This is a genomic window from Dysgonomonas sp. 25, from assembly GCF_010501075.1.
Taxonomy (GTDB): domain Bacteria; phylum Bacteroidota; class Bacteroidia; order Bacteroidales; family Dysgonomonadaceae; genus Dysgonomonas.
The window spans coordinates 230,685-288,355 of the sequence record NZ_QVMN01000001.1 but is presented as its reverse complement, the minus strand read 5'-3'; the positions used below and the strand labels follow the sequence as shown (position 1 = coordinate 288,355).

Here is a 57,671-nt window from a genome sequence, read left to right as displayed (position 1 = left end):
AGATTCCTTGTCAAAAATAACTTATAGGAATAGACATACCAGGTTTTCGCCTCATATTTATAGAGGTATGAGTGGGAAATTCGTAGAAAATAGGCTGAACTTGTTTGGAAAAGAAGTGATAAATAGAGATTCTGTCGAGAAAACACGGATAGAAGCTGTTATTGATTTAGAAAAAGGAACATTGTCAGGTAAAAAGATATGGAAGCATGGAAAGGAAGAGCTTATTGAAATGCAGCATTTTTATGATACAACTGTTCCTTTGTTTACATTCAAAAGTGATTATACCGATAAAGGCTTTAATACTGATAGCCTGACAAAAATAGTTATTTATGATTTATCGGACAATGTAGTTCAGGAAATTGCCGGCTTAGATGCACGTCCGTCAAGCAATACAATACACTTGAGCGATATAAATTTCGATGGATACCCCGATATTGCTTTGGATATGCAATGGCTTGCCCGGGGAGGGATTTATCGTTATTGGCTGTACAATAAGGATTCTCAACAATTTGAAGAAACGGATATAATGGACGGGATATTAAGCGAACGTTCGACTGACTATCTCAACCAAACAATAACAGTTTCTGAAATGATAGATGAAAATGTAGAAGAAACAAGAGTTTATAAATACATAAACGGGAAATACGAACTAATAGATTCATATACAATTACTTTTGAAGAAGAATGAATAAAGTTTATATTATCATAATGTGTATTATTATATCTCTTTTGGGGGTATTATATAGCTGCTCATCGGATAAAGGCAAATACGAGGTACGTAATATCTATGTAGACGCCAATATCGCCTATCCCGAAATCAAAGCTTGTTTCGAAAACAGCTATAAAGGTATGTCCGATACCCTCTACAATTGGGAGAAGCCATATACGAAAGAAGGTGCTGATTCTATCATCTATAATTATTTCGATTTCAAGGAATTGCCTTCCGGTAATTTGTTGAACGGCACACGGCGATACCGCATCTCGTTGTATGAGAAGAAAGATTCCGTCGGGAATCCTACATTCAATATGGAACATTTCATCTGGGATGTGTCCGATTGGAGAAGAATCGCTAACTTTGGGGAAACATCTTTCCGGGTGGACTCATTGATTTCTCAAGACGAATTATGTAATATACTTATAAGAGAATTAGATTTCAGATACTCAAAAATGTTACCATAACAGTGATGGAGAATAAAATATTATATACAGTAACCGTTTTCTCGGAAAATACAGTCGGCTTGTTGGGGCAGGTAACCAGTGTTTTTATCCGTCGGCAACTAAACATCGAAACCTTATCGGTATCGCCATCGGCCATCGAAGGCATACATAAGTTTACCATTACGGTATTCAGCGACGAGGAAACTATCAAAAAGGTTGTCCTGCAAATAGATAAGCGTGTGGATGTGCTGAAAGCGTACTACAACACCGACGACGAGTTGATTCATCAGGAGATAGCCCTGTATAAGCTTTCCACGCCCGATTTCCTGAAAATGGTTTCGGCAGAAGAGCTTATCCGTAAGCATAATGCTTTTGTCCTCGATATAAACGAGAACAGTGTAGTTATCCAGAAGACTGGACATCACAAAGAGACGCAGGAACTTTTTAAAGAGTTGAGCGCCACAATCGGCGTGCTGCAATTCATTCGTTCGGGGCGCATTGCCATTACGAAATCGAAGATAGAACGATTGAGCGACATGCTCCGCGAATTAGACAAAAAACATAACTCAAAATAACGTTTTATGATACCTACTATCGGTAGATATGAATTTATGATAGATGCCTACCTCTCGGACTTTCGGGGGAAAGCAACCTTGCCTATGATTGGCGGATTTATGTTGCAGGCAGCTACCAAACATGCCGAAGAACGCGGTTTCGGCTATTCGGCCATGACCTCGCAGCAACGGGTATGGGTGCTTTCGCGCATGGCTATCGAATTGCTCGAATATCCTAAGAATGATACGGTTATGGTTATCAAGACATGGGTGCATAGTGTTAACCGCCTTTTCACTGAACGTTTTTTCGCTTTTGAGGATTCCGAAGGCAAAGAAATAGGATATGCCAAATCGTTGTGGGCATCTATAGATATGACTACGCGTAAGCCGACCAATGTATTGGAGTTGTTCCGCTTAACCGATTACATAGATGAAAGTAAGGAATGCCCTATCGAGGATTTGAGCAAAATACCTGTATTGAAAGAGGGTGCTGCAATAGCGGGCAGCTTTGTTGTGAAATACAGCGATATAGACATCAATAAACACTTGAACAGCATGAAATATATCGAACATTTTGTCGATGTATTCGATATCAACCTGTTCAAGGAGAAAGAAATAAAACGTTTCGAAATCAACTATTTATCCGAAGGGCAATACGGACGGAAAATCGATATTCTGCAAAAGAAGGAGGAAGATTCCCGCTATATCCTCGAGATGAAAGATGGCGAAACGATTGTGAGTGCCACACGTATAACATGGCAATAACAATAGCGAGAGAAGAAGTAATACATATTATAATTTAAAACAAAAAGTAAATTTATCATGGCAGAAATGAATTTTGGAGGGGTAGTCGAAAATGTAGCTACCCGTGAAGAGTTTCCTTTGGAAAAAGCAAGAGAAGTAATGAAAAACGAAACCATAGCAGTTATCGGTTACGGTGTACAAGGACCGGGACAAGCCCTTAACCTGCGCGACAACGGTTTCAATGTCATCGTAGGACAACGCAAAGGAGGCAAAACATGGGAAAAAGCCATTGCTGACGGCTGGGTTCCGGGCGAAACATTATTCGAAATAGAAGAAGCTGCCGAAAAGGGTACAGTTATCCAATACCTGTTGTCGGATGCTGCTCAAATCGAAGTATGGCCGCGTATCAAGCCTTACCTGACAGCAGGAAAAGCCCTTTATTTCTCCCATGGATTCGGTATCACCTACAAAGAGCGTACAGGTATCATTCCTCCGGCTGATGTAGATGTTATCCTTGTTGCGCCTAAAGGATCGGGAACGAGCCTTCGCCGCATGTTCCTCGAAGGACGCGGTTTGAACTCGAGCTATGCTATCTTTCAGGATGCGACAGGACGTGCCAAAGAACGTGTAATAGCGCTGGGTATCGGTGTAGGTTCGGGCTATTTGTTCGAAACAGACTTCAAACGTGAGGTATATTCAGACCTTACTGGCGAACGCGGTACATTGATGGGTGCTATACAGGGCCTGTTACTGGCTCAATACGAGGTATTGCGCGAGAATGGACACTCTCCGTCGGAAGCATTTAACGAAACGGTAGAGGAACTTACACAGTCTTTGATGCCACTATTTGCCGAAAAGGGAATGGACTGGATGTATGCCAACTGTTCTACTACGGCTCAGCGTGGAGCATTGGACTGGATGACACCTTTCCATGATGCAACCAAGCCTGTTTTTGAGAAGCTTTATAAAGAAGTGGCATGCGGTAACGAAGCTCAACGCTCTATCGATACCAATTCGCAACCTGACTATCGCGAGAAGTTAGAGGAAGAACTCAAAGCATTGCGCGAAAGCGAAATGTGGCGTACGGGCGAAACGGTTCGTAAACTAAGACCGGAAAATAACTAATCATCCGAATGAACCGGACATAAAAAGAGAGGCTGCTCAATCGAACAGCCTCTTATTATTTTAATTCCCGGTATAAATTAAGCCGGATGAATTGCTTCTGTCGGACATACATCTGCACAAGTACCACAATCAGTACATGTATCAGGATCGATTTTATAGATATCGCCCTCAGAAATAGCTGATACCGGACATTCGTCGATGCAAGTACCACATGCTATACAGTCTTCATTAATTACGTAAGCCATAGTTTCTAAATTTTAATATTATTACTAACTTTGATATGACAAATATAAATAGTTTTTTGTTTTATAGCAAATAGATAATAATAATGGTTTCATATATGTTATCTATACACAAGAAACAAAAAGATTCAACATATTGTTTTGCAGTGAATTGTTAATTTACTTATTTTAAGAATAAAATGATAGTTTTGAATCTTTCTAAAGAAGATATAAAGATAAATATACTAAATACGGGGCTTTAACCGTTGTAGATGATAAACAGAAGAATGAAAATAAAGAATATATACACCACACTCCTTATCCTGCTTTCGGGCATGATGGCGCTATCCGCCAACGCCCAGTCGTACCATCAGGTGCAGAATCTCCCTTATGCCGATCAGAAGCTCTATCATTTAGGTTTTTATGTTGGCATTCATACACAAGATTTAGTGATGAAGAATACAGGTACGCCTACCTCTACCGGCGAGGTCTGGTTTGCCGATGTACCCTCCTACTCGCCCGGATTCAGTGTCGGATTTATTGCCGACAGGTATATCAATCAATACCTGAATGTCCGCTTTTCTCCCGGATTACACTTTGGGGAGAAGAAGTTTGCCTATCGCGAGCAATCGACAGGTGAGAAGTACGAAAAGGCATACCGAAGCAACTATATCACCGCACCCCTGCATATAAAATTCAGCGGAGGACGCATACACAATGCCCGCCCCTATTTCCTGTTCGGAGGATACGGAAGCTGGGCATTGGGAAATAAGAAAGACGAAGCTATCCGCTTCGAGAACATGGACTATGGCCTCGATTTTGGTATAGGGTGTAATATCTACCTCAAAATGTTTAAATTATGTCCCGAACTCCGCTTCTCTCTCGGATTGGCTGATGTGGTGAATCAGGACACTTCGGACCTGACGGACATGGATATGCTGAAATACCGCAATGCGGTGAAGTCAGGGAAAACACGCATGATATCCCTGATATTCAACTTCGAATAATCTCCAAACAGGCTGTTGTTTGACAATGAACAGAACCGAACAAAAGACTGTAGCCAAGATGATATACATCTATTGCGCTGCTAAGCATGGCTCTACAAAAGCATTGTGTGCCGATTGCGAAGAGCTCAGAAAGTATGCATTGAAACGGGTTGCCTCTTGCAAGTTCGGAGAAGATAAGCCTACCTGCCAGAAATGCCCGGTACATTGTTACTCGCCTCAAATGCGGGATAGAATCCGCGAAGTAATGCGCTATGCGGGCCCCCGCATGTTATATAAAAGCCCTGTTCTGGCTATCAAACATTTGGTGAAAGGGCTACAAAAGAACAGATAAAGAGGAGTTTATTTCAATAATTCATTACGGGATTTACCTTCCATTAAAGTAAGTTTTTTACCATTTAATCCATCTGGGTTTATTTTGGCTGTTTTTTCAATATGAAAAGATAGTATATAAGGTTGAAAATTATCACCACTTATAATTATGAATATTTCATATTTACCAGGTTCAAGTTTATCTGAGATACCAATATTTTCTTTATGATATTGGCACAAATAGATTTCTTCATTACAAGAACTCGCTGTAACAATATCTAAAAATTCACTTTCTCCCTGACCAATATTCAAACGTTCCCTATCCGCTGAAATAACATCTTTTTCTGGTCGGCAGGCCCATCTTATAGGAAAACCTACATAATCTCCATAGTTGTTTTTACCTTTTTTTATTTTTAGAATTTGACAGCGACAATTAATAGCAGGTCTTTTCCCTACATTTTTCAACCTTATCCTTAAGAAGCAAGATTTTCCATGATTTTGTGGAAGTGTAAATCTTCGGAAAGGCTCTTTATTTTCATAATCGAACTTTAGCTTTGGCTTCTTAATTAGAGGAAGAATAAAGTCTTTCAATAAGGAAAAAAATAAAGCTAAAATAGAAATTACTATGGCCAAAATCTCAATCATCTAAATATTGCTCCAGTCTTACATTCCTTTAGTCTTGTTCAACAGATAATAGTCCAGAATAGTCATTGCCGCCATAGCCTCCACAATAGGCACAGCACGCGGAAGAACGCAGGCATCGTGACGTCCACGGGCTTTCAGTTCGACATCCTCCCCTTCTTTATTTACTGTTTGTTGGTTCATCAATATGGTGGCTACAGGCTTGAATGCTACCCTGAAATAGATGTCCTGTCCGTTTGATATTCCGCCTTGTATTCCCCCCGAATGATTGGTACGGGTACTGATTTTGCCGTTATCGTTGTAGAAGACGTCATTGACTTCCGAGCCGCGATGGCTTACATCGAAGCCGTCGCCATATTCAAATCCTTTCACGGCATTGATGCTCAACATGGCACTGCCTAATGCGGCATGTAGCTTGCCGAATACGGGTTCGCCCAAACCGGTAGGAGTTCCCTGAATGATGCAAGTGACAACTCCCCCGATGGTATCGCCTTTGGATTTGACTTCTTTGATAAGCTCAATCATCTCATCGGCTTTTTTCATATCCGGACAGCGGACAGGGGTAGCCTCGATTTTAGAGAGGTCGTATCGGGTATAATCGTTATCTAATTGGATAGCACCTACTTGCGATGTATAAGCGGTGACGGAAATATTCAGCTGTTGCAGCGCTAACTTGGCAATAGCTCCTGCCACACAGCGGGCTATTGTTTCGCGGGCAGACGAGCGCCCCCCACCCCGATGGTCGCGGATTCCATACTTTTGCTGATAGGTGTAATCGGCATGCGAAGGGCGGTAAACGTCCTTCAGATTGTCGTAGTCGGAGGAATGCTGATTGGTATTGCGGACAATGAATCCGATGGAAACACCTGTCGTATATCCTTCGTAAATGCCCGACAGGAATTCTACTTCGTCCGGTTCTTTGCGTGGTGTAGTAATAGCAGACTGCCCCGGACGGCGACGATTCAGTTCGTTCTGGATAAACTCCATATCAACTTTTATTCCCGCCGGACAACCGTCTATCACTCCCCCGATAGCGGCTCCGTGAGACTCGCCAAAAGATGTAAGACGAAAAATATTTCCAAATGTATTCATTTTGTTAGTCCTTTATTTTCAGTCAATTGTAGAAAAGTAACAAACCTCTACTTGTTTTGAGCATTTTTATCGCGTTACTTTTCTCTATGAAACTCAGTGTTACCTTCCTAAACAAATATAGATAAACTAAATCGACAGAGATATACAAAGATAGTGATAAATCCGTCTATTTGCTACAGAAAAAGTCAGATTGTTGACACATACGGAGACTATCACTCTATAACGATATTATATTGCGTCAGCAATCCTGCGAGGCTTTCGCGCGAAAAGCGGGCTTTCTTGATATTGTTCTCATTCGGGTTGATGATGTAGTTGTATGCCTGCCGAAAATCGACTTCCTGCAAATTGGTGTTGTAGAAAATAGCTTCGTTCAGGTCACAATCTATGAATACCGATTGTTTGAGGTCTGCCAAGCCAAAATCGACACCTTTGAGAGAGGATTTAACAAATGAGGTCTTTAACATTTTCCTCTTTTCGAACGAAGTGTAATCCAGCAGGCAATCCTTGAAACTCACCTCGAATATAAAGTCGTGGCAATGCCCGAAATTCACTCCCATTATCTTGCACGATTCGAAAGCTACATTATTCATCGTAGATTGCACCAGTTTGGTCATTGCCAGATTGCAATGGACAAAAGTGCAGTCGATGAAAGTGCATAGCGAAAATGAGGTATTGGTGAAATCGCACTTAGAGAATGTGCAGTTTTCGTACTCTGCATGTTCTATTTTTTGTTCTGCAAAACCCTCATTTTCAAATATCTTATCGGCATAAGCATCCATAATAGTCTTTTATATGTTAATTCTCAATTTTTCAATATCCGAAGTTAACACATCTATTTTATACCGCAAATCTTTTATCTCCTCTTTCCACGATTCCGGTGTTTTTTCGTACGAATTATTCATATAATCCAATATCTCCGAAGCGATATCTAAGTCTTTGCTCACCTTACATTCAAACTGCACCTGCAAGGACAAAAGGCTCATCATCTCGTTCCATGTCGGGCGGTCTACTGCCCTATCGAATTTGCGGTACAGTTGTGACGACGAAGCCAAGTGCTCGCGCGCTTTTATATATTCCTTCATTTTGTAATAATGTTCTCCCAACTTAGCATTTATTTCGGCTAAAGGCTTTTGATAGATTCTCGGGATTTTGTCATACAACTTGCGGACTAACTGATAGGCAAGTGTATAATAATCAATCACCTTCTGGCTCTTATTTGAGGCCAACAGCATCTTTTTCGTATGCAACGCGCCTATATTAGTGTAAAGCTCCAACAGAGCGCCTCCATTTGCTATCAGATCCTCTTCGGTGAAGCGTTTTCTGTCTTCGAGTATAGCGTTATAATGCCTCAAGGCTCTGTTGTAATGCTTTTGGTGCATATACAGATTTGCAAGCTCCTGAACCGTTTCGGCCCAGCTAAATCTGAAATCGATATTCTCGGGTGCAGAGCGAAGCAACGATTGACGTATGGCAAGCGCCCTCTCCAGATACCGTTTCTGCTCCTTATGCTTTTTAATCAGCCCATATACACACCCCATATGATGCAATCCCGTGGCATATACTGTTTTAGGCTTTATTTCATCCGGATATTTGTCCATGGCTGTTTTGCCGGATTCGCATATTGTCTCGAACGAACGGATAGCCTTGTGGAAGCTGTTTTTCGTTATATAATATTTACCCAGTTGCAGGTGCAAATCGGCTGTCTTTTCATAATCGGGGCTGACAGCCTCCTCGATGTCTATCTCTTTGTACACCTCGGCTGCCTGTTCAAACGCTTCGTATGCCTGCTTCGTTTTGTCGGCTTCGAGATAGGCATATCCCATCGTCCGCTGCATCTCTACCGCTTTTTTACGGTATTGCGGCGAATATCTCGCCAAATGGGCATACACCCGGGCAGCGCTCTCGAATAGCTTGGCAGACTTTTTCGCTTTGTTCAGGCGCGAATATGTCTCTCCTAACAGATAGAAACCGTCGCCGGCAATAGACAAACAATGAATAATCTTATTTTCATCTTCTTTGAAGCGGTATATATAAGTTTCGCCCAAACGCTCCAGATGTTCGTAGAGAATAACAGCCTGCGGGTAATTCCTTACTTTGTGTACATAATAGTTTGTCAATCGCTCGACAATACTGGCAAAGCCCATGGTATACATCTCCGGCATTTTCGACATAAGCTTATTATATAGCTCGTATGCGCGCAGGTAATGGGCATACATTTTCTTGCGGTGATCTTCTTCCTCTTCCATCAGCCCGAGATACTTCTCAATCTCGGCATGAGCATAGATAATGCGGTGGTATTTGTTAATAGACCGGTCTAAATATTCGGCTCCTATCTGCAGGGCGATATTGCACTTCTGACGGATTGCTTTCCTGTCCATTTCGCTATCGAATGTGTAAATCTGGAATAAATGGCTCTCCAACACCAGATGCAGTGCTTCGGCATCCATGCGCCCCGCATCGCGGATGACATGGTTGAATAAGCTACGCGCCATTTGTGTATCGCCTTTCAGAGCATAGATTTGCGCCCTCTTCATATCCATCAGCAAAACGTTGTAACGGTCGTTGAGTTCCTCGGCCGACATTTTGGCCTTGCTGTAATGGTCTTCTATCCGCATTAACAATTCGCGCGCCTTTGTACCCGAATACTTACCTGGGTTTTCGGTGTATTCCGAATACAATCTTTCAGCTGCACTATATTGTTTCTTAAATAGTGCATGATGTCCACTTTGGTTCATTGTCTTTCAGTTCTCGTTCGGTTATTCTCTTATAATTCTAATCTGCCCTGATTTGCCTAATTTAATAATACTGGAAGGTTTGGGATTTGTCTTTTCGTCTTGGCGGAAATTGACGATATAGTCCACGCCGTTTTTGATTTCTTCGCTTATGTCGGCGAAGTTCGTTGGCGATGGTTGCCCGCTGATATTGGCCGATGTGGATACTATCGGCTTGCGGAAACGTTGGCATAAGGTTTTGGAAAAAGTTTCTTGTGTGATACGGATAGCAAGACTACCGTCTTCGGCTATCAGATTCGAAGCAACATTGCGTGCATCGTCATAAATAATGGTCAGCGGCTTATCGGCCAGTTCTATCAAATCCCATGCTATATCGGGAACTTCGTGCAAATAGTAGTTCAATTTAGCCGGACTGTCGAGTAAGGTAATAAGCGCTTTTGAGTCTACACGTTTTTTTAACTCATAGATTTGGTTAATTGCTTTTTCGTTGGTTGCATCACACCCTATGCCCCATATCGTATCAGTAGGATAGAGAATAATCCCCCCTGATACCAGTATATTAAATGCCCTCTTAATTTCTTCGTTCATAACTCCCTCTCTTTTAAAAGCTGAAGAATCTGAACATCTTCGTAGATGTCGTTTTTCAGTATCCAGTTTTTTAGGATTCCTGCATGTTTGTATCCTGCATTCTCAAATAGTTGTAAGCTATATTTATTCTTTACGGAGATAAAGGCATATAGCTGATAAAGCCCAAGAAAGTTGAATGCATAATCTTTTATCAAATCCAATGATTGGGTGGCATAGCCCCGGTTGCGGTATTTCTCGTCTATCAAGATGCCCACTCCGGCGCGGTTATTGCGCACATCCAAGTCATATAAATCGATAATTCCTATAGTGATATTGAGATTGTTGTCGGTCAGTTCTATCATCAGCCGCAATTGCTTACTCTCGTATATATCAGTCAATTGCGTTTCGGTGATGTATTTCTTCAGTGCAAATCGCGAGTATGGTGCTAAGGTATTGCCATGCAGCCAGTGCGCAGATGTGTTCTCCCATTGGTAGAGCATATCCAGATCATCCGGCTCCAGAGCGCGCAATTTTATGTATGAATTACTTAATAGCATACCACCCGCCTATTAATTTTAATATTTATATGTTAACGAAGTTAATATCCTTTTTCGAACATTTCGCCTAAACGGATAAAAAAATTCTTTTTTCGTCGTCCGTGAGGCCTGTCATCATTCAACATCATCATTTGTTCGTATGATGTCAAGCCATTTTCGGCTCCCTTAATGAGATTGTATATCATTCCCCATTCGGGTAGCCCACCCAGATTACGGTCGTCGATAAAGAGGTCGGCATTCAGCTTCCGGGCTGCCGTAGAACGGTCTTCTTCGGGATAGTTGCAATTGGCTGCATAAAATACCAGCCCTTTGCCTGCACAATAGTCGACAGCTTCCTGCAACAGATCGCCCTCGCGAACCGACCAGAGCAATAAGGTATGTCCTTCTTTCTGCAATTGCAACAGTGTTTCTATTGCAAACGGAATAGGACGTCCTATTTGGGGATATGCGTGTTCTACAATTGTTCCGTCAAAATCTACAGCAATAACCATGCGTCTTTATCTTTTATGGGTTTATATTGTCTTTCGCGTCTTCATTTTGTTGTTCCTGAGTCGTACTTTCGCCCATTTCGTCAACCGGAACATCCGATGTGTTGTCCGGAATATCAGTCGAATAGGTTAACTCATTCCGGTTTGGGTAACAAAACATCATTGCAAATATAATAACTATTGTTAAATAGATGAAATTGTTAGACTCATATATTTCGAAAGCGATGATATTCAGCAACGCTACCATATCGAGGATGAGTATGCGCGCCGTATATAGCCATACATATTTGTTGTGGAAGTGTGCGGCTTCTCCTGCTTTAAGCTTTTTCAGCAGGGAATGGAACACTTTCAGCGCGAACGGAATAGCGGCAATGGTAATAATAATCGCCCAACGCTCGAGGGCAACATTAGAAGGGATATTCCCGAAATTTTCCCCTTTCTGTTGGAGGATGAACAGGAAGAATCCGCCTAATAGTACGATATTCAGCCAAAAGAAGATGGATAATCGTTTATATATTTTCTTTTCTTTCATATTCGATTTTTAAAGCCTGAAAGATTCGTTGAACGGTGTACGGTTCAGAATGGAACGGCCGAGTGTAACTTCGTCGGCGTATTCTATTTCGTCGCCGATAGAGATGCCGCGAGCGATAATAGAGACATTGACATCGAAACCGCTCAGTTTCTTATAAATGTATAAGTTGGTCGTATCGCCTTCCATAGTCGTGCTAAGGGCAAGGATAACTTCTTTCACTTCTCCTTGCGATACGCGCTCCACAAGGCTTTCGATTTCGAGGTCAGAAGGGCCTATCCCGTCTATCGGCGAAATAATGCCTCCGAGTACATGATACACCCCGCGATATTGCATCGTATTCTCTATCGCCATCACTTCCTTTATATTCTCCACCACACAGAGCGTCGTCTTATCGCGCGACAAATCGTTGCAGATAGAGCAAGTATCGTCGTCGCAAATATTGTGGCACATGCGGCAATACTTGACTTCATCCTTGAGGGTGGTGATGGCATTGGCAAAATTGTGGATGGCCGAACTATCCTGCCTTAACATATGCAGAATAAGCCGGAGAGCTGTTTTACGCCCGATGCCGGGAAGTTTCGAAAATTCTTCGACAGCGTTTTCTAATAAGGCGGAAGGATATCGTTGATTCATGTCTGGTACAATACTAAATATCTAAAGCAAAGATAATAAAAAAGCCCGATTATAACGATGAAACCGGGACAAGTAAACAAGAAAGCACCTTCATTATAAAGGTGCTTCCGTCTATAGTTGAATTTTATCTTTTTACATCATAAAGTGCAAGCGGTTCTGAAGGTTGACTTCCGCCACACCACCGTCGATATCGAGATAGAGGATACTCATATTCGGATATAACTCCTTGATGCGTTTCTCTACTCCTTTGGCAATCACGTGATTGGCGATACAACCGAACGGCTGTATACAAACCACTTTGTTTACCCCTTTGCGTGCGTAGTGAGCTATTTCGCCCGGTATCAGCCACCCTTCGCCGAACTGGTTAGCCAAGTTCACTATTTCGGATGCCGCTTCGGCTTTAGCAAAGATAGATTCGGAATGTTCGAAATATTTGAACTTGCTCATTATCTTATCCACCTTTTTCACCTTGCGGTTGACATATTGCCAGATGGTTTTGGTCATCATTCTCTCGAATATGGTTTGGTCTTGCAAGCCGTTTGCCACATTCGTTTTCTTATTCACAAAGAATTGCAACAAGAAATCGAGCAAAGGCGGTGTAGAAACTTCCACATTCTTCGAACGCAACCATTCAGTAATATTTGCTTGTGCATAGTTATTATACTTCACAAATATTTCCCCTATCAACCCTACTTTAGCATACTCTTTATCGTAGATAGGCACATTGTTGAAATCAGCGACAGCCTCCTTCAACAGGCGCATTAAGGTTTTCGGGTCATTGGCGCGGACAGCATCTATACCGCGTTCGATATAGAAATCGAACACCGAAAGTGATGAACCGGCTTTCTTCTCGCGCACCGAAATGGCACTGTGCATCTGTTGCAAACCATCTCCGTAGAGTACCAACGGAACAGCAATCTTAGACAGGCGTTTCCATTCCATTTTGAATTCGCTTTCGCCATTCTGGAAAGTATCGCCCGAACTCAAGGCAATAACGGGTATATCATTGAATCCGGCGTTTATCAGACCGCTCTTTATCTGCGCGATATAGTTCGTTGCACGGCATTGACCGCCGGTCTGCGTGATGGCAAGGACAATGTCCTGCACGTCGTAATTGCCCGATTGCAAAGCGCTTATGATATCTCCCAACACCAGCGTAGACGGATAACACACTTCGTTGTTACCATACATCAACCCGAGGTCGGCAGATAGTTTATTCGATTTAGGCAAGTTAGCCACCTTCACCCCCAGCAATTCGCCCAAAGCAGGTGCAAACGGGTTCAGGAAGTCGGCCAGCCAAGGCACTAATATCGTTTTGTCTTTGTCTTTTGCTATTTTGTATGGGACAGTATATCCCTGATATTGTTCGCCTTGCTTTTCAGCCGGTTTAGCAGCTTTCAGCGATTCTACCAACGAGCGCAAACGCAGGCGGATAGAGCCCGGACTGGCAATTTCGTCGATACGGATAACCGTAATATTCTTATTAGCCGCTTTCAGTATGTCGCGTGTTTCGTCCATAAAGAACGAGTCGGGACCGCAACCGAAAGAGTTTAGTTGTACCAACTGCACATTCTGCGGTAGTTTGGCAATTTCCATCGCCGACTGTACCACACGGTTCGGATACGACCATTGCGAGATAATATTCAGCTTGCCGAAGCCTTCACTTTCCGGCTTACGGAAAACGTCATCGGTGAGTACAATCGTTCCCAAATCCGACAATATTTGCCCCACTTTCTGGTGGATCAGCGGATCGGCATGGTAAGGACGTCCTGCAACAATAAATACCGGTTCGCCACTTTCGACAGCCTTATCCAATATTTCTTTCTGGAAATTATATAAGTTGCCTTTCAGTGCAGCCCGCGTTTGTTGGGCAGCATTGAATGCCTTGTCGAATACAGATTTGGAAACGCCAAGCCCCGATAGATAGTTGTAGCATCCTTTATACAGCGCCTTGTCGCTGCTGAAAGTGACTACAGGCTCATCAAAAGCAATGCCGTGGCGACCCTCGGGGTCGATAGAGCTGCGTATAACATCGGGATATCCACTGACAACCGGGCAGTTGAACGAGTTGGATGCACCACCGAATTCTTTTTCTTCTTTCGGCACTATCGGATAGAAAATGCGGTCTACTTTCTGCTCTATCAGCGACAGGATGTGCCCGTGCACCAACTTGGCAGGGAAGCAGATATTATCCGACATCACCCCTCCTACCCCTCTTTGGTAGAGCGGATAAGTCGATTCCGGCGAAAGGCGTACATTGAATCCGCATTCCGACAGCAATGTATGCCAAAACGGGTAGTTATCGAACATATTCAGCACACGCGGAATACCGATAGTTTTGCCTTTGACTATATTTTCTGCCTTGACAGGATAGTTGAACAATATCTCGTTTTTGCGGTCGAAGGCGTTGTAACCCTCTTTGCGCGCCACGCTCTTATTATAGAATACCTTTTCGCACTTGTTTCCGGCATAACAGGTATTTCCGTTCTGGAAGCGGAAACGAAGCACCGAACAGAGGTTGGTACAACCTTTACAAGTCAGTTCTTTCGTATCGATGGTCGTAACATCTATCAACGATTCCTTACCGTTGAACGATTCTTCTGCGCGTCCTTTGCTCCACAAGCGTTGTGCATACAATGCAGCACCGAGAGCACCCATCAGTTCGGGGTGGTCGGTAGAGCTTACCGATTTGCCCGAAAGCATTTCCAAAGCACGGTAAACGGCATCGTTGCGGAAGGTACCTCCCTGAACGACAATGTTGTCGCCTAATATATTCAGGTTGGATATTTTCAATACTTTGAAGAGGCAGTTTTTCACTACCGAGTAGGCTAATCCGGCTGCAATGTCGTCATTTCCGGCATTCTCGCGAAGCGATTGTTTCACTTTCGAGTTCATAAATACCGTACAACGCGAACCTAAATCGCTCGGATATTTGGCCAGACAAGCCGCGCGGGAGAAGTCTGACAGCTCCATCCCCAGATTCGAAGCGAAGTTTTGCAGGAATGATCCGCAACCTGCCGAGCAGGCTTCGTTCAGTTCGATATTGGAAATTACACCGTTGGCGATGAAGATGGATTTGATATCCTGTCCTCCGATGTCCAATACAAACGACACATTCGGGTCTACATATTGCGCCCCCGACATGTGGGCGATTGTTTCCACGATACCGAAATCGAGCCCTAAAGCCGATTTAATCAGGTCTTCGCCATATCCTGTGGCTGCCGACGAAAGGAATTTTACGTTGACGCCTTTCTTTTCGGCTTCCTCGAAGAATTGCGCCAACCCTTCGTTTACTCTTTTCAGCGGGTTGCCTTCATTGTTTCCATAGAATTTGTAGACAATATTGGCATCTTTATCCATGATGACAATTTTGGAAGTCGTCGAACCCGAATCGATTCCCAAAAAGCATTCTATTTCTTTTTCTTCGCCGAGCGGTTTGAAGCTAAGCGGCTTAATTTTGCGGTTAGTCCCCCACTCTATGTATTTCAGTTCGTCTTTGAATAGTGGTTCGAGCGCATCGCTCTGGTTGGATGTTGTCGTTTGAGACATTTTCTCGACCAACTCACCTAAATCGAAGGTTTTATCTTCTTCGCTCGTATATAATGCAGCCCCCCAAGCCGGGAAGTATTCTCCGTTTTCGGGAACAATCAAATCCGATTCCTGTATTTTCAACACCTCTTTGAAAGCATCGCGCAATGCCGGAATAAAGGTCAGCGGACCACCGATGCAAAGCACTTTCGGTTGCACATCGCATCCACGAGCCAATGTCGTAACCGATTGCAAGGCAACGGCATGCAGGATGGAGGCAGATATATCGGCTACCGGAATGTTACGGCTTATCAGGTTCTGTACGTCTGTTTTGGCAAATACACCACAGCGCGAGGCTATCGGGTATATCTTATCGAATTTCAGGGCTTTTTGACCTAATTCTTCTACCGAGATGCACATCAGGCTCGCCATCTGGTCGATGAACGCTCCCGTACCACCGGCACAGCTACCATTCATGCGGATGTCGGGATTACGCCCTTCGCTGAAGAATACCGTTTTGGCATCTTCGCCCCCCAAATCGATAAGGGTATGTGCGTCATTATAGACTTGTCTTACAACTTCAACGGCCGATACGACTTCCTGTACAAAAGGGATGCCTGTACGTTCGCCGATACCCATACCTGCCGAGCCCGAAATGTATATATCGAATTGCACACCCGGATATTCGCCCATTACGGTCTTGAATTCTTCGACTAATGTTGGCTGGATATTGGCATTGTGGCGTTTATAGGTTTTGTATATAATGTGTTTGCAGTCATCGAGGATGACGATTTTTACAGTTGTCGAACCTACGTCGACCCCCATTTTGTATTTCATTGATCTTTGCATAAATAAAATAGTAAAGCGCTCTTATTTAACGCGACAAAATTACAAAATAAACTCTATATCCGAACCAATTTTAATGTGAATAATCGCAATAAACAGATGTTTTTTACTTTTATTTGTTTTTGCAGATAACTAAACACACGCAATAAACGTTATAAACGAAGACAGGTTATTTTCATCAAAAAAAATCTTTTGAAGCTAATACGTTTTCATATCATCGCTATATTTATCCTTCTTTCGGTATTACAAGCCCAATCACTGAAAGGAGCAGAAGCATATGCGAACGATACGATACAGCCTCCGATACTTATGACCGAAAATGCGATAGAAGCAAAAGATACTATCCGCTCGAAGAAATTGCCCGAATCCTATCAGACACTCAAGGAGCAAAGCGCCAAGAAAAGTTGGACGAAAAGTCTGTTCCGGCTGATAGTAAGGGAACCGAAGGTCTCTTTTGATGCGGAGGAGAATAAATCTATCGCTAAGGATTATGAGCCATTCAGGGATAAAATCATACGCAACATTGAAGTCACTGTATTGGCGCCTTTCGGGACGGATGTCCGCAACCCGGATAAGGTGGACGAGGATGCCGAAATATTCAACAAGACACATGTATTGAGCCGGGAATCTACCATCAAAAAGCATATCCAGTTTCGCCGTGGCGACCGTGTCAATCCGGCTATTATAGCTGCTTCGGAGGTCGAATTGCGCGATGCGACTTATATCAATGATGCGCGTATCGTATTAGAACCTGTTACCGGAAATGATGAGATGGTAGATGTGAGAATAATAGCGCGCGATAAATGGACAATCGGGGTGGATATACACAACCTTTCGTCGTCGCGGATGAATATCGAGGTATTCGATAAAAATATCGCCGGAACGGGTAGCCGTATGGGTGCGAATTTTATTTATACGCCCAAATACAGCCATAAGGTAGGTTTTGGCGCTAATTACCTGTATGAGAATATTGCGAATACAAAAATAGATGGGGAGATAAGTTATGTAGATGAGATAAAGATGCACGAGTTTTCGGCATCGTTAACCCGCAAATTGCAACCGAGGTATAATTATTTCGGCGAAATCAGTTATAAAAACAACGTCAGACGCCCCGAATATATCAATTGGGATTCTATTACGCCCGACAGGCGGGAATTGTTTTCGGCTACGATAGGAAGGGCTTTCACTTTGTCGGAGGACAACAGCATCAAGCGTATCGTTGTAGGGTTCAGGTATAAGCACAAAATGGATGAGTATAGGAATGAGGCATATCAGGATTATATAAAAACCATTATGCTCCCCTATAAGCATGCCAGAAACCGTATCTGGCTGATGCAGTTAAGTTTGTTCAAAAATTCGTATCAACGCGATTATTTGGTTTACAATTTCGGGACGACGGAGAATATTGCTTTGGGTTATAATCTTTCGATGCAGCTGGGATATAGCCGCTTCTATAACCTGGATGTGAAAGACGGCATGTATGGTTCGTTCAGCGCTTCTTACGGAAGTAATGACCTGACGAAAGGTACTTTGTACCTGTATTCGGCTATTTCTTCTTTCTGGGATAAAAAGAAGCCTTTTGAGAGTGTATTCAAATTTAACATGCATTATTTTACGCCGCTTATGCGGTTGTATACGGTACGTGTGCGGCAGTTCCTGAACCTAAGTTATGGGAAGCTGATGACGCCGGACAGGTATTTTGGCGACCGGATTTATATGGGCGAGCATACGAGCCTGAAAATGAAAAACTGGCGCAGGGATAGAAAAGGGGTTGAGCAATTGTTGTTTAAGGCTGAAACGGATATGTTCTCGAATTACGAACTCCTCGGGTTCCGGTGTTTGTTCTACTCTTTTTTCGACTTGGGATGGATAAGGGAAGAGGGAAGCCTTTTCAAGAATGAGAACCTGAATTATGGTATAGGGTTGGGTATCCGTCTGCGCAACGATTTCATTATTTTCAATACGATAGACCTGAAAATAGGTGTATATCCTAAATTGGAGCAAAGTGGTTTCCGCAGCTTCTTCAAAGTGAGGTCGTCGAGCCCGAGAATATCAACAGATTTCACTCCGGATATACCGGAGGAGATATTGTTGGAATATTAGATTAATTATAGATTATAAAAAAGGCCTCCCGCCCCTTCCACAAGAGGGGGATATAATATAGAAATCCATCCCTCTTTGTTAAAAAGCCACATCTTTTTTAGAGAGCAATTATCTCTATGTAAAAAAGATTATGGCAAAGTACAGCAAACAATTAGTAGAAGCAATATGCGAACTTATCGCCGACGGCGAATCGACTATCAACGAAATCTGCGGTTTTATGAAGATTAACCGCAAAACGTTTTATGAGTGGAAAAATGAAAAGGAAGATTTTCGCGAAGCCATACAATTAGCCCAATCCCAGCGCAACGAACGTTTAGTCACCCTCGCCCGTCAAGCCGCCCGCCGCAAAATGAACGGCTACAAAACCGTAGAGACCAAATATGTCTACGTACCTGACAAACACTACCCCGACCGTCTCGTCCTGAAAGAAAAGATAGTGAAAGAAAAAGACCACGCACCAGACACTGCCACCATCAATGCCGTACTGAAACGCGAAGATGAACGCCTGCGTCACGAAGAAGCTCAACAACGCGAACGCGAGAAAGAAGAAAAACGACACCACATCACCCGCCAACCGCTCATCATCGAAGTTATTAATGAAGAAACGAAACGCGAATTAGAGAAGCTGGATCGGGGCGAACGGGATGAGCTTACTCCCGAAGCGATAGCCAAATCGCGCAAGATTATTGAGGAGTATAATAAATTGTAATAGTAGACGAGTAGACAAGTATACGAGTTTATTAGTAATGAGTTTACAAGAGGGAAAGAAAAGTAACCTGTCAAAAATACTCGAAATAAGTAGAGAAATGTTACTTTTTTCCTCTGTATTACTCCGTGAAAAACTCTGTGGAACTCTGTGGTTAAAAAGAAAAAGTAACTCGATAAAAAACATCGAAAATGAGTAGAGGTTTGTTACTTTTTATTGTCACTTCGAACGGATGTGAGAAGTCTCTTCCTAAAAGTGTGAAAGAGATACCTCGTATTCACTCGGTATGACAAGCATGTCTACTCTTTGCGAACTTAGTGTAGAATCTTAGCGTACTTCGTGGTTAAGTAATTAATAAGTAAACGAGTAAACAAGTAGACGAGTTTATTAGCAATGAGTTTACAAGAGGGAAAGAAAAGTAACTCGATGAAAAACGTCGAAAAGAAGTATAGGTTTGTTACTTTTTCCTCTGTATTACTCCGTGGTTAAAAAGAAAAAATAATTTGATAAAATTGGCAGCTATTTCGAAACTCTTTTCGTAACTTTAAAAGGGTTTATCTTTAACTCTTTTAAATAAGTAATGCTATGCCAAAGATTACAAAAGAAGCTGCTCTCCGCTATCATTCGCGCGAACCTCATGGTAAGATAGAGGTTGTACCGACCAAACCGTACAGTAACCAAACCGATTTAGCACTGGCTTATTCGCCCGGTGTTGCCGAACCCTGTCTCGAGATAGAAAAGCATCCCGAGGATGCTTATAAATATACGACTAAGGGGAATCTTGTCGCCGTCATTTCCAATGGTACGGCTGTGCTCGGATTGGGCGATATAGGAGCATTAGCCGGCAAGCCGGTGATGGAAGGGAAAGGTTTGCTATTCAAGATATATGCCGGCATCAATGTCTTCGATATCGAGATAGACGAGAAAGATCCGGAGCGGTTTATTCAGGCAGTCAAGGCTATAGCGCCCACTTTCGGAGGTATCAACCTGGAAGACATAAAAGCACCCGAATGCTTCAAGATAGAACGCCGCCTGAAAGAGGAACTGGATATTCCTGTCATGCACGACGACCAACATGGCACGGCTATCATCTCCTCTGCCGCCTTGCTGAATGCCTTGGATATTGCAGGCAAAAAGATAGGGAATATCAAATTGGTGGTGAATGGAGCAGGCGCTTCGGCAATAGCCTGTACCAACCTATATATCCGTTTAGGAGTAAAGAAGAAAAACATCATCATGTGCGACAGCAAAGGGGTTATCTCGACTGATCGCAAAGACTTGAGCGATGTCAAAAAAGCGTTTGCCGCCACGACCTCAAAGAAGACTTTGGAAGAGGCAATTGCAGGCGCGGATGTGTTCTTAGGCCTCTCAAAAGCCGATACACTGACAATAGAAATGGTGCGTTCAATGAACCATAACCCGATTGTCTTTGCGCTGGCCAACCCTAATCCCGAGATAAGCTACGAAAAGGCTATGGCCTCCCGTGGAGACATCATTTTTGCCACCGGCCGCTCGGATTATCCTAATCAGGTCAACAACGTACTTGGCTTCCCTTATATATTCCGTGGCGCATTGGACGTGCAGGCTACCAGCATCAACGAAGATATGAAATTGGCTGCCGTGCATGCATTGGCATCCTTGGCCAAAGAGGAAGTACTGGATACGGTCAATGTAGCTTACAATAAGAAGCGATTGGTCTTTGGCAGGGATTACTTTATCCCTAAACCATTAGACCCGCGCTTGCTGACACGTGTGTCGATGGCAGTTGCCAAAGCTGCCGTCAAGAGTGGCGTTGCCCGAAAGAAGATAACCAACTGGCGGGACTATGAAGACCATCTGGATGAGATGATGGGCTATAGCACCAAACTTATCAACCGCCTGTTTGCCATGGCTAAGAGCAACCCTAAACGGGTTGTATTCTGCGAAGGGAACCATATTAATATGATCAAGGCGGCTATAGTCTCCTACCGCGAAGGTATTTGTTATCCGATACTTTTAGGCTCGCCCGATCGCATAAAAGCTATTGCTAAAGAGAATGGACTGGATCTCAAGGGAATCGAAATAGTGAACTATCGCAATATCAAGGAAGATCGCCGGCGCAATCGCTATGCCCAAATACTGACCGAGAAGCGATGCCGCGAAGGTATTCGCTTTCAGGATGCATTCGAAAAGATGAACGACCGCAACTACTTCGGCATGATGATGGTGGAGGTGGGTGATGCCGATGCCCTGATTACGGGTGTCTACAGCCATTATCAGGATTTCGCCAAGGTTGCAATAGAAGTGATAGGCTTGCAGGAAGGCTATAACCATTTTGCAGCTATGCATATCATCCAGAATAAGAAAGGGACTTACTTCCTGTCCGACACCCTGATAAATCGCTGGCCGGAGAAAGATACCCTGATCGAGATTGCCAAGCTGACGCATAACGCCGTCAAATTCTTTAACCATACGCCGGTGATGGCTATGCTGTCGTTCTCTAACTTCGGTGCAGAACGTGATGGCAGCCCCCGTAGTATATCCGATGCTATTCAATACTTCCACGAGAATGAAAAGGATATACTGATAGACGGAGAGATGCAGGTCAACTTCGCCCTGAACAAGGAGCTTCGCGATAAGAGCTTTCCATTCAATAAGTTGAAAGGAAAGAACGTCAACACCCTGATATTCCCGAACCTTAGTTCAGCCAATATTGTCAGCCGCGTACTGATAGAGATGGGAGAAGGAGGCGAGAGCATCGGCCCTATACAAATCGGGTTACGCAAGCCTGTTCACTTCACGGACATCGAGACATCGGTGCGGGATATCGTGAATCTGGCTGCTGTTGCTACCATCGATGCTATCGTTCATGACGAGAAAGGCAGCGATAATTACCGAATGTAATTAGGCTTATTACTGGGGGTGAATAAAAAAAGCAGCCATTAGGCTGCTTATAATGTTTTAAATAAGAGCGGAGAGAGGCAGAAATACAAAGAGTTTCAGGAATCAATAGGAATAAAGTTTATACAGAAGTCGGAAATGGGCAAAAATAAAGGTTTAGGGATGTAAATCAGGCTGTTTCGGAAATATTTAGTATTTTTGGGAGGAAATTAACAATAAAATAAACACTCATGAATCTAGAGCCAATTATTAATGCGAAATTTAAGAAATTTCGGGAGCAATTAGAATTGAATGATATTGCAGATGGAAATGCTTTCGAGAAATATGTTAATTATGTTATATTATCTTCTCATCAGCCAGATGCATTTAATGGAGATAACGAACTTTTGGAAAAAGTAAATGTCGGTGGAACACATGACATGGGAATTGATGGTATTGCTATAAAGTTGAATGGTTTACTTATTCGAGATTTAGCAGAAGCAAAAGATCTTGTTAAAAGATTTCCACGAGTGTCAGTCGAATTTATCTTTATACAATCAAAATACAAGTCTGATTTTGACAAAGGAGAGTTTAATAACTTTGCGGATGGGGTTCGTGAATTTTTATCTGAAAAGCAAAGGCAACCTCATAGTCCCGAAATAAAATCACTCATTAAGATAAAGGACTTTTTAATAAGTGAAGAAGCCGTGTATAAATGGGAAGATAATCCTAATGTACGCTTATACTATGTCGCTATGGGCAAGTGGCATAACAGCAAGCATCAATTAGCTCTTGCGGAACAATTTAAAGATGATGTCAATAGCTTAAACACATATAAAGAACCTGTAATACATTTCATCGACATTGATGGATTCAAAGGGATAATTGATTCTAATGAAAATAATTTTGAGGTTGTCTTAAACTCTATTGATACCATGCCATTAACTTCTGTAGATAAAGTTGATAATTCATGCATGCTGTTATGCTATGCAAGTGAATTAAAGAAGTTATTATCAACAGATGAAGGTATTATCCGAAAATCGCTATTTGATGATAATGTCCGTGATTTTCAAGGAGATAACAATATAAATACTGAAATAGGTAGAACCATAAAAGAAGAGCCTGAAAAGTTTGCTTTATTGAACAATGGCATTACCATTGTTTGCGAAAAATATACCCCCAGCAATAGGCAGATTACCATAAAAAATCCCCAAATAGTGAATGGTTGTCAAACAAGTCATGTTATCTTTAATGTAGAAGAAAGCAATACCGTTCCACTAGTAATTAAGTTGATTTCAACTCAAGATATTGAAATTACAAATCAGGTAGTTAGGGGTACTAATAGACAAAACATAGTGCTGGATGAAGCCTTTGAGACTACAAAAAAATTCCACAAAGAGCTTGAAGATGTTATTAATGCACTATCTCCTGAGTATGAAAGATTCTATTACGAAAGAAGATCCAAACAATATGACCATAATCCGTCAATAACACAATATCAAAAATTGAACTTTAGAATCATAGTACATTCATTTGTATCAATGTTTATTAACGAGCCACATTTATCACATAGGCATGAATCTAAATTGCTTGATACTTACTCTAATATACTGTTTAAGGATTACCAAAGTAAACTCCCTTATTTTGCCTCTTGTTTGACATTTTACAAACTCGAGAAGTTGTTTAGAAAGAATAAGTTAGATAAGCCAAAACACTATACTTATAAATACCATTTAATGATGATTTTTAGAGAATTAATTGCGGGAAAAAGTCCTAATATTAACTCGGAGCAAATGGTTGATGAACATTCTAGATTGATTCTAAATGTGCTTAAAAGCGATGACAAAACATTAGCTAAGTTTGTTGAATCAATTGATATATTTGATAAAACTAGAGAGCATTGGGAGAAAGAACTTCACAAAAGTCCTCATGGAATTAAAGATAATAAAGACTTCACATTATTGCTGTTGAAGAGAGTAAGGAAAAACAATCAACATGTTACTGACTTAGTTGATGATGTTGATTTTAGATACAAAGGAAAAATCGTAAAGATTATAAAGGATAAATTTGGAAAGTATTGTGGCTTTATTGAAAGAAAACCGAACAATGTATTTTTTCATTCTAATTCTGCTAAAGGATTAAATCTATTCAATTCAGAAGGCAAACTTGTATCATATAGGGTATCTACTAATCCTAAATCAGGTCAGTTGTTAGCTGTCGATGTTAATTTCGAATAAAATAATAAAAGAGCTTTTCCGAAAAAATAATGAAGGGAGATAAATTAATCTCCCTTTTTTAGGAAAATTTTGGGTGAAGTGAATAGGAAGATGCCTCACAAGGAAGCAAAACAAAAACACCCAACTTTACATTCTTGGGTGTAAAATTGGGTGCTTGTTTCGCAAACTATTGACTTTCAGCCTTGTTTGCGGAGAGAGAGGTACATGAACCTTTTCCCCGGATATGCGTATAAGTCAATGCTTTAACTTTCCCAAACTTATTATCGGTAACGAAATAGGCACAAATTTAATAACCCCTATTTGTCCACCTTTGACCTATGCACTTCTGCATATATCTTGGGTTCAAAGATACATATAATTTTCATGTTTACAAAATATTTAGCCTTCAATGTATTAGCCTTAGTGCAAGGTGCAAGCTTATCTATATAGATACTTGCACCTTGCACTGGACAATGATAGCGGGATTATTTTACCGCCTTTTCTAATAAAAGCGGTAGTTTTTTCCAAACTTGTAATGATGACCCAGCATAGGTAATATTCCAAAGCCTTTGATTTTGTGAATAAAGACAGTATTACTTTAGGCTTATCTCATTTAATGTAACCACCATTAACTTAATGGTGGTTACATTAAATTATTCATGCGGATTTCATCTTGCACTAAATTTCTGAATAATGTTTGGTGGTTTGAAAAATAGTTCGTATGTTTGCGAACAATAAAACAAAGAAGATGAAAAAAGCAAAAAAGGGATATACAGTTGAACAGGAGCAAATGGCACGTTTTGCCAAAGCACTTTCCCATCCAGTCCGAATTGCCATATTACAATTATTGGCAAGTCAGACTTGTTGTTATCATGGAGATATGTCGGAAATTTTGCCTGTGGCAAAAAGTACGCTGTCTCAACACTTGAAAGAACTGAAAGATGCAGGTTTGATACAGGGCGAAATTACATTGCCTTCTGTTAAGTATTGTATTAATAAGAAAAACTGGTCTTTAGCGAAAAAGTTATTTGAAGCTTTATTGACCGAAGTAGAAGTTGCAGACAGTTGTTGTGATACTCAAAATTAGTGTTTTTTTATGTTGTATATTCGTACATCTACGAAATACGCACTATTCGCAAATGTACGATTGTAATAAATTAGAAATAGGATGCTGATTAGAAAAGTGAAATTAGAAGATTCCCGTAGGATTTGTGAGATTTACAACTACTACGTTGAGAATACGGCTGTAACGTTTGAAACAACCCCTGTGCCTGAAACTGAAATGAAAGAAAGAATCAATGAAATTATTGATTCCGGCTTTCCTTATTATGTAGGTGAAATTGAAGGCAAAGTAGTGGGCTATTACTACATCCATAAATGGAACGGCAGATGTGCTTACTCTTCTACGAAAGAAGTTACCATCTATTTAGATAAAGACTATACAGGGAAAGGGCTGGGTTCTACGCTGTACGAACATTTATTCCAAAACATAGATAGGGAAAACCTTCATGTGTTAATTGCCGGAATCTGCATCCCAAATGAAGGAAGCGTGAAGTTACATGAGAAATTTGGTTTTAAGCAATCTTCTCACATGAAAGAAATCGGATGGAAGTTTGACAAATGGCGGGATGTCGGACATTGGCTGCTTATTTTCAATAATAAAAAATCAGAAGGCAATGAGTAAGAAAAAAATGAGTTTCTTAGATAAGAATCTCACTCTTTGGATATTCTTGGCAATGGCTATCGGAGTTGGACTGGGTTACTTTTTCCCATCGTTCAGCACTACGATAGATTCATTATCCAGTGGAACTACAAACATCCCTTTAGCCATCGGTTTAATCTTAATGATGTATCCGCCATTGGCAAAAGTCGATTATAAACAATTACCGAAGGTTTTCAAGGACGTAAAAATATTATCAGTCTCGTTAATCCTGAATTGGATTATCGGGCCGATATTAATGTTTTTACTTGCCATCATCTTCTTACATGATTACCCGGAATATATGGTAGGTGTAATCCTTATCGGATTAGCACGGTGTATAGCGATGGTTCTTGTGTGGAATGACTTGGCGGAAGGAAATACGGAATACGGTGCTGGTTTAGTAGCCCTGAACAGTATCTTTCAGGTATTCTTTTACAGTTTCTACGCTTGGTTATTTATTACTAAGCTTCCTCCCCTCTTCGGGTTTGAAGGGGCTATCGTTGATATTTCTATCGGTACGATTGCCGAAACAGTTGCCATCTACTTAGGTATTCCTTTCCTAATGGGTATATTGAGCCGACTTATATTAGTGAAATTGAAAGGCGAACAATGGTATAAGGAAAAGTTTATCCCGAAAATATCCCCGATAACCTTAATCGCACTGTTATTTACAATCATTCTTATGTTCAGCCTGAAAGGTGAACTGATTGTACAAATACCAATGGATGTAGTTCGTATAGCTATACCGTTACTTATCTACTTTGTCGTAATGTTCCTGCTTAGTTTCTTCGCAGGTAAGTGGATGGGTGCTTCTTACGATAAAAATGCTTCCATCGCTTTCACTGCTACCGGAAATAACTTTGAACTGGCTATCGCAGTAGCAATCGGCGTATTTGGATTACATAGCGGACAAGCCTTTGCCGGAGTAGTCGGGCCGTTGGTTGAAGTCCCGGTATTAATCCTGTTGGTAAACTTAGCATTTTGGCTTCGGAAGAAATATTATAAATAAACATAGTACAAACCAATAAAAAGACAATCAAATGAAAAAGAGTATTTTAATCGTATTTTTCGCCACTTTGTTAGTTGCCTGCGGTGGTAATACACAAAAGAACAACGGACAAACTACTGGAACAGAAGCTAAAGAACAAGTAACGGATGCTTCTACTGTGAACGTTTACTATTTCCACGGCAAACAACGTTGTAAAACCTGCATTGCAGTGGGTGATGTGACAGAAAAGACCATAAAAGAACTTTATGCGGACAATCCCAGTGTAAAATTCATTGAAGTAAAAACCGATGAAGAGCAAAATGCTTCACTTGTAGAAAAATACGAAGTAACATGGAATGCCCTCATTGTTTCTAAAGGGGACAATTCCATAGATATTACCGACAAAGCATTTGCCAACGCTTTGAATAGTCCTGAAAACCTTACCGACCTTATCAAAACCGAAGTCGATAAAAGGTTATGATGGAGTTTTTACAAAACCTTGTCGATGGGTCTAACTTTCCATTATTGACAGCATTTCTCTTGGGAATAATGACCGCAATCAGCCCTTGCCCGTTGGCAACCAATATTACTGCTACGGCTTACTTGAGTAAAGATATAGGCGATAAACGTAGGGTAATGTTCAATGGTGTATTCTATACGCTTGGTAGAATGTTTACCTACACGGTACTCGGATTGATTTTCTATTTCGGAGCAAGCCAGTTTCAGGTAGCCAAATTACTGCAAAACGTAGGTGGGATGTGGCTGGGAATAGCATTGGTTATTATCGGAATATTTATGTTGGACATTATCAAAATAAAGCTTCCGGGAATGAATAAGCTAACTTCAAAGATAGAAAACAAAGAAGGAAAGAAAACCTACCTCGATGCGTTCTTACTGGGATTACTTTTTGCGCTTGCTTTCTGCCCTTATAGCGGGGTTTTGTATTTCGGCGGATTAATCCCGATGACGATTGCCAGCCCATCAGGATTACTGCTTCCACCTGTATTTGCTATTGCAACGGGATTACCCGTTATCATCATCGCATGGCTTTTGGCATATAGCGTGAGTAACGTGGGGAAATTCTATAACAAAATGAGTGTTTTTCAAAAATGGTTCAAATGGATTGTGGCAGCGATATTTATTGTTGTCGGAATCTATTATATAATAACAGGAATTTAATAATTACAAATATGGAAATCATTGTATTAGGTACAGGTTGTGCCAAATGTAAAACAACCTACGAAACAGTAAAGAAAGTAATTGAAGATAACGGATTAGATATAAAATTGTCCAAACAGGAAGATATTATGGAAATCATGAAATATAATGTAATGACCTTGCCGGGCATAGTTGTGGACGGTGAAGTAAAAATCAAAGGTCACGTTCCTTCCGAAAGCGAAATCCGCCAACTGTTGGGAGTATAATAAAGCTACACATGGAAACTAAAAAAGAGTTGAAAATCCTTCTTTGGATGGTTGTCATTTTCGCCGGAGTATTTTTCCTACCCTTAGGCAGTGAACGGTTTATGACAGCGATTGATGCAACACTCGACTTGTCGAAGTGGTACGCACAAGAACACGTTGTCATGTGTCTTCTACCTGCCTTTTTCATTGCAGGTGTGATAGCCGTTTTTATCAGTCAGGGGGCAGTTTTGAAATATTTCGGAGCAAATGCTAAGAAATGGCTGTCCTATACGGTTGCCGCTGTTTCTGGTGCTATTTTGGCGGTATGTTCCTGTACTATATTACCCTTGTTTACAAGCATCTATAAACGTGGAGCAGGATTAGGACCAGCCATTGCGTTCCTGTATTCAGGACCTGCAATTAGCATTTTATCCATTATTCTCACATGGCGTATTCTTGGGGTGGAAATGGGTGTTGCCCGCATGATTGGGGCAATTACATTTTCAGTTGTTATCGGACTGATTATGTCTTTTATCTATCGAAAAGAAGAAAAAGCCAAAAAAGAAGAACAAATGAATATTGTTCCTCCACCTGCTAAACGTCCTATGTCGCAAACTATGCTCCATTTCTTTACACTGGTATTTATTCTTGTCTTTGCGAATTGGGGTGCGCCTGCAGCCGATGATACTTCAAGTATATGGTTCTACATATTTACTTATAAATGGCATATAACAGGTGCGCTTTCTCTTATACTCGCTTATTCCCTCGTAACTATATTGAAAATTAAATGGCAATGGGTGCTGACAGGTGTTTTGGCGACAGGATTATCTGCGTTTCTGGCTTACCAATTCATACCAAACCCGAAGTTAGTCCCGCTTGTTCCGATGATTGTTGGTATTGCTGCTCTATCTCTCGTTACTCTCTTTGATAAACGGGATGATGAAAACCGGGAATGGACACTTTCGGCGTGGGGATTTGCCAAACAAATAATGCCCTTGCTCGCTATCGGTGTGGTTACGGCAGGTTTCCTGCTCGGTTCTACACACGACAATACAGCCATTCCGGGTGTTATACCGAACGAATGGATTGAGTGGGCGGTAGGTGGGAACTCCTTGCTATCGAACTTCTTTGCCAGTTTTACAGGGGCATTTATGTATTTTGCAACGCTGACCGAAGTGCCTATTATTCAAGGCTTACTCGCTTCCGGAATGGGAAAAGGCCCTGCATTGGCTTTGCTACTGGCAGGCCCTTCACTTTCCCTGCCTAATATGCTTGTTATTCGTGGTGTGATGGGTACGCAAAAGACGGTTGTATATGTAACACTGGTCATTATCATGGCAACTATCTCCGGTCTTGTTTATGGAACATTTTTTTAAGAATACAATGCAATGAAAATATTGATTCTATGTACAGGAAATAGCTGTCGCAGCCAAATGGCTCATGGCTTTCTGCAATCGTTTGACGAAGAAATCGAAGTCTTTTCAGCAGGTACAAAACCTGCTGATGAAGTAAATCCGATGGCTATTGAAGTAATGGCAGAAGTAGGAATTGACATTAGCAATCACAAACCGCATAATGTGAATGAATATATTGGTCAGGTATGGGATTATGTAATAACCGTTTGTGATGAAGCCAATGAAACCTGCCCTGTATTTACAGGCGAAGTGACACAACGTCTGCACTTCGGATTTAGTGACCCATCAAGAGCAAAAGGTACACCGGAATTTATCAAAGACCCGTTTTATCGGACAAGGTTTGAGATAAAGAATAAGTTTTCCGAATTTTACATTACACAGATATTAAAGAAAGAAATGCCCAAATGTGCCTGTTCCGGCGAATGGGAATAAAACAGCAATAAGTTATGAATAATAGTAATGATAAGCTAAAAGAAATAGTAAAACGGAAATATAGCGATATTGCTTTGCAAGGAAAAGAAACAGGCTGTTGTTGTGGGTGCAGTCCTACAAAAGAAGTCTATAATATTATGAGCGATGACTATTCAACGCTCAAAGGATACAACGAAGATGCTGACCTCGGACTTGGCTGTGGATTGCCTACCCAATATGCAGGTATAGAGAAAGGAAATACTGTTATTGACCTCGGTTCAGGTGCTGGGAATGATTGTTTTATTGCACAGGCAGAAGTTGGTGATGAAGGAAAAGTCATTGGTATTGACTTTTCAGAACCCATGATAGAAAAGGCTAAAGCCAATGCAAAGAAACGTGGAATACAAAACGTGAGTTTTCGGCAGGGAGATATTGAAGATATGCCCGTAAGTGCAGGTCGTGCCGATGTGGTTATAAGTAACTGCGTACTGAATTTACTACCTTCCAAAGACCGGATATTCCATGAAATATACCGTGTGTTAAAGACCGGGGGACATTTTTGCATATCGGATGTCGTTCTCAATGAAGAAATACCCGAAAAGTTGAAACATGCAGCAGAAATGTACGTCGGTTGTGTATCGGGAGCAATTCCAAAAGCTCAATATCTTGAGAAAATAAAAGAAGCTGGATTTGCAGAAATTATCATTTGTAAGGAAAAAGAAATTACCATTCCCGATGAAATTCTTGAAAAGTATCTTAACGAAGATGAAATAAATGCTTTCAAAACCGTGAATGCGATTGTTTCCATAACAGTTACCGGAAGAAAAAACTCTGGGGGGTGTTCATGCGGTGGATGTTGTTAAAAGAATATAGTTATGAATGAATTATTTGAAAAAGGAGTCATACTGAATATGGCAGAAATGGTTGAATACTCAACTGGTGGAGTAATCAGCAAACAAGTATTGAAGAATGAAGCAGGCAACATTACCCTGTTTTCTTTCGACAAAGGACAGGGACTAAGCGAGCATACCGCCCCATTTGATGCTATGGTAGAAATTTTAGACGGAGAAGCTGAAATTTCCATAAACGGTAAACCCTTGATGCTGGTTACTGGTCAGTCTATAATTATGCCTGCGGGTATTCCTCATGCTTTGTATGCAAGCAAGCAATTTAAGATGTTGCTTACTATGATTAAAGGGTAAGGATTATAAAGTGAAGGTGATTTCAGACGGCAGTTTTACTACTGTCAAGCGAAAGAAAAAATATATAATGCTATAAGACAGGGATAAAGAGAAAAGGACATCATCTTTTTCTCTTCCTGTTTGGCGAATCAAATCTTTCATCGTATATTTGCGATTGATTTCGAGTGATATTTTTTTATTACAAATCATCGTATATTTACGATATGCGATAAAATAAGTTAATTATATAGTGATATGGAAAAAAGAAAATTGAAAATCAGTGAAAGCATTGCAATATTTTTGCTTTCACTTATGACTGTCACTGGCAGTTATGCGCAAGAAAAAATGACTTCTACAAATAGCAGTCAAGTTACAAAACAAGATGAAATTGTTTCTGTATTGAAACAGGGCAAAGCGATTTTTGTTGTGATTAGCAAACAGGGATTAAAGGATAAGGAAAAAGCTTTATCTGTATGCAAAGAATCTCAAAAAGCATTATCCGGCAAAGTCGAAACGATTGAAGTGGATGCAGATAATAAGGCTGACGAAAACCTACTGAAAACACTTAAAATAACAGAACCCTTGAAAGAACCTGTTACCATCGTGATAAACAAACAAGGTTTTGTAACGGGGCAATTCACAGGAGTTCCTAAAGAATCCGACCTTATTGCTGCATCAAAGAAGGTTGTCCAAAGTGGCTGTTGTTCCCGCTAATAATCTAAAGTTACCCAGCAAGTTTGGGAGTTTCATTTTGCAATAATTATTAATAATTAAAAAGAAAACGATGAAGAAAATTGTCATGGTGATTATAGCTGTCTTTGCGGTAAGCATAGCTAATGCACAAGATTTTTGTCTTGGTGGCTCTTTGGGCTTTTGGAACAATAACAGTGCAGATAAAACAACCTTATCCATAACGCCGGATATAGGTTACAGCCTCTCAAGTAAATGGTATCTTGGAATTGGTATCGGTTATCAATACACTAAACACGAAGACTTAAAAATTAATTCTTTCACGTTAAATCCATACGCTCGTTATTCTTACTTTACAGCAGGGAAAGTAAGGCTGTTTATGGATGGAACATTCGGTTTATCTAATGACAAGCCGACAGGTCGTAAATCTGAAACCGCTTGGCAGGTTGGAGTGAAACCGGGCATGATAATTGGTCTGACTGATAGGTTTAGTTTAGCAGCCCATTTTGGATTCTTAGGATACAGGGATACAGATAGCGATATAAATGCTTTGGGAGAAAAAGGCTGGGGCTTAGACCTTAGCGGAAATAGTTTAAGTTTCGGTTTTTTTTATAGCTTCTAATTTTTTTAATCAAAATATCCATCGTATATTTGCGATTGATTTAAAAGTAACAGATATGGCATTTAGTAAAGCAGAACAATTTGATGAAAAGGATGTGGCAATAGCACGTTATGCTAAAGCATTAAGCCATCCGGCAAGGGTTGCCATTTTAAGGCTTCTTTCAAAGCAGGACTATTGCTATTGTGGTGATATAGTCGAAGATTTGCCTATTGCTCAATCTACCGTTTCACAGCATTTGAAAGAACTAAAAAATGCAGGATTGATTGAAGGCGAAATTACTCCACCGAAGGTTCGGTATTGTATTAGTAAAGAACATTATACTATTGCAAAACAATTTTTCAAAGAGCTTTTTGAATAAAATTTTTTACCCTATATTATCGTATATTTACGATATAGGATTAATGAGATAAACAATAAAATAATACAGAAAACAATGAGTAAATCAAAAACAATTTGGACAACAATTATGGGGGTATTATCCTCTATTCTTGCTATGCTTGGGTTAGTAGGTTGCTGTGGACTACCAATATTAGCGGGTATCCTTGCTGCATTAGGCATTGGTGCTTCACAGCTTAGTTTTTTTGCCGAATACCGATGGTGGTTTATCGGGTTTGCAATTCTATCATTACTGTTTGGCTTTTATCAGGTCTATTTCAAGAAGAAAGGCAGTTGTTGTGGGACAGAGAAAGAAAATAGCTGCTGTGCAAGCGAATCAGAAAAAACAGGTAAACCAAAATCCCGGCTATTCCAAAAAATATTTCTTTGGACAGGTGCTGTAATCATTGTTGCCATGTTAGTAATCGGCTTTAATGAAAGTAAAACCGTAAACTCACCTAATGGCGGGTGTTGCCCAACGGAAGAACTGATACAGATTCAGGATAATTCAGGTTGCTGTCCGGCAACACAGCCAACCACTACTGAAACGCAAAAGGAGCAAAAAGCACCCAGTTGTTGCCCTCAATAAATAAAATAATCTACATAAATTTTAAATATGAACACGTTAATAGAAACAATCAAGTATTTCTTGTTTATCTCTGCGGAGTTACTCGTCTTATTCATGCTTATAAGTATGATAGTTGAAATAATTCTTATGTACATTCCGGCAGAAAAAATTCAAAAAAAACTATCCGGCAAAGGAATTACAGGTAACATCCTCGGAGCAGTTTTTGGTTCACTAACCCCATTTTGCGCCTGTTCAACAATTCCTATGACAGTAGGTTTGCTTAATGCAGGCGTGCCATTCGGTTCTACCATGTCATTCCTTATCGCATCACCTTTACTTAATCCGATTATCATAGGAATGCTTGGCGTTATGGTCGGGATAAAAGCTGCCATTATGTATTTCATCGTAGCCTTCATCAGTGCTGTTGCTTTCGGTTATGTTTTGGAGAAAACAGGCGGTATCAAGTACATGAAAAATGTGAGAATTAAAAGTGCAGCGGAAAATACGGAAGAAGCTGTAAGTAAGCGCAAGTTACCATTTAAAGAAAAAATAAAGTTATCCTTTATTGCTGCTTGGGGAAGCATGAAACCTATTCTTGGCTACCTCTTTATAGGGGTGGGAATTGGTGCTGCTATTTACGGTTATCTGCCCGAAGATTTTGTAGTCAAAATAGCCGGGCCTGATAATCCTTTCGCTATTCCTGTTGCTGCAATCGTAGGCGTACCACTTTATATACGGGCAGAAACGGCAATACCTATCGGGTTGGCATTATTAGGCAAAGGTATGAGTATCGGTGCTGTGGTTGCATTAATCATTGGTGGTGCAGGAATGGCAATACCCGAAATGTCGATGCTTGCAGGTATATTCAAAAGAAAAATGGTCTTTATGATAGTGGCAGTAATATTTTTTACAGCAGTTATCGCAGGGTATGTTTTCAATCTATTTTATTAATTCAATAAGTTTCAAATCATGGAAAAGAAAGAGAAAAAAGGATTTTTTAGTTCTCTGTTTGCATCTAACAATAAAGGATGTAGTTGTGGACTACAAATAGAGGAAGTTCCGGTAAATGAAAGTACTGACAAACAAGTGTCAGACAAACAAGAAGAAAAGAAAGAAGGGGATAATTCTGGGCAGCAAACCAATCAGGTTAATCGTGGTTGTGGGTGCTGATAGATGATACCTTCTATGTAGGCTCACCTACTTTTGAGAAAAGAACCTGAAACTGTTATTAACGGATTCAGGTTCTTATTGTTTTATCCTATATAAAAATAATATGAAAGAGAGAGAATTGGAACACATCTATTAGGAATTAAAAGAAAACATCAATGAAAGAAATAACAATAAAAGACTATTTCAGCAATCTACTACAAGATGTTGATTCAGAAATTCAAACAATCGAATTAAACGAATCTGACTTTCTCCATGTTTGTAAAAATGTCATTAATTACTTGCAAGATGTAATGTCTGAATTAAAGTCTTTCATATTGAAATATAATTTTAGTGATAATTCAGAGGAAATATATTTCTTCAAACATTTAAAACCGCAAATCAGCAGTAAATTAATCTATTACAATAGCATTTATAATATTGAGTTGAAACGCCCTACCGGAAGCGATGATGTTCAAACACAATACTATGTTTCGGAATTAGATTTTCTGACTACCTTCTTTAATCAGAATCTCACTTTCTATCAATACTACCGGACAAATGCTTGTTATCTTGACGATAAGTATTTTCTTCGTGGAAAACCTGATATTCATTTAATTATAGATAATTCCTTTTTTGATTCAGACCCACAGTTCTCCACCAGTTATGATTTCAAGGTTGCAAAAATTTTAGCTAATGAATTACTTAAAATTCATCTCACCAATAGAACAAAAGAGCTAACAAATGAGGGACTTCGAAAGAAAAATAATGGTTCTTGTTGTCAAATGGTCTGGACGGGGTCAAAACGTGGACTTGTAGAACTGATTTACGCCTTTGATACTTGTGGTGCATTCGATAAGGGAACTGTTGATATAAAAACAATAGCAGAAAATTTTGAAGCAATGTTTAATATTGACTTAGGGGACTTTTATCACATATATATGGAAATAAAGGGACGTAAGATTAACAGAACAAGGTATTTAGATATTCTTCAAAAGGCTCTTCTTCGGCGGATGGAAGAAGAGGACTAATAATCATCAATCCGATACGAGGTACTGGCAAGTTACCAAAGGCGAAGCAATCAATGTTTCGCCTTTTTTTATTGAAAAAAATATCGCCACAGGTGGGCGAAACTGTGGTTTTTGTTCAAACAAATCCCTTCATCTTTGCAGCAAATCAATAAGTTACAATTATGGATGTCATAACGATAGAATCGAAAGCATTTAAGGAATTGGAAGCAAAGATTAATGCTATTGCAGATTATATCCTTAACAAACAGGAATCGGAAGATATAAACGAAGATGAAATATGGGTGGATAGTTACGAAGTCTGCACATTCTTAAAAATCAGCGACAAAACATTACAAAGGCTTCGAGTATCAGGCACAATCGCCTATTCCAATATTCGGGGTCGGTATTTCTACAAAATAGGAGAAATCAAACGGATGCTGGAAGAACGGCTGATTAGAAGCAATTCAGAATGTTTAAATGACTTAGTAACAAATCACAAGCTGTATGTTAAGGAAAGAAGAAATCTTAGAAAGAACAAGTAACGGATTGAACGTTTTTAGATATTACATTGCTTGTCAATGGCGTGTTGGACGTAATTTCTTCAACCCATTGTATAAAGACAGCAAGGCTTCGTGTAATATTTATTTTGACCGAAAAGCCGGAGTATATAAGTTGAAAGACTTTGGGAATGACGAGTATAGTGGGGATTGTTTCTACCTCGTAGGAAAACTGAAAGGTTTGAACTGTAATAATGCTAATGATTTTGTCGAGATACTGAAAACCATTAATCAGGATTTATCGCTTGGATTATCAGAGAATACAGATAATTCTGCACCATATAACCCGAAGGAATCTATACTTGTCATTCCTGAAAAGAAAGCTAAACCATATAGCTTTCAGGAACAAAAATTTTCTCGGAATGAATTGGAATACTGGGAAAAGTTCGGCATCACTCCTGAAATATTGATACTGTATAAGGTATGTTCTATTAGAGAGTTCAAAAGTGAAAATTCAGAAGGAAAGCCTTATTTCATAACTTCATCATTGGGCGAACCGATATTTGGTTATAAAAACAAACGATATATCAAGCTATACCGTCCATTTTCCAAAATGCGATTCCTATATGGGGGTGATATGGGGGAAAATTACAGCTTCGGATTGGAACAGTTACCAGCCAAAGGTGATACAGTCTTTATTACTGGCGGTGAAAAAGATGTTCTTTCCCTCGCAGCAAAGGGATTTCATGCAATATGCTTCAATAGTGAAACCGTAAACATTCCGACAACTATCATTCATAAACTGTCATTCCGGTTCAAACATATCATTTTGCTTTATGATGTAGATAAAACCGGGCTTGAGAGTTCTTCCAAACATGAAAAGCAGTTGGCGGAATACGGCGTAAAACGCCTTCTATTACCACTTTCAGGAACAAAAGAAGAGAAAGATATATCCGATTATTTCGGGCTTGGAAATAGCCGTGAATCGTTCCTGAAACTCTTCCTTGATTTTTTAGATACTCTATACAGCGATACTATGACTATGCTGAAATCGTGCGAAATAGATTTTAACAACCCTCCGGCAAAGGCACAGGAAATCATATCTGCCGGGGATGTACCACTGGGAACACAAGGAAATATCCTTTGCATCACAGGTGGTGAAGGTACAGGTAAAAGCAACTATGTTGCTGCGTTGGTTGCCGGGTCAATCAGACCGGAAAATATTTGTATTGATACACTGGGAATCAATGTACACGAAAATAGCCAAAATAAAGCCGTCCTGTTGTATGATACAGAACAGTCCGAAGTACAACTGTTTAAGAATGTTTCCAACCTATTAAAGCGGGCAAAACAACCGGAAAAGCCGGAAGAGTTGAAAGCCTTCTGTCTTACCGGGATGTCCCGCAAAGAACGTTTACAGGCTATTGTACAAAGCATGGATAAGTTTCATTATCAATATGGCGGTATCCAGTTGGTCGTAATAGATGGTATTGCCGATTTGGTACATTCAGCCAATGATGAAGCCGAAAGTTTGCGGGTTGTCGATGAACTCTACCGATTGGCTGGAATATATCAGACCTGTATTGTGTGTGTATTGCACTATGTCCCGAACGGATTAAAGCTTCGTGGACACTTGGGGTCGGAACTGCAACGGAAATCGGCTGCCATCCTCTCCATCGAACTGGATAATGAACCGACTGTATCAGTAGTAAAAGCCTTAAAGGTTCGGGAAGGCAGCCCGTTGGATGTTCCATTAATGCTTTTTTCTTGGGATAAGGAAACCGGGATGCACCTATATCGTGGTGAAAAGCCCCGTGAAGAAAAAGAGAAGCGGAAAGAAAAAGAACTGGTAAGCGTAGCCCGTGAAGTGTTCGACCAGCAAACATTTATCACTTATATAGACCTGTGCGAACAGATACAGCAGATTATGGATGTAAAGGAACGCACGGCGAAAAGTTATATACGCTTTATGCGGGAGAAGGAAATTATCATTAAAGACCCTTCAAATCAGAGTTATTTTATCAAAGGTCATTTTTAATCGGTTATTGTTATGAATATAGATAGAGAAACATTCATCGCTTGGATGGAACGTATAATGGATAGGTTCGATATGACCGAAAAGAAAATCGACCGATTGACAACCCAGCGTAATTGTTTGGATGGTGAACAGCTTTTGGATAATCAGGATTTGATGTTTCTCTTGAAAGTTAGCCTTCGCACACTCCAGCGTTATCGGAAAAAAGGTATCCTGCCCTATATAAAACTGGATGATGGTCGATGCTATTATAAAGCCACCGATGTACATAAGTTGATTCGGGAGAAACTGTAAAAAATAATAGCTTATATCACCGACTTTCAGTATCTTTGCAGAGGAAAATTTGAGATAAAAAGCTGAAAGTTAATCTTTCAGTATTGATATATAACATAACGTTCGCAGAACGTCTCGATACGAAAACTGGCAATTTTCAAAAGAATAGGGACTACTGTGCAATGTCTATGCTATCGTTGTATAGCGTGGGCTTGCCTGTCTTCTATTCTTAGGTATGCCAGTACCTCGTATCGGAGCAGTGTGAGTTCCACGCTTCTTTTTGATGGGCTGGCGAACAGTTTAATAACTGTTTAATACCTATTGATATGGGAATTTTAAAAGCGCAAATAGTTGTATCTCTTGACGGGTTTATTGCTCGTAAGGATGGTGAAATTGACTGGATTACAAAAGAAGTAAAAGAATCTATCAGCAAAGTATATAGTTCCGCAGAAATGCTGATTTCCGGCACAAATACCTATAATTTTATTTTTGAACGGTGGGGTGGTTGGCCATACAAAAGTAAAAAGACTTTTGTTGTCGCAAATACTCCCATAAATACTATTCAGGAAGAGTATTTATCTTTCATAACCGACAATCCTTTTGATGTTATTCAGGGACTAAAAAAAGAAACAGAATCCAATTTGGTAGTTATTGGGGGCGGTAAACTTATCACATCTTTAATCAATACTCAACTGCTGGATGAATTGACAATTTACACTGTTCCTATCATGTTGGGCGAAGGTGTTTCTTTTATCGGAAGAACAATCGGTTCAGAATGGGAATTATCAGATTGTCATTCACTGGATGGTGGGATATTATGTGCGACATATCATTTTAGGCATGAATTAAATTGAAAAGCACCCAGTGTCCCCACCGGGTGCTAACCACAAAAATCCTCAATTACGGATAGCATAAAATCTATTCATAATGGAATTTTCTGTGGTAAAGATACGGAATTTCAGATTATTTCCTTGATTTCCCTTTCTTTTCAGGGAAAACGAATACCACATTGAACTGGTCGTCAAAAGCCAGTGAAGCATCGAAGGGCTTTCCGGCTTTGCTCTTAAAACCTTTTATCACTCCTGTTTTCTTCGCTGTTACCAGTTCCGTTACCTGCTTATCCGTTAATTGCTTATCGCTTTTGTTTCGGAAGATAACCAGCCCGCAATCAATATTATCACACTTTGCCACTTTCGGATACAGCAGGATCCGACCTGTCCCGCATTTCGGGCAGATTAAATCCTGCTGCGTTGATAAGGTGAGCTGTACCCCTAAAAGTTCGCTGGTTATCTGTGAAGCATGAACTTCTGTGCTTTTATGGAAGGTGTCGGGATTCATTTCCCCGCTTTCAATCTTGGATAGTGCGTTTTCCCACATACCAGTCATTTCCACGTCTGCGATTTTTTTGTCCCGGACTATATCGTAAACCGCCAGTCCCTTTTCGGTCGGTACAAGGGCTTTTTTCTCCCGGATAATATACTGGCGGGTAAAGAGAGTTTCAATAATCGCAGCCCGTGTCGCTGGCGTACCGATACCGGAATCCTTCATACTGGCTTTCAGTTCGGCATCTTCCAGTTCTTTCCCAGCGTTCTCCATAGCCGATAGCAACGAACTTTCCGTATGTAACGGTTTAGGCTTAGTCTGCTTTTCCAGCAACTCAATATCGGAGAGGGGTAAATTCTCATTTTCTTTTAGTGCTGGCAAAACGGTATTTTCTTCGCCTTCTTCTTGGGCGTTGAAAACAGCCCGCCATCCAGCAGACTTTATTACTGTTCCTTTCACTGCAAAAATACTCTCGCCACTGGTGAGAGAAATTGAAGTAACTTCCTTGACACACTTTTCCGAAAAAGCTTCCAGCATCCTTCCGGCAATCAGTTCGTATATAGCCTGTTCGTCCGCCTGTAAACTGCCCGGCTTATTCTCGGTTATAATCAAAGCGTGATGGTCTGTAACTTTTTTATTATCTACTGTTCGGCGGTTCAGGCTGCTACCTTTCATTGACTTTGCATAGCCGGCAAACCGGTCGTAAGTTTCCAGCAGGGAAATACGTTCCAGTATTTCATCGAAAACGTCCTGTGATATATAACGGCTTCCGGTTCGGGGGTATGAAATCAGCTTACCTTCATACAGTTTTTGTGCAATAGACAGCGTTTTATCTGCGGAGAAATTAAGTTTTGTATTGGCTTCCTTCTGCAAGGTGGTAAGGTCATACAAAAGCGGTGGTTCTTGGTTCACTTCCTTACATTCCACCGATTTAACCTGCACCTGACCGCTATCCTTTATTATTTGCAGCTTGTCGATGGCAGGTTGCTGGCTACCGAATTTTTCTTCTGAAAGGGCTGACAACTCGATGCTGTCTTTCCCGGTTTGTAATTTCAGTTGCCAATATTTCTGTGGAACGAAGTTCTTGTTCTCAAGATAACGGGAACATATCATCGCCAGCGTGGGTGTCTGTACCCGTCCCAAAGAATATGTCCCCCTTCCGGCAGCTATACTTAACGCTTGGGAAGCATTAATACCGATAAGCCAATCTGCTTCGCTTCTTGCCTTTGCCGACCGGAAAAGGTTATCGTACATTGTCCCGTTCTTGAGATTCTGCAATCCGTCCCGAATGGCTTTATCCGTCAGGCTGCTTATCCATAAGCGGACGAAAGGTTTCCGGCACTCAAGATATTGGTAGATATACCTAAATATCAGTTCACCTTCCCTTCCGGCATCAGTCGCAACGATAATCTTATCGCACTGGTCGAATACTTCTTTGATAACCTTGAGTTGCTTAACCGTTCCGCTATCAGGCTTATATCCTTTGTCGGTTTTTACCTGACGGGGAATAAGCTGGAACGACTGCGGTAGTATGGGTAAATTTTCCCGCCTGAAGTTTTCGATTCCGTAGGCATCAGGCATGGCAAGTCCTACCAAATGACCGAACGCCCAGGTAACGATGTATCCGTTACCTGAAATGTTCCCATCATTCTTTTGCGTTGCACCCAGTACGGTGGCTATATCCCTTGCCACACTGGGTTTTTCTGCTATTACTGCTATCATTATATAATTGGATTTTTGTGGTTAATAATTATTTCATTTTGCGACCTTGCGACTTTTTAGGTTTGTCTGTTTTTTGCTCTTCTTTCTTTTCTTCCCACTTTTTCTTCTGTTCCCCGGTAGGTGTAGCCTGTCCGGGCTTCAAAGGTTCTTTCGTATGCTTGGTCGCTTCGTTCGTTTTGCCTTCGGAATTGACCGCTACCTGTGTTTTATGTTCGTTGGCAGGGGTTATTTCTTTGGCTTTCTCTTTCGCTTTATCAGGATTGAATTTGTAGAAATCCAGCTTCCCTTTTTCATGGTTTACCTTTACATAGGCGTTATATTCCTGACCTTCTTTATCTTTCAGTCCTTTTACATAAATGGTTTTATCCGCCCGCAAATCAGCTTGCTGTTTGTCGGATAATTCCACTCCTGCAAGGGATTTGGGAATACGCACCCCTTCGGGCTGGTCGTTTCTTTGCTGTTGTCCCTGTTGCTGGGTTTGCTTTTGCTCTTTTTCGGGAAAGATAAATTCAAGGCTGCGTTTTTCCGCATTGACCTGAACAAAGGCAGAAAAGGGCTTGTTCTTGGCGGAAATCATATTTTCAAGAAATACCGCTTTACCTTCCATCAGGGCAGCTTTTTGTTTTTCATCCAGCTTAACGCCTTTTATTTCATCAGGGAGTTTGAGGGACGAAGCCTTCATGGATACCAGTTCGTTGGTCTGTTTGTCGATGCTGATAAAAGAAGGTACAAGTTCACCTGTACGGTAGTTTTTCACATCAACAATCCGACCCATGTTTCCAGTTTCCCGGAGATTCTTTTTGTCTTCATCGGTAAACTGGTGTCCAAAGAACGGACGGTCAAGTTCCGGTTCTTTACGGATACCATGAATTGCCAAAACCACATTTCCTTCACTGTCCGGACGGAACGAAAGACGGGCATCCGTTTTCATTACCATTGACCCGAAGTTGGCTTCAATCGGAAAGGTAGAAGGCGACTTATACCCCCGCAGCATAGGTTCTAAAGCCTTTGACTTTTCAAGCTGCTCTTTGGTGATACCCAGATTTTTCAGGTCGTCCCAGTTGATTTTGTTAGGGTCGATGAAATACTTATTCGTATCGGGCTTCTGTTCCTGTGTTGTGGATTCTTTCGGATTTTCCACTTTCAGGTCTTTAGGCTCGATACGGATTTTATCAAGCATTTCATCGGCAGCAGGTGTCGGGTTCTTGATATTCTCCTGAATGATTTTGACTGTCCGTTCGGTGTCTTCGGGGGCTACTTTGAAGAAACTGAAACGGGTCGGGTCTTTTAGTTGGCTGAAAAAGTTCTTCAAGAAATTCTCAAGTGCGTTACCCTGCTTATCCACTTTCAGGAAATCGTTGTTGTGTTCCTGCTTTGGCGGAACGGTTTGCAGTTCCCCGTTTTCATCAATACCTTTTACGGCATTAATCGTTTTCTTTTCCTTGTCAAAGACAAGAAGAATGTCCATCATCTGTTCATCAGAGCCGGACTTGTTGTTTGAATTTACATCCATAACTTTTGATTTTTAAATGAATAAATATTTGATTGTCAAATCAAAAGTATAGGATATAAAAAAGCTGCCACCCTGTTTTTAGGAAGGTGGCAGCAGATGTCTATGAATGGCGTTAAATGTCTTCTATGACGACTTTTCAGATTCTTTCCCCTCAATTCCTCTCAAATAAGATAATATTTTGTAATTTTGCCACCCGTTGACAAGTCACAATCGTACAATATGAACAGTATTGGAGTTTTTTTAAGAGAAATAAGAAGTTATAGAGGTGAAACATTGCATCAGGTAGCTAAAGGTGTGGATATTGATTCTCCTCTATTGAGCAAAATAGAAAGAGGTAGTCGTTTGCCAACTACCGCTCAAATAAAGAGAATCTCTTCTTATTTTTCTCTATCAGAGATAGAATTGAATACAATGTTAGTTTCTGAAAGAATAATAAAAGAATTTGGAATAAACCAAATTACTTATTTGGCAATTAAAAGAATAGAAAAAGAGTATTTTGGACTGAAAGAAAGGGCAAATGATGACAGCTACTGAATTATATACAATAGATGAAAGAAAATCGAACGGAATCTTTTATACGCCTAAATTCCTTTCTGATTATCTAGCAAAAAAAATAAGCCAATACTTAAAAAATAAGGAAAATATATCTTTATTAGATCCGGCATGCGGTGATAATATGCTATTAAGTAGCTTCATAAGTCAAGCAACAATAAGTAATATTACAATTGAAAACGTTATAGGAATTGACAAAGATATTGTTGCGATAAATAATTCTTCAGAATTTGGTAAAGTCAGTCCAACTATTAATATTCAATTACTTAATACAGATAGTCTATTTCCATTTAAATCAAAACTATCTAATGAAGGATGGAAAAAATTGAGAAATAAATATAACCACAAAAGAAAGTTTGATGTAATAATAAGTAATCCACCATGGGGAGCTAGTTTAAAAGAATATGACAATGATTTATTAAGTAGTAATTATTCTCTTGCAAAAGGACAATTTGACATTTATGCATTATTCATAGAGCTAATTTTAAGGAATTTATCGGCAAACGGAGTCTATGGGTTGATAATACCTGATTCTATTTTCAATCATGAGCAAACCAACCTAAGAAAATACTTAACTCAAAAAACAACAATTTACTATATCGCTAGATTGGGAGAAAAAATCTTTCCCGAAATTAATAGAGCTTGTTCATTAGTTATTGGAAGTAACAATAAACCCACTGAGATTCACAAAGTAGACTGTATGCGACTTCCAGTAAATTTCAGAAAAAAGATTCTATCAAAAGAAATATCATTAGAAGATGTTGAAAATGAATTGTTACACAAAGTTGTTCAGCAGCGTTTTTCAACCAATGAGAACTATTTATTTGACATAGACTTAAGAAACAGTGAAGAAGGTACTTTAAAAAGAATTGAAACATCTTCTATTTCTCTTAGTCGTATAGTAACAAATACGAGAGGGGCAGAATTATCTAAAAAGGGAGTTGTATGTAAATGTCCTATATGTGGCAAATGGATGCCATATCCTAAATCTGAAATATTTAAATGTAAGCACTGTAATAAATCTATTAATATAGCTCAAATAAAATCTGAAAAGATAATTCATCCACATGAAGAAAAGGGATGTGCGAAACTCAAAGTGGGAGAAGATTTATATAGATATACTAGTAGATATAAGTGCTGGATGGATATTTCAAAAGATGGAATAAATTATAAGAATCCAAGTATATATAAAGGCGAAAAAATTCTTGTAAGGAAAACTGGGGTTGGTATTACAGCAAGCATTGATTACGATAACTCTTATACTAATCAAGTTGTGTATATATTGAAATTAAAACCAGAGTTAAAGAAGTTTTTAACTTTAGAATTTGTTCTTTCTGTTCTCAACTCTAGAATTATCACATATTATCTCATTAAGAAATATGGAGAAAATGAATGGAGAACACATCCTTATTTAACTCAAAAAATGTTGATAAGCTTACCTTTTCCTGAAATTGATTATTCTTCAGACATTCTAAGAAAAAAAATCAATGATATTACAGAATTAATAAAAAAAGAAATAGTAGATTCTAACGAAAAGAATATTTCTAAGAAAACAGATATTATTATTGAGCAATTTGTAGCAAGTCTATATGGGCTAAAGCTCAAAGACTATTTAGAGATATTTGACACTCTAAATTCATCAGAACAGTTAATTCCAATAAAACGTTTAACAAATTGCACTGCAAACGAGATATTTTCAAAAGATGGGATTTAGATATATTGGTTCAAAAGATAAACTTTCTGATATTATAATATCAGAAATCCGAAATATAAATAATAACGCCACACACGTTATTGACTTAATGGCAGGAACGGGCTTATTCTCTTTAGCATTAAAAGAAAACAACTTCACAGTTTCAGCTGTCGATGTAATGACTTATTCATTTCATCACTTGACTGTATTTCTTTTTATGGATAAACCTCCTAAATTTGAAAATATAAAAAACATAGATGGTTTCGATAAATATTATAGCCAAAATCAAAAAAGCAATTATGAGAATTTATTGAAATATTTGAATGATTTAAATCCTGTCGAGGGTTATTTTTATACTGAGTTTAGTCCAGATGGGTCTCCGAAAAATACGGAGAGACCAAGGAGATACTTTACAAGCGAAAATGCAAAAAAAATAGATGCCATAAGAGCGGAAATAAAAAGAATTAAAGCCATTGGCGCAATAACCGAGCAAGAGCATTCTCTATTGTTGCATGATTTAATAATGGCTGTAAATGACATAGCAAATATCGCGGGAACTTACGGGCACTATTTATCAAAATTCGTCAAAAGAGCCGAGGATAACATAATACTTCATCCTACATTGTTTTCAAATAAAGGAAATACTGTTGGACATAAAATTCACAAAGGATATGCTGAAGATATTGCTCCTATGTTAAATGGCGATATTTGTTATATTGACCCTCCCTATATAAAAAGACAATATGCGGCAAACTATCATATACTAGAAACGATTGCCCGAGAAGATGAGCCGGAAGCTATTGGAGAAAGCGGATTAAGACCATGGAGAGATCAATACTCTAATTTTTGTTCGAAATTGAAAATTCGAGATTCTTTTGACTTGATAATAAAAAACACTAATTGTCAAGATTTTCTCATAAGCTATAGCGAAGATGGTTTGCTTGATATTGAGGATTTAATATCTTTTTTGTCACAATATGGTACTGTGACAAAAAAGAACATTAAATATAAACGATTCAAAAGTAATGACAGTAAAAAGAAAGCATTCTTAAACGAATATCTTATTCATCTTAGGAAAACAATCTAAACCTAGTCTTTTGAATTCACAGCTTCTTCAACTATTCTTAGATGTTCTGGATGCCACGTTATTTTATATTCGACTCCATTTATTTCAATGGAAAGCTGATTATTTTCTATTTTGCTTAAATCGATTTCCGAAACATTTGCATAGTGCAACATTCTATGTATAAGCGGGCTAACAATGATTGCATTCGCATAAGAATCAGAGCCGTCTTCTCCTAATGGAACCAAATGATGTAATTCACAGTAAAATTCTCCATTTATTTTTTTAAATGTAAGTTCTTCACCTGTAATCTGACATTTACCCCCATATAGTTTTTTTAGTTCTTTTACAATCTTATTGTTACGCTGTCTTATTCGGATAACACGTTCAGTCAATTCAGGTTTCTTGTTTTGACTTATATTTTCTTGAAGTTTCGGAGATGTATCTTCCAATTCTAATTCCAATTCTTTATCTTCTTCTGTTGGAATCTCATTCTCAATTTCCGTTGCATTAAAATGAAATGGCCATAGAGAATTTGCAGTATCAATGAACACTTTCTTTTTAAAGGTTAAATATCCAGCGGGCTCATTAAACATTCTACCCAGTGTAGTATTTCCAACCCAAGTAGAAGGTATCGAATCTTGCAAAAACCAACCAGCCCAATATTCACCTTCAATGGTCTTAACTATATATATAACAAGATTCTGCAAGTCCGGATTATAGTCGTCAGGAAAGCCATTATCGGGATGCCATGATGGCACACGATTTGATTCTCTACTGTGAATTTTTTGAGAAGCAATGCTCACGGAAGCAGGTCTTCGCTGATATATTTTAAGTGTTATAGGATGTGTAATTCCTAAACTATTTATTTCAAAATTCCAATAAGGTCTATCTCCTGCACCAAAACCCGTTGGACTCCCTAATAACTGATGCCATTTATCGAGAGATACGTCTTTAATCGGAAAATCAATATATGATTGTCCTCCACCGCCTTGCTCTTCTCCACCAACTTTATTTATATGCCTAAAATCGGCATAAGTCATTCTGCGAAAAACTATACTAACTACTCTTTTTTCCATTAGAATATGCTTTTTATTTCTACATTTAGTGCCCTAGCTATTTTTCTTAGATTAATTATTGCAACATTTCTCTCACCTCTTTCAACTGATCCAATATATGTTCTATCTAAATCAGATTCAAAAGCTAATTTCTCTTGCGATAATTCTGCGTTCAATCGAAGTTCTCTGATTCTGTTCCCAATCTGCTTAAGGAATTCTTTTTCTTCATCAGAATATATTGTTTTACTCATATGTTATATAATTTATGTTGTGGTCAAAAGTACCAAACAGATGAATATAAGTCTACGGACTATAAGTACCATTTATATTATAAGTATTAGTGAATCAATATTTAATATTATTCTTCACTCTTCACCAAATGCTGTAAATCCGGGTCATTCTTGATACGCTCCATTTCATCAATCACAATCTGCTTAACATCCTGCTTTATCCGCTCGTAATTAAGCTGGATTTGCTCTTTCATCAGGTCGTTGCCATCTGCATCCCGGAAGTCGATAATCTCCGGTATCTTTTCATAGCGGGCTGTTTCACGCTTTACCTTCTCGTTGTCCACTACGATTTCAGCATGGAAAATCTTTTGGTCTATTCGTTCATCGAAATTATCACTGACCGCACCCACAAACATTCCCTGCGTAAGATTCGATATTTTACTGGCAGGTATCAAACTATCCATCTGCGTACTGATTGAGGTTGATTTATCCTGACGGTTGATTGTCATAGACTGACGTTTCTGCAAAACTTTCCCGAAACGGTCTGACAATGTTTTTGCTGTTTCTCCTACAACCTGACCGCTAAAAATATTTCCAACTGTATTTTGGATTACTTTACTTTCCTTATCGCCATAATCCCTTGTTAGCTGGCTGTAATCCTGAAAACCCAAACAGACTGCCACTTTATTAGAACGGGCGGTAGCTATCAGATTATCTAACCCCCTAAAGTAAATCGTGGGCAATTCGTCAATTATAACCGAACTTTTAAGCTGTCCCTTCTTGTTAATCAACTTCACTATACGGCTGTTGTACAGTCCCAAAGCGGCGGAATAAATATTCTGCCTATCGGGATTGTTACCCACACAAAGTATCTTTGGTTCGTCTGGGTTGTTTATATCCAGTGTAAAATCATCGCCAGTCATTACCCAGTATAATGCTGGGCTTATCATTCTCGATAGCGGTATCTTAGCCGATGCGATTTGCCCCTGTAACTGGTCTTGGGCTTGAGATTCCCACGCATCCATGAAAGGGCTTAAATAATTCTCAAGTTCCGGGTAGGAAGTCAGAATAACGAATGTGTCTGCATACTTCCGGTTCAGGAACTCGATGGCGTGCGGGAATGTGCAATACTTTCCACCCTTATATATCTTGAGAAACCAAATAATCGCAGCCAGCAGGATAATCGGGGATTCCACAAAGAAGTCGCCTTGCTTCTGAATCCAGCTTCTGTTCAGGTTCAGCATAATGGTGTATGCCGATTCATAAGCATCCGATATATCTGTCATAAAAGCCGGATTGATAGGGTTACATCGGTGGCTTCGGCGTGGGTCGTCAAAATTTATCACATAGAATGTGGGCTTTACCTTATAAGCATCCGAATGGTTCATCAGATGATTGTAAGCGATTTCCGATAAGTCCGGGAACTTATAATCATAACAGTAAAGTGCAAAACCCTTCTCTATCTGCTGTTTAATGTAGTTATTCACCACAGCATAAGATTTACCACTACCGGGAGTACCCAGCACAATGGTAGCCCGGAACGGGTTCACTACGTTTATCCATCCTTTATGCTGTTTTTTCTTATACCAAAAACGAGATGGAAGATTTATTGAATATTCATTCTCCATCAGGCGGGTTTCCTGCATGAAGCTTTCATTCTCCAAATTGAAAACATCGTCCATCATATTGTTTTTGAGTAGCCGGGACATCCATACCCCTGCAACCAATAAACATAAATATCCGCCCGCCATTGACAGGATATAAAATGTAGCGTTTGCCGAAAGTGGTAATGGCAAATACAGCATCCACCAGTTCAGGAAAAACAGGATAAAACCGATAACAAGGAAAACGTAAATCTTTGTCCATGTTACCTTTTCTTCCTTCACTCCTTTTGTCCCCAAACAACTCAAAGCAAGAAATATCACTGCAAATACTTTCGTTATCAGGATATGGCTGAACAGCCCTGCGGTTCGCTGAAAGTTTAATAGTATCTTATCGAGTACGCCGATATTGATACCCCAGTTTACTATCGACTGGTAACAAAACCAGTAGATATTGATTACCACAAATAAAATACTGATTGCCCGCATAAAGTCCATGACTTTGGCAAGTCCTCTTAAATCATCTTCATTTTGCATAATTGATTATTTTTTAGATTGTTATTACATCTGCCGTCCGTAACGGCGTTTTTTCTTTTTCTTGGGAGTTGGCGGGGTTTTATCATTCCCAGCCGATGAATCGCTGCCACCGGGCAGGATGCTGAAAAGACTTCCGATTGTAGCTTCTCCGCTTTCGGATTGCCGTTCTGACGGCACGAACGGTTCTGCCGAAGGTGTGAACGGTTCTTTTGGAACAGCCTGTTTTGTGTGTCCCTCGTTTACATGGGATTCTCTAAACAGGTCATTAAATACATTGGCTGAAAATTCTTTTCCTAAACGAGAGCCGTTCAGGACGGCTTTGTTTTCGTGGTCGATAAAGGTTGCACCATATATGCGCCCTTCCGGGTTCTGCCGGAATACGACTTCAATTCCTTTATCTTTCAGGTTCTTTTCAAATTGTTCCTTTGAGCCGGAAGCTTTCAACGCTTCGCTTACCCGACCTTTGATATTGGCTTTCAGTTTGCCGTCTTTCCATTTGGTTGCTGATTGTCCTATCCTGCGTTCCAATGCTTCATAACCGACCGACTTACCCAGCCGGGAAGACTTGATGGGATTACCCAGCTTTTCGCCTTTATCATCGGTTGCGGAATAAACAATACCATTATACGCCTTGCCCCGAACTTCACCTTTGACTTCTTCCGCCCGTACATTATATAATGATAAAAGGGTATTCAGTTCCCCGATGCTTTGGAACTGGTAAGTGTTTACTACGCCTTTAACCGTATTGGAAAGCTGGTGTTTTACATCACCCGCAGCATAATCGACCTTTCGGAACTGGTAGTGTTCCTGCTGTTGTTTCTTTTCGGCAGGATGCAGACCATATTTTGCTTCCAGTTCCCGTGTAATATCCTTGCTCCGGCGGTGTTCAAACTTATCATTCAGTTTTTTGCCGTTCTCGTCCACCCGTAGAGATACGATATGCAGGTGGTGGCGGTCGATGTCTTCATGCTTATAGACCATATAAGGCTGATTGCCATAACCCAGCTTCTCCATATACTCCTGTGCAATCTCCGATAACTGTTCATCCGAAAGTTTATCGTCTGGGTGCGGATTCAGGGATATATGGATTATGGGCTTTTCGGTTTTGATGTCTTGGGGCAGGTGCATTTCAAAACTTTCCATGCAACGCTGGATGTTGAAATTACCGTCTTCACTTTCAAACATCCGGTTGCTGAAAAGCACCTTGCCTTGTTCTTCATCAACCTTATTCTGATTGTATGCCAGCGCACCGAAAAGCGAACTTCCCACATTTATTTTTGCAACCATCGCTGTTCAAATTCCTGTGTGAGTTCGATAATTTTCCGGCTTAATACCACCAGCTCTTCGGTCGCTTTTTCCAATTTATAGAGAAAAGAAAGGGCTTTCTTTTCGGTAAAATTGGTATTCAGAGCCTTCACAATCTGATTATAGTTCACGCCTATTGCCCGGAATTGAGCGTAAAAAGTTGTCAGGCGTGTGTAATAATCGACTGCTGCCTTATCAATTTTTATCACCTTGAATGAACCGCCAAAGATTCTTTCTGTGATAAAATGCGCTTTCGTCCGCATACCGGACTGTTCAAAGAGAGCCAAAAAACGGGCATGGTCGGTCGCATTGAAGCTGACCGAATACCGGAAAATTGCCGGGTCTGCCTTTGGCTTTCGTCCTTTGCCACCGGATTGTGGCACATTCGTTTTTTCTTTTCCCATACCATTATTCTTTAAAGGGTTTACGACTTCGGAGTACAACCCATCCCGGCTTGTCCGGGCAAGGGGTTGTAAGCTGCTGAAAGAATTTCAAGCTGCTGAGGACACACCTTGCTATTTGCACGGCGCAAATAAAATCCGTCATAGGACGGATTAGCAGTTAGCCATAAGATAAATGAACTCCGGGAAGCTATTGAACAAATACCTTTTTATCGGTTCAGATAAGATTCCGGTGCAAAGTAACAGGGATTAATTATGCTGTGCCATAGCACATTATAGGACAAGCGAAGCCATCTAAAGCCATCCGAAGCCACTTTCAAAAACGGACGGTTTTTCTCCATTTATTTGCGGTCAGAATCAGCATTGAAATAGATAAGTAAAGCGATAAATGCCGATTGAAATATCGGAATGAATAAAGACTGGTTTACTGATTTCAGGAAAGCAAGAAATACTGAAATCAATATTTCAAGCTATCAATAAAACAATCTGTCAGGAAGTAAATACTTCCATATCTCAAGACTGAAATACAGATTGAATTATTGGCAGGTTGATAGGATTATTTGAATAAAGAAAGATTTAGATATAGAAATGTAGAACTAATTAAACAATGAAGTCATGAAGGAATTTTTTGTAGTTATTAAAAATGAAAACGGGGATTCAATACCCGAAGCTATTATGGTTGCCATGTGTGAAATACCTCACATTGGAGATTACGTGGTTATTGACGATGAAAACAACATCACAAAAAATGACCAAACATCATACCTGAACTTTGTTTGCCTTCTGCACCTGCCAGAAGGTGAAACGTCTGGTTTTCGGTTTAAGGTCGTTGGAAGAAATTTTTCTCGAAAGAACGGGGAATCATCGGTCTGTTTGGATTTACAACACGAACCTGAATTAACAAATTAAAAATCAAAGAAATGAAGAAAGAAACATTATTCGTTGCCTTCTCCACCCAAAAGGGCGGGGTCGGCAAAACCACTTTCACAGTATTGGTAGCAAGCTATCTCTATTACCTGAAAGGCTACAATGTAGCAGTTGTCGATTGCGACTACCCGCAGCACAGTATCAGTGCCATGCGTAAACGGGACGGTGAACAGGTAAACAACGATGCCAATTACAAGGTACTTGCCTTTAACCAGTTCAAAGCATTGGGAAAGAAAGCCTATCCGGTCTTATGCAGCACTCCCGAAGCTGCCATCAGTACAGCCGAAGAGTTCCTGAAAACAGAACCGATAGAAATGGATGTGGTCTTTTTCGACTTGCCGGGAACGGTGAACAGCGAAGGTATTATCAGTTCGCTGGCTTCTATGGACTACATCTTTACACCGATTACCGCCGACCGGGTGGTACTGGAAAGCAGCCTTTCATTCGCCATGACGGTAAACAACCTGCTGGTACAGAATGAAGCTTACCGGATACAAGGCTTGCACCTGTTTTGGAATCAGGTCGATGGCAGGGAGAAAACCGACCTGTATGGAATTTATGAAAATACTATCGGTGAACTGAAATTACCCCTTATGAAAACTTTTATCCCGGATACCAAACGCTACAAAAAGGAACTGTCCGGTGATAAGACTTCTGTCTTCCGTTCCACACTGTTCCCTGCGGATAAGCGAATGATAAAAGGCAGCAACCTTGAAGAATTGGTCGCTGAAATCGGATACATTATAAAACTATACTAATATGGCAAAGCAGGAAAAAGTACAGGTGGATGAAGATTTTATGAAAGAAATCATTTCACAGGGTTTACCCATGAAACAGGAAATCCCACCTAAAACAGTAAGTAAAGAACCGGATACACCGGAAATCCCCGCAGAACCGGAAATAATACAGGAAACTGTGGAAGAACCAGTCCGGCAACCGGAAGCAAAACCCATCAGGGAAACTACCCGCCGGAAGAAAAGTACCCCTGCCGATTACCGGGAAACTTATTTTCAAAAAATGGAACTTCCCGACCGCCAGCCGATATATGTAAGCCGTTCCACCCATGAAAAGCTTATGAAAATAGTAATGGTTATCGGTGAACGCAAAGCGACTGTAAGCAGCTATGTGGAAACAATTATCCTGAATCACTTCGACCAGTATCAGGACGAAATCAACGAACTGTATAAGAAAACTTTTGAAAGCCCGATATGATACTAAAATTAATGATAGCAGGGGTTGTCCTTTATTACCTCGTCCTGCTGTGTCGGTTCAGGAAGAAAACGAACAGCCCCCCTTCCGATAGTTCCAGAAATCATAAGACCGAAAGGGCTGTCGTTGGAAAAACAACCTTCCGGTTAAGACAAGTAACGCCATCTAAAGACACTGAAAGCCAGTTTTCTAAAGGGGTTGATAATGCTTCTATATTTGCCCCGGCTGACACGGAAGATACCCCACAGCCGATGGATGTTGAATTTGAAATGAAGTATGAAGATGAAGTACCGGAAGATGAACTGGAATCGGAAGAAATCGCACTTATCACAGGCGGTGAAGGTCAGTCGGCACGGGGTATCTCCTTTGAAGAAATGGCACAGGCGGTACAGGTCGTCAGGCAGCAGGAAGTCCCGGAAGAAGAGGAACGAAAAGCCCTGCAAACACTGTCAGTTATGCAACAAACCAGCCTGTATAATACAATGATGGAACAGATAAACGGGGGCATGGTACGGGTGGCGGAAATGCTGGGTAAATACGATGCAGTATTTATCGCCCCGCCAAACGAAACCAACCCCGAAGATTTACAGGCGTTCGATATGAGCGACTATATGTAGAACCTTTAAAAACAAATCAGGTATGAAAGAAAAAGATTACGGTTAGCTGGACTTAATCATTCCAAAAGGTCGAAAGACCAACCACAAAAATTCTCAATTATTAATCCCGCCGGAATAGCGGACTATCCACCCGCTTTCCGGCATCATAAAATCAAGTTTATAATGAAAAAGAAAATATTTCTTTCCGCAGCCATCGTCTTGGCTGCTACTTCCGCATTTGCGCAGGGCAACGGCGTAGGTGGTATTACAGAAGCCACCAACATGGTTACCAGTTATTTCGACCCGGCGACAAAATTGGTGTACGCTATTGGTGCTGTCGTTGGTTTGATTGGGGGCGTAAAAGTATATAACAAGTTTAGTTCAGGCGACCCGGATACAAGCAAAACTGCTGCAAGCTGGTTCGGGGCTTGTATCTTCCTGATTGTAGCTGCCACCATTCTTCGTTCATTCTTCCTGTAATCATAGGAGTATGATTAGCTATTCAATTAACAGGGGGATTGGAAAACCTGCGGAGTTCAAAGGGCTTCGCAGCCAATACCTGTTCATTTTTGCAGGCGGGCTACTTGCCGTCTTCGTATTGTTCATCATTCTGTATATGATAGGTATAAACCAGTGGGTCTGCATTGGGTTCGGGGTCGTAGCGGCTTCGGCTCTTGTGTACTTCACTTTTATGCTAAATGACAAATACGGCACACACGGTCTTATGAAAGTAACCGCCCGCAGAAGCCATCCCCGGTATATCATCAACCGCCGGGCTATCCCCCGATTATTCACCTATAAAAGACAGAAGAACGCATGAGGAATATATTAAAAGCAGCCACGTTGGAAAGCAAATTTCCCCTGTTGGCAGCCGAACACGATTGTATCATCAGTAAGGATGCCGATGTTACAGTGGCGTTCCGGGTAGAGCTACCCGAACTATTCACTGTTACCGGGGTTGAATACGAAGCGATACATTCTGCTTGGCATAAGGCAATCAAAGTATTACCCGATTACAGTATTGTACATAAACAGGACTGGTTTATCAAAGAAAACTATACCCCTGAAATCCAAAAGGATGGGTTAAGTTTCCTGTCCCGCAGTTTTGAACGGCATTTCAATGAAAGACCGTTCCTGAATCATACCTGTTACCTGTTCCTGACAAAAACCACAAAGGAAAGAAGCCGTACCCAAAGTAATTTTAATACGCTTTGCCGGGGCTTCATCATTCCAAAGGAAATTCAGGATAAGGAAACAGTAACGAAATTTTTGGAATCGGTCGGGCAGTTTGAACGGATTATGAACGATTCGGGATTTATCACCCTTACCCGCCTGAACTCGGATGAGATTACCGGAACGCCGGAAAAAGCTGGGATTATCGAAAAATACTTTTCCCTGTCGCAAAGCGATACGACTACCTTACTGGATATGCAACTGAATCTCGAAGATATGCGTATCGGCGACAATACCTTGTGTTTACATACGCTTTCGGATGTAGAAGACCTGCCGGGTGCGGTTACTACTGATTCACGTTACGAAAAGCTGTCCACTGACCGTAGCGACTGCCGTTTGTCGTTCGCTTCACCTGTGGGCGTATTGCTTTCCTGTAACCATATCTATAATCAGTATATCTTTATAGACGACCATGCGGAAAACCTGAAACGCTTTGAGAAGCAAGCCCGCAATATGCACTCGCTGTCTAAATACAGCCGTTCCAATCAGGTGAATAAAGAGTGGATAGAAGAGTACCTAAACGAAGCGCACAGTCAGGGTTTGACCTCTGTTCGCTGCCATTGCAACGTAATGGCATGGGCGGATGATAAGGAAGAATTAAAGCATATCAAGAATGACGTGGGAAGCCAGCTTGCCTTGATGGAGTGCAAGCCCCGCCACAATACAACGGATACCCCGACCCTTTACTGGGCGGGTATCCCCGGCAATGAAGCCGATTTTCCGGCGGAAGAATCCTTCTTTACCTTCATTGAACAGGCTTTGTGCTTCTTTACGGAAGAAACGAACTACCAATCATCACCCAGTCCTTTCGGGATTAAGATGGTGGACAGGCTCACCGGAAAACCGCTTCACATTGATATTTCCGATTTGCCCATGAAAAAAGGAATTATTACGAACCGTAATAAATTCATTCTTGGGCCAAGCGGAAGTGGAAAATCCTTCTTCACCAACCACATGGTACGCCAGTATTACGAACAGGGTACACACGTCCTGTTAGTGGATACCGGAAATTCCTATCAGGGATTATGCGAATTAATCCACCGGAAAACTGGCGGGAAAGATGGCGTGTATTTTACATATACCGAAGATAACCCAATTTCATTTAATCCATTCTATACCGAAGATAACATCTTCGATATTGAGAAGCGGGAATCCATTAAAACGCTTATCCTGACCTTGTGGAAACAGGAACATGAAAAGCCCACCGGGGCGGAAAGCGTTGCCTTGTCCAATGCTGTAAGCGACTTTATCAACCTGATAACACAGGATAAATCCATTGTACCCAGCTTCAATTCCTTTTACGAGTTTATTAAAAATGAATACCGGAATAACCTGAACGAACAGAACGTTCGGGAAAAGGATTTCGATATTGATAATTTCCTATTCGTGTTGCAACCTTTTTATAAAGGTGGTGAATACGATTATCTGCTGAACTCGGATAAAGAACTGGACTTGTTGAACAAACGCTTCATCGTTTTTGAGGTGGATGCCATCAAAGATAACCCCGTGCTTTTCCCTGTGGTTACAATCATTTTGATGGAAGTTTTCATCAACAAAATGAGGCGGTTAAAGGGTATTCGTAAGATGTTGCTTTTGGAAGAAGCGTGGAAGGCTATCGCCAAAGACAGCATGGCACATTACCTGAAATATCTGTTCAAAACAGTGCGTAAATACTTCGGCGAAGCGGTGGTAGTAACACAAGAAGTGGACGACATTGTCCATTCTCCCATTGTGAAAGAATCCATCATTACGAACTCCGACTGTAAAATCCTG

General features: G+C 40.4%; 60 protein-coding genes (2 of these 60 cut by a window edge). 42 read left to right on the top strand and 18 right to left on the bottom strand.

Features of this window, described 5'->3' with window-relative positions; genetic code table 11:
• The 5 genes in view from D0T66_RS01270 to ilvC are tightly spaced (at most 57 nt apart) and all read left to right on the top strand, a layout consistent with a single transcriptional unit that may run on beyond the window.
• Window positions 1–688, top strand: the 3' portion of a protein-coding gene (locus tag D0T66_RS01270; RefSeq protein ID WP_163355197.1) for a hypothetical protein. The gene continues 191 nt to the left of window position 1, outside the view; only the last 688 of its 879 coding nucleotides appear in the window; its start codon lies beyond the left edge, outside the window; the stop codon is at window positions 686–688.
• Entirely contained in the window at window positions 685–1,179 is a 495-nt protein-coding gene (locus D0T66_RS01265; RefSeq protein WP_163355196.1) for a hypothetical protein, read from the top strand. Before D0T66_RS01270 ends, D0T66_RS01265 begins: the two co-directional genes overlap by 4 nt.
• Window positions 1,180–1,184: 5 nt before the next feature.
• A complete protein-coding gene (ilvN, locus tag D0T66_RS01260; RefSeq protein ID WP_163355195.1) occupies window positions 1,185–1,733 on the top strand; it encodes an acetolactate synthase small subunit in 549 nt (182 codons plus the stop codon).
• 6 nt (window positions 1,734–1,739) lie between these two features.
• The gene (locus D0T66_RS01255; protein ID WP_163355194.1) at window positions 1,740–2,477 is read left to right on the top strand and encodes an acyl-[acyl-carrier-protein] thioesterase; all 738 of its coding nucleotides are present in this window, start codon (window positions 1,740–1,742) and stop codon (window positions 2,475–2,477) included.
• Between the two features lie 57 nt (window positions 2,478–2,534).
• Window positions 2,535–3,581: a ketol-acid reductoisomerase gene (gene ilvC / locus D0T66_RS01250; RefSeq protein ID WP_163355193.1), complete on the top strand. Its 1,047-nt coding sequence runs from the start codon at window positions 2,535–2,537 to the stop codon at window positions 3,579–3,581.
• 77 nt (window positions 3,582–3,658) lie between these two features.
• Here the strand turns inward: ilvC and D0T66_RS01245 are convergent, their stop codons facing one another.
• A complete protein-coding gene (locus tag D0T66_RS01245; RefSeq protein ID WP_163355192.1) occupies window positions 3,659–3,826 on the bottom strand; it encodes a DUF362 domain-containing protein in 168 nt (55 codons plus the stop codon).
• Window positions 3,827–4,089: 263 nt separating this feature from the next.
• Here D0T66_RS01245 and D0T66_RS01240 point away from each other — a divergent pair, with 263 nt between their 5' ends.
• Window positions 4,090–4,809 (top strand): porin family protein, encoded by a 720-nt coding sequence (locus D0T66_RS01240; protein ID WP_163355191.1) that lies wholly within the window; start codon window positions 4,090–4,092, stop codon window positions 4,807–4,809.
• 25 nt (window positions 4,810–4,834) lie between these two features.
• Window positions 4,835–5,140, top strand: a complete 306-nt coding sequence (locus tag D0T66_RS01235) for a nitrous oxide-stimulated promoter family protein (protein ID WP_163355190.1) — start codon at window positions 4,835–4,837, stop codon at window positions 5,138–5,140.
• A gap of 8 nt (window positions 5,141–5,148) precedes the next feature.
• Here D0T66_RS01235 and D0T66_RS01230 read toward each other — a convergent pair whose 3' ends face one another.
• The 10 genes from D0T66_RS01230 to D0T66_RS01185 all read right to left on the bottom strand — a co-directional run bounded on the left by D0T66_RS01230 (window position 5,149) and on the right by D0T66_RS01185 (window position 16,726).
• Complete coding sequence (locus D0T66_RS01230; protein ID WP_163355189.1) at window positions 5,149–5,763, bottom strand: hypothetical protein; 615 nt, start codon at window positions 5,761–5,763, stop codon at window positions 5,149–5,151.
• A gap of 18 nt (window positions 5,764–5,781) precedes the next feature.
• Window positions 5,782–6,852, bottom strand: coding sequence for a chorismate synthase (aroC, locus tag D0T66_RS01225; protein WP_163355188.1), 1,071 nt, complete (start codon window positions 6,850–6,852; stop codon window positions 5,782–5,784).
• A 212-nt stretch (window positions 6,853–7,064) separates the two neighbouring features.
• Complete coding sequence (locus tag D0T66_RS01220) at window positions 7,065–7,631, bottom strand: pentapeptide repeat-containing protein (protein ID WP_163355187.1); 567 nt, start codon at window positions 7,629–7,631, stop codon at window positions 7,065–7,067.
• Window positions 7,632–7,640: 9 nt separating this feature from the next.
• On the bottom strand, window positions 7,641–9,587 hold the full coding sequence (locus D0T66_RS01215; protein WP_163355186.1) for a lipopolysaccharide assembly protein LapB: 1,947 nt from the start codon (window positions 9,585–9,587) through the stop codon (window positions 7,641–7,643).
• 21 nt (window positions 9,588–9,608) lie between these two features.
• Window positions 9,609–10,172: an L-threonylcarbamoyladenylate synthase gene (locus tag D0T66_RS01210; RefSeq protein WP_163355185.1), complete on the bottom strand. Its 564-nt coding sequence runs from the start codon at window positions 10,170–10,172 to the stop codon at window positions 9,609–9,611.
• Window positions 10,169–10,708 (bottom strand): GNAT family N-acetyltransferase, encoded by a 540-nt coding sequence (locus D0T66_RS01205; RefSeq protein ID WP_163355184.1) that lies wholly within the window; start codon window positions 10,706–10,708, stop codon window positions 10,169–10,171. Before D0T66_RS01205 ends, D0T66_RS01210 begins: the two co-directional genes overlap by 4 nt.
• A gap of 41 nt (window positions 10,709–10,749) precedes the next feature.
• Window positions 10,750–11,199, bottom strand: a complete 450-nt coding sequence (locus D0T66_RS01200) for a BT0820 family HAD-type phosphatase (protein ID WP_163355183.1) — start codon at window positions 11,197–11,199, stop codon at window positions 10,750–10,752.
• A gap of 13 nt (window positions 11,200–11,212) precedes the next feature.
• Complete coding sequence (locus D0T66_RS01195; RefSeq protein WP_163355182.1) at window positions 11,213–11,728, bottom strand: hypothetical protein; 516 nt, start codon at window positions 11,726–11,728, stop codon at window positions 11,213–11,215.
• 9 nt (window positions 11,729–11,737) lie between these two features.
• Window positions 11,738–12,361 carry a recombination mediator RecR gene (gene recR, locus D0T66_RS01190; RefSeq protein WP_163355181.1) on the bottom strand — a complete coding sequence of 208 codons (624 nt, stop codon included), beginning with the start codon at window positions 12,359–12,361 and terminating at the stop codon, window positions 11,738–11,740.
• A 132-nt stretch (window positions 12,362–12,493) separates the two neighbouring features.
• Window positions 12,494–16,726 (bottom strand): acyl-CoA dehydratase activase, encoded by a 4,233-nt coding sequence (locus tag D0T66_RS01185; protein ID WP_255489671.1) that lies wholly within the window; start codon window positions 16,724–16,726, stop codon window positions 12,494–12,496.
• 201 nt (window positions 16,727–16,927) lie between these two features.
• Here D0T66_RS01185 and D0T66_RS01180 point away from each other — a divergent pair, with 201 nt between their 5' ends.
• The 25 genes from D0T66_RS01180 to D0T66_RS01060 all read left to right on the top strand — a co-directional run bounded on the left by D0T66_RS01180 (window position 16,928) and on the right by D0T66_RS01060 (window position 39,789).
• A complete protein-coding gene (locus D0T66_RS01180) occupies window positions 16,928–18,838 on the top strand; it encodes a hypothetical protein (protein ID WP_163355179.1) in 1,911 nt (636 codons plus the stop codon).
• Window positions 18,839–18,968: 130 nt separating this feature from the next.
• The gene (locus D0T66_RS01175; RefSeq protein WP_163355178.1) at window positions 18,969–19,547 is read left to right on the top strand and encodes a hypothetical protein; all 579 of its coding nucleotides are present in this window, start codon (window positions 18,969–18,971) and stop codon (window positions 19,545–19,547) included.
• A gap of 582 nt (window positions 19,548–20,129) precedes the next feature.
• Window positions 20,130–22,427 (top strand): NADP-dependent malic enzyme, encoded by a 2,298-nt coding sequence (locus D0T66_RS01170; RefSeq protein ID WP_163355177.1) that lies wholly within the window; start codon window positions 20,130–20,132, stop codon window positions 22,425–22,427.
• A 227-nt stretch (window positions 22,428–22,654) separates the two neighbouring features.
• Window positions 22,655–24,640, top strand: coding sequence for an AIPR family protein (locus tag D0T66_RS01165; protein ID WP_163355176.1), 1,986 nt, complete (start codon window positions 22,655–22,657; stop codon window positions 24,638–24,640).
• A 727-nt stretch (window positions 24,641–25,367) separates the two neighbouring features.
• Window positions 25,368–25,706, top strand: coding sequence for a helix-turn-helix transcriptional regulator (locus D0T66_RS01160; RefSeq protein ID WP_163355175.1), 339 nt, complete (start codon window positions 25,368–25,370; stop codon window positions 25,704–25,706).
• A gap of 81 nt (window positions 25,707–25,787) precedes the next feature.
• Window positions 25,788–26,303, top strand: a complete 516-nt coding sequence (locus D0T66_RS01155; RefSeq protein WP_163219602.1) for a GNAT family N-acetyltransferase — start codon at window positions 25,788–25,790, stop codon at window positions 26,301–26,303.
• Complete coding sequence (arsB, locus tag D0T66_RS01150) at window positions 26,296–27,330, top strand: ACR3 family arsenite efflux transporter (RefSeq protein WP_163219600.1); 1,035 nt, start codon at window positions 26,296–26,298, stop codon at window positions 27,328–27,330. The genes D0T66_RS01155 and arsB overlap by 8 nt, the downstream gene beginning before the upstream one ends.
• Before the next feature lie 31 nt (window positions 27,331–27,361).
• Window positions 27,362–27,790 (top strand): nitrophenyl compound nitroreductase subunit ArsF family protein, encoded by a 429-nt coding sequence (locus D0T66_RS01145; RefSeq protein ID WP_163219598.1) that lies wholly within the window; start codon window positions 27,362–27,364, stop codon window positions 27,788–27,790.
• A complete protein-coding gene (locus tag D0T66_RS01140) occupies window positions 27,790–28,488 on the top strand; it encodes an aromatic aminobenezylarsenical efflux permease ArsG family transporter (RefSeq protein WP_163219631.1) in 699 nt (232 codons plus the stop codon). Before D0T66_RS01145 ends, D0T66_RS01140 begins: the two co-directional genes overlap by 1 nt.
• Window positions 28,489–28,499: 11 nt before the next feature.
• The gene (locus D0T66_RS01135; RefSeq protein WP_163219596.1) at window positions 28,500–28,733 is read left to right on the top strand and encodes a thioredoxin family protein; all 234 of its coding nucleotides are present in this window, start codon (window positions 28,500–28,502) and stop codon (window positions 28,731–28,733) included.
• A gap of 11 nt (window positions 28,734–28,744) precedes the next feature.
• On the top strand, window positions 28,745–30,088 hold the full coding sequence (locus tag D0T66_RS01130; protein ID WP_163219594.1) for a permease: 1,344 nt from the start codon (window positions 28,745–28,747) through the stop codon (window positions 30,086–30,088).
• A gap of 12 nt (window positions 30,089–30,100) precedes the next feature.
• Window positions 30,101–30,559 (top strand): arsenate reductase ArsC, encoded by a 459-nt coding sequence (locus tag D0T66_RS01125; protein WP_163219593.1) that lies wholly within the window; start codon window positions 30,101–30,103, stop codon window positions 30,557–30,559.
• Between the two features lie 14 nt (window positions 30,560–30,573).
• Entirely contained in the window at window positions 30,574–31,401 is an 828-nt protein-coding gene (gene arsM / locus D0T66_RS01120; RefSeq protein ID WP_163219591.1) for an arsenite methyltransferase, read from the top strand.
• Window positions 31,402–31,413: 12 nt separating this feature from the next.
• Window positions 31,414–31,740 carry a cupin domain-containing protein gene (locus D0T66_RS01115; RefSeq protein ID WP_163219589.1) on the top strand — a complete coding sequence of 109 codons (327 nt, stop codon included), beginning with the start codon at window positions 31,414–31,416 and terminating at the stop codon, window positions 31,738–31,740.
• 234 nt (window positions 31,741–31,974) lie between these two features.
• Complete coding sequence (locus D0T66_RS01110; protein WP_163219587.1) at window positions 31,975–32,433, top strand: hypothetical protein; 459 nt, start codon at window positions 31,975–31,977, stop codon at window positions 32,431–32,433.
• Between the two features lie 70 nt (window positions 32,434–32,503).
• Window positions 32,504–33,031, top strand: coding sequence for an outer membrane beta-barrel protein (locus D0T66_RS01105; RefSeq protein ID WP_163355174.1), 528 nt, complete (start codon window positions 32,504–32,506; stop codon window positions 33,029–33,031).
• Between the two features lie 55 nt (window positions 33,032–33,086).
• Window positions 33,087–33,389: a helix-turn-helix transcriptional regulator gene (locus D0T66_RS01100; RefSeq protein ID WP_163219584.1), complete on the top strand. Its 303-nt coding sequence runs from the start codon at window positions 33,087–33,089 to the stop codon at window positions 33,387–33,389.
• Between the two features lie 75 nt (window positions 33,390–33,464).
• Window positions 33,465–33,995, top strand: coding sequence for a hypothetical protein (locus D0T66_RS01095; RefSeq protein WP_163219582.1), 531 nt, complete (start codon window positions 33,465–33,467; stop codon window positions 33,993–33,995).
• A 27-nt stretch (window positions 33,996–34,022) separates the two neighbouring features.
• Window positions 34,023–34,925, top strand: a complete 903-nt coding sequence (locus tag D0T66_RS01090) for a permease (RefSeq protein WP_163219580.1) — start codon at window positions 34,023–34,025, stop codon at window positions 34,923–34,925.
• 18 nt (window positions 34,926–34,943) lie between these two features.
• Window positions 34,944–35,144, top strand: coding sequence for a hypothetical protein (locus tag D0T66_RS01085; protein ID WP_163219568.1), 201 nt, complete (start codon window positions 34,944–34,946; stop codon window positions 35,142–35,144).
• Window positions 35,145–35,299: 155 nt separating this feature from the next.
• Entirely contained in the window at window positions 35,300–36,151 is an 852-nt protein-coding gene (locus D0T66_RS01080) for an RteC domain-containing protein (protein ID WP_163219578.1), read from the top strand.
• A 161-nt stretch (window positions 36,152–36,312) separates the two neighbouring features.
• Complete coding sequence (locus D0T66_RS01075) at window positions 36,313–36,672, top strand: helix-turn-helix domain-containing protein (protein WP_163219576.1); 360 nt, start codon at window positions 36,313–36,315, stop codon at window positions 36,670–36,672.
• On the top strand, window positions 36,635–38,665 hold the full coding sequence (locus tag D0T66_RS01070; RefSeq protein ID WP_163219574.1) for a bifunctional DNA primase/helicase: 2,031 nt from the start codon (window positions 36,635–36,637) through the stop codon (window positions 38,663–38,665). The genes D0T66_RS01075 and D0T66_RS01070 overlap by 38 nt, the downstream gene beginning before the upstream one ends.
• A gap of 12 nt (window positions 38,666–38,677) precedes the next feature.
• The gene (locus tag D0T66_RS01065; RefSeq protein ID WP_163219572.1) at window positions 38,678–38,956 is read left to right on the top strand and encodes a helix-turn-helix domain-containing protein; all 279 of its coding nucleotides are present in this window, start codon (window positions 38,678–38,680) and stop codon (window positions 38,954–38,956) included.
• Between the two features lie 305 nt (window positions 38,957–39,261).
• Window positions 39,262–39,789, top strand: coding sequence for a dihydrofolate reductase family protein (locus tag D0T66_RS01060; protein ID WP_163219570.1), 528 nt, complete (start codon window positions 39,262–39,264; stop codon window positions 39,787–39,789).
• A 109-nt stretch (window positions 39,790–39,898) separates the two neighbouring features.
• Here D0T66_RS01060 and D0T66_RS01055 read toward each other — a convergent pair whose 3' ends face one another.
• Together D0T66_RS01055 and D0T66_RS01050 are read right to left on the bottom strand one after the other, a co-directional pair.
• A complete protein-coding gene (locus D0T66_RS01055; protein WP_163355173.1) occupies window positions 39,899–41,980 on the bottom strand; it encodes a type IA DNA topoisomerase in 2,082 nt (693 codons plus the stop codon).
• Window positions 41,981–42,008: 28 nt separating this feature from the next.
• Window positions 42,009–43,493, bottom strand: a complete 1,485-nt coding sequence (locus D0T66_RS01050; RefSeq protein ID WP_163355172.1) for a DUF3945 domain-containing protein — start codon at window positions 43,491–43,493, stop codon at window positions 42,009–42,011.
• Between the two features lie 219 nt (window positions 43,494–43,712).
• Between D0T66_RS01050 and D0T66_RS01045 the strand changes: the two genes are divergently transcribed.
• From D0T66_RS01045 to D0T66_RS01035, 3 genes are read left to right on the top strand one after another with little or no spacing between them, the layout of a single operon-like run.
• On the top strand, window positions 43,713–44,027 hold the full coding sequence (locus D0T66_RS01045) for a helix-turn-helix domain-containing protein (RefSeq protein WP_163355171.1): 315 nt from the start codon (window positions 43,713–43,715) through the stop codon (window positions 44,025–44,027).
• Window positions 44,011–45,759, top strand: a complete 1,749-nt coding sequence (locus tag D0T66_RS01040) for an N-6 DNA methylase (protein ID WP_163355170.1) — start codon at window positions 44,011–44,013, stop codon at window positions 45,757–45,759. The genes D0T66_RS01045 and D0T66_RS01040 overlap by 17 nt, the downstream gene beginning before the upstream one ends.
• Window positions 45,749–46,825: a DNA adenine methylase gene (locus D0T66_RS01035; RefSeq protein WP_163355169.1), complete on the top strand. Its 1,077-nt coding sequence runs from the start codon at window positions 45,749–45,751 to the stop codon at window positions 46,823–46,825. Before D0T66_RS01040 ends, D0T66_RS01035 begins: the two co-directional genes overlap by 11 nt.
• Window positions 46,826–46,827: 2 nt before the next feature.
• Here the strand turns inward: D0T66_RS01035 and D0T66_RS01030 are convergent, their stop codons facing one another.
• From D0T66_RS01030 to mobA, 5 genes are all read right to left on the bottom strand, one after another.
• A complete protein-coding gene (locus D0T66_RS01030; protein ID WP_163355168.1) occupies window positions 46,828–47,880 on the bottom strand; it encodes a hypothetical protein in 1,053 nt (350 codons plus the stop codon).
• Window positions 47,880–48,110 carry a helix-turn-helix domain-containing protein gene (locus tag D0T66_RS01025; RefSeq protein ID WP_163355167.1) on the bottom strand — a complete coding sequence of 77 codons (231 nt, stop codon included), beginning with the start codon at window positions 48,108–48,110 and terminating at the stop codon, window positions 47,880–47,882. Before D0T66_RS01025 ends, D0T66_RS01030 begins: the two co-directional genes overlap by 1 nt.
• A gap of 107 nt (window positions 48,111–48,217) precedes the next feature.
• On the bottom strand, window positions 48,218–50,227 hold the full coding sequence (mobC, locus tag D0T66_RS01020) for a conjugal transfer protein MobC (RefSeq protein ID WP_163355166.1): 2,010 nt from the start codon (window positions 50,225–50,227) through the stop codon (window positions 48,218–48,220).
• Window positions 50,228–50,251: 24 nt separating this feature from the next.
• On the bottom strand, window positions 50,252–51,514 hold the full coding sequence (gene mobB, locus D0T66_RS01015; RefSeq protein ID WP_163355165.1) for a conjugal transfer protein MobB: 1,263 nt from the start codon (window positions 51,512–51,514) through the stop codon (window positions 50,252–50,254).
• The gene (mobA, locus tag D0T66_RS01010) at window positions 51,499–51,936 is read right to left on the bottom strand and encodes a conjugal transfer protein MobA (protein ID WP_163355164.1); all 438 of its coding nucleotides are present in this window, start codon (window positions 51,934–51,936) and stop codon (window positions 51,499–51,501) included. The genes mobB and mobA overlap by 16 nt, the downstream gene beginning before the upstream one ends.
• Window positions 51,937–52,548: 612 nt before the next feature.
• Here mobA and D0T66_RS01005 point away from each other — a divergent pair.
• From D0T66_RS01005 to D0T66_RS00975, 7 genes are all read left to right on the top strand, one after another.
• The gene (locus D0T66_RS01005; protein ID WP_163355163.1) at window positions 52,549–52,842 is read left to right on the top strand and encodes a hypothetical protein; all 294 of its coding nucleotides are present in this window, start codon (window positions 52,549–52,551) and stop codon (window positions 52,840–52,842) included.
• Window positions 52,843–52,853: 11 nt separating this feature from the next.
• On the top strand, window positions 52,854–53,618 hold the full coding sequence (locus D0T66_RS01000) for a ParA family protein (RefSeq protein WP_163355162.1): 765 nt from the start codon (window positions 52,854–52,856) through the stop codon (window positions 53,616–53,618).
• Window position 53,619: 1 nt separating this feature from the next.
• The gene (locus D0T66_RS00995) at window positions 53,620–54,072 is read left to right on the top strand and encodes a DUF3408 domain-containing protein (protein ID WP_163355161.1); all 453 of its coding nucleotides are present in this window, start codon (window positions 53,620–53,622) and stop codon (window positions 54,070–54,072) included.
• Window positions 54,069–54,686 (top strand): hypothetical protein, encoded by a 618-nt coding sequence (locus D0T66_RS00990; RefSeq protein WP_203558340.1) that lies wholly within the window; start codon window positions 54,069–54,071, stop codon window positions 54,684–54,686. Before D0T66_RS00995 ends, D0T66_RS00990 begins: the two co-directional genes overlap by 4 nt.
• A 162-nt stretch (window positions 54,687–54,848) precedes the next feature.
• Window positions 54,849–55,145 (top strand): DUF4134 domain-containing protein, encoded by a 297-nt coding sequence (locus D0T66_RS00985; protein ID WP_025003727.1) that lies wholly within the window; start codon window positions 54,849–54,851, stop codon window positions 55,143–55,145.
• 10 nt (window positions 55,146–55,155) lie between these two features.
• Window positions 55,156–55,485 carry a DUF4133 domain-containing protein gene (locus D0T66_RS00980; RefSeq protein WP_034542533.1) on the top strand — a complete coding sequence of 110 codons (330 nt, stop codon included), beginning with the start codon at window positions 55,156–55,158 and terminating at the stop codon, window positions 55,483–55,485.
• A protein-coding gene (locus tag D0T66_RS00975; protein WP_163355160.1) for a TraG family conjugative transposon ATPase crosses the window boundary here: on the top strand, window positions 55,482–57,671 show its 5' portion. The gene runs 312 nt beyond the window's last position; the window shows 2,190 of its 2,502 coding nt (coding positions 1–2,190); the start codon lies at window positions 55,482–55,484; its stop codon lies beyond the right edge, outside the window. Before D0T66_RS00980 ends, D0T66_RS00975 begins: the two co-directional genes overlap by 4 nt.

Coding starts and splice junctions, on each gene's coding strand:
- D0T66_RS01265 (WP_163355196.1), top strand. CDS start 685: ATGAATAAAGTTTATATTATCATAATGTGTATTATTATATCTCTTTTG.
- ilvN (WP_163355195.1), top strand. CDS start 1,185: ATGGAGAATAAAATATTATATACAGTAACCGTTTTCTCGGAAAATACA.
- D0T66_RS01255 (WP_163355194.1), top strand. CDS start 1,740: ATGATACCTACTATCGGTAGATATGAATTTATGATAGATGCCTACCTC.
- ilvC (WP_163355193.1), top strand. CDS start 2,535: ATGGCAGAAATGAATTTTGGAGGGGTAGTCGAAAATGTAGCTACCCGT.
- D0T66_RS01245 (WP_163355192.1), bottom strand. CDS start 3,826: ATGGCTTACGTAATTAATGAAGACTGTATAGCATGTGGTACTTGCATC.
- D0T66_RS01240 (WP_163355191.1), top strand. CDS start 4,090: ATGAAAATAAAGAATATATACACCACACTCCTTATCCTGCTTTCGGGC.
- D0T66_RS01235 (WP_163355190.1), top strand. CDS start 4,835: ATGAACAGAACCGAACAAAAGACTGTAGCCAAGATGATATACATCTAT.
- D0T66_RS01230 (WP_163355189.1), bottom strand. CDS start 5,763: ATGATTGAGATTTTGGCCATAGTAATTTCTATTTTAGCTTTATTTTTT.
- aroC (WP_163355188.1), bottom strand. CDS start 6,852: ATGAATACATTTGGAAATATTTTTCGTCTTACATCTTTTGGCGAGTCT.
- D0T66_RS01220 (WP_163355187.1), bottom strand. CDS start 7,631: ATGGATGCTTATGCCGATAAGATATTTGAAAATGAGGGTTTTGCAGAA.
- D0T66_RS01215 (WP_163355186.1), bottom strand. CDS start 9,587: ATGAACCAAAGTGGACATCATGCACTATTTAAGAAACAATATAGTGCA.
- D0T66_RS01210 (WP_163355185.1), bottom strand. CDS start 10,172: ATGAACGAAGAAATTAAGAGGGCATTTAATATACTGGTATCAGGGGGG.
- D0T66_RS01205 (WP_163355184.1), bottom strand. CDS start 10,708: ATGCTATTAAGTAATTCATACATAAAATTGCGCGCTCTGGAGCCGGAT.
- D0T66_RS01200 (WP_163355183.1), bottom strand. CDS start 11,199: ATGGTTATTGCTGTAGATTTTGACGGAACAATTGTAGAACACGCATAT.
- D0T66_RS01195 (WP_163355182.1), bottom strand. CDS start 11,728: ATGAAAGAAAAGAAAATATATAAACGATTATCCATCTTCTTTTGGCTG.
- recR (WP_163355181.1), bottom strand. CDS start 12,361: ATGAATCAACGATATCCTTCCGCCTTATTAGAAAACGCTGTCGAAGAA.
- D0T66_RS01185 (WP_255489671.1), bottom strand. CDS start 16,726: ATGAAATACAAAATGGGGGTCGACGTAGGTTCGACAACTGTAAAAATC.
- D0T66_RS01175 (WP_163355178.1), top strand. CDS start 18,969: ATGGCAAAGTACAGCAAACAATTAGTAGAAGCAATATGCGAACTTATC.
- D0T66_RS01170 (WP_163355177.1), top strand. CDS start 20,130: ATGCCAAAGATTACAAAAGAAGCTGCTCTCCGCTATCATTCGCGCGAA.
- D0T66_RS01165 (WP_163355176.1), top strand. CDS start 22,655: ATGAATCTAGAGCCAATTATTAATGCGAAATTTAAGAAATTTCGGGAG.
- D0T66_RS01160 (WP_163355175.1), top strand. CDS start 25,368: ATGAAAAAAGCAAAAAAGGGATATACAGTTGAACAGGAGCAAATGGCA.
- D0T66_RS01155 (WP_163219602.1), top strand. CDS start 25,788: ATGCTGATTAGAAAAGTGAAATTAGAAGATTCCCGTAGGATTTGTGAG.
- arsB (WP_163219600.1), top strand. CDS start 26,296: ATGAGTAAGAAAAAAATGAGTTTCTTAGATAAGAATCTCACTCTTTGG.
- D0T66_RS01145 (WP_163219598.1), top strand. CDS start 27,362: ATGAAAAAGAGTATTTTAATCGTATTTTTCGCCACTTTGTTAGTTGCC.
- D0T66_RS01140 (WP_163219631.1), top strand. CDS start 27,790: ATGGAGTTTTTACAAAACCTTGTCGATGGGTCTAACTTTCCATTATTG.
- D0T66_RS01135 (WP_163219596.1), top strand. CDS start 28,500: ATGGAAATCATTGTATTAGGTACAGGTTGTGCCAAATGTAAAACAACC.
- D0T66_RS01130 (WP_163219594.1), top strand. CDS start 28,745: ATGGAAACTAAAAAAGAGTTGAAAATCCTTCTTTGGATGGTTGTCATT.
- D0T66_RS01125 (WP_163219593.1), top strand. CDS start 30,101: ATGAAAATATTGATTCTATGTACAGGAAATAGCTGTCGCAGCCAAATG.
- arsM (WP_163219591.1), top strand. CDS start 30,574: ATGAATAATAGTAATGATAAGCTAAAAGAAATAGTAAAACGGAAATAT.
- D0T66_RS01115 (WP_163219589.1), top strand. CDS start 31,414: ATGAATGAATTATTTGAAAAAGGAGTCATACTGAATATGGCAGAAATG.
- D0T66_RS01110 (WP_163219587.1), top strand. CDS start 31,975: ATGGAAAAAAGAAAATTGAAAATCAGTGAAAGCATTGCAATATTTTTG.
- D0T66_RS01105 (WP_163355174.1), top strand. CDS start 32,504: ATGAAGAAAATTGTCATGGTGATTATAGCTGTCTTTGCGGTAAGCATA.
- D0T66_RS01100 (WP_163219584.1), top strand. CDS start 33,087: ATGGCATTTAGTAAAGCAGAACAATTTGATGAAAAGGATGTGGCAATA.
- D0T66_RS01095 (WP_163219582.1), top strand. CDS start 33,465: ATGAGTAAATCAAAAACAATTTGGACAACAATTATGGGGGTATTATCC.
- D0T66_RS01090 (WP_163219580.1), top strand. CDS start 34,023: ATGAACACGTTAATAGAAACAATCAAGTATTTCTTGTTTATCTCTGCG.
- D0T66_RS01085 (WP_163219568.1), top strand. CDS start 34,944: ATGGAAAAGAAAGAGAAAAAAGGATTTTTTAGTTCTCTGTTTGCATCT.
- D0T66_RS01080 (WP_163219578.1), top strand. CDS start 35,300: ATGAAAGAAATAACAATAAAAGACTATTTCAGCAATCTACTACAAGAT.
- D0T66_RS01075 (WP_163219576.1), top strand. CDS start 36,313: ATGGATGTCATAACGATAGAATCGAAAGCATTTAAGGAATTGGAAGCA.
- D0T66_RS01070 (WP_163219574.1), top strand. CDS start 36,635: ATGTTAAGGAAAGAAGAAATCTTAGAAAGAACAAGTAACGGATTGAAC.
- D0T66_RS01065 (WP_163219572.1), top strand. CDS start 38,678: ATGAATATAGATAGAGAAACATTCATCGCTTGGATGGAACGTATAATG.
- D0T66_RS01060 (WP_163219570.1), top strand. CDS start 39,262: ATGGGAATTTTAAAAGCGCAAATAGTTGTATCTCTTGACGGGTTTATT.
- D0T66_RS01055 (WP_163355173.1), bottom strand. CDS start 41,980: ATGATAGCAGTAATAGCAGAAAAACCCAGTGTGGCAAGGGATATAGCC.
- D0T66_RS01050 (WP_163355172.1), bottom strand. CDS start 43,493: ATGGATGTAAATTCAAACAACAAGTCCGGCTCTGATGAACAGATGATG.
- D0T66_RS01045 (WP_163355171.1), top strand. CDS start 43,713: ATGAACAGTATTGGAGTTTTTTTAAGAGAAATAAGAAGTTATAGAGGT.
- D0T66_RS01040 (WP_163355170.1), top strand. CDS start 44,011: ATGATGACAGCTACTGAATTATATACAATAGATGAAAGAAAATCGAAC.
- D0T66_RS01035 (WP_163355169.1), top strand. CDS start 45,749: ATGGGATTTAGATATATTGGTTCAAAAGATAAACTTTCTGATATTATA.
- D0T66_RS01030 (WP_163355168.1), bottom strand. CDS start 47,880: ATGGAAAAAAGAGTAGTTAGTATAGTTTTTCGCAGAATGACTTATGCC.
- D0T66_RS01025 (WP_163355167.1), bottom strand. CDS start 48,110: ATGAGTAAAACAATATATTCTGATGAAGAAAAAGAATTCCTTAAGCAG.
- mobC (WP_163355166.1), bottom strand. CDS start 50,227: ATGCAAAATGAAGATGATTTAAGAGGACTTGCCAAAGTCATGGACTTT.
- mobB (WP_163355165.1), bottom strand. CDS start 51,514: ATGGTTGCAAAAATAAATGTGGGAAGTTCGCTTTTCGGTGCGCTGGCA.
- mobA (WP_163355164.1), bottom strand. CDS start 51,936: ATGGGAAAAGAAAAAACGAATGTGCCACAATCCGGTGGCAAAGGACGA.
- D0T66_RS01005 (WP_163355163.1), top strand. CDS start 52,549: ATGAAGGAATTTTTTGTAGTTATTAAAAATGAAAACGGGGATTCAATA.
- D0T66_RS01000 (WP_163355162.1), top strand. CDS start 52,854: ATGAAGAAAGAAACATTATTCGTTGCCTTCTCCACCCAAAAGGGCGGG.
- D0T66_RS00995 (WP_163355161.1), top strand. CDS start 53,620: ATGGCAAAGCAGGAAAAAGTACAGGTGGATGAAGATTTTATGAAAGAA.
- D0T66_RS00990 (WP_203558340.1), top strand. CDS start 54,069: ATGATACTAAAATTAATGATAGCAGGGGTTGTCCTTTATTACCTCGTC.
- D0T66_RS00985 (WP_025003727.1), top strand. CDS start 54,849: ATGAAAAAGAAAATATTTCTTTCCGCAGCCATCGTCTTGGCTGCTACT.
- D0T66_RS00980 (WP_034542533.1), top strand. CDS start 55,156: ATGATTAGCTATTCAATTAACAGGGGGATTGGAAAACCTGCGGAGTTC.